Source organism: Solitalea longa (assembly GCF_002920915.1).
Classification (GTDB): domain Bacteria; phylum Bacteroidota; class Bacteroidia; order Sphingobacteriales; family Sphingobacteriaceae; genus Solitalea; species Solitalea longa.
In genome coordinates, this window is the sequence record NZ_PQVF01000010.1 from 115344 (window position 1) to 173014 (window position 57671).

The window sequence follows — 57671 nt, forward strand, 5'->3', positions numbered from 1 at the left end:
ATGCGCTGCAAAGCTATCAAAATATGATTTAAAAGAGGGCTTAAAAACCTAAAAGGCTTCGTTTAATGATAAATAAAAGCCTTGACTTCGCTTTTCGCCAGGGTTTATGCTGCCAAAGCCATAGTCAACGCGCAAGGTTAAACGGTTTCTTTCGTCGAAAATATATCTTCCCCCAATTCCGAAGTTTGGTTTCAGGGTATCCTTGTTAAAATCGCTATTGCTAAATACCCCGCCTGCTCCCACAAAGGCGGCAATAACCCCTCTGGATAATGAGAACCAACCAGCATCCGGTCTTTTAGCAAAAGGCCGGAAACGTAATTCGCTTTGTAAAGCCAAATAGTTCTGGTCACGGTAACGGCCTGTATAATAACCACGCATCACCAAGTCATTGCCTAATTGCGGCAGCATATAAAAGGGTTTATCTGGTCCTTGTAGCGATTGAATATAACTTTGGGCGGCAATGGTGGTTGTTGTATGCACTCGCCAGTATTTACGTGCATCGAGAGTTAATAGTGCAAAATTGAAATCGCTGGCAAATGCTTTCAACGAATTTTGAATATAAAATCTTAAGTAGGAGCCTTTATGCGGATAATTAACAATGTCTCGGTTGTCAAATGTTGCCGATAATGATAAGAAAGTAATGTTTCCACCAGTTTTACCTTCTAATTCGCTTGACGAATAGATTCCTGTTGCGTCTTTATCACTAATATCTTCGTACAGATACCAAAGTCCTGCTCCAACGTAAAAATTATTTGCCACTTCTCGTTCAGCATCAATATTTATCCTGAATTTCTGATCGTTGATAATATCCTTATCCGATTCTTTGGTGTTATTGCCAATTCCGTAGAAATAATTAGGAAAATCATAATACTTAACGTCCGTTATTAAGTGCCAATCGTTGTTTTTGGTCCAAAGACTGCCGTTTAAGCTCAGCTTCGATTGTTTTTTTGTGGTATATGTTCCAATTAGGTTAATGGTTGAATTGCGCTGTTCGTTGGAAGATTTGTTGAGGTAAAAGGAATAAAGCGCAGCAATTCCGAATTCTAAGCCCCGTTCCTGAGAGGAGCCAACTACCGGGATTGGTAATAAGTTATTTTTAAACTGTGAAGAAGTTGTGTCGATAAGGTGTGAAGCTGTTTGAGCGAAAGCTGTTGATGTACAGAAAATTAAAAATGCAAAAAGGTAAATGCTCAGTCCTTTTATTGAATATTTATTCATCTGGTGAAGATAAAAATACTTAAATAAAATTTCTTCAAGACTTCAATTTGACCAAAACTGAACCAAAAAAGCATTAAAATGGTCTATTGAAATTGTGAAATTGTTAAAAAGTGAACCTGCGGAAATGTACTGCAAAAGGCGGAAAAAATAGGTTATTCTGTGGTTATATATTGTAAATCGGAATATTATTTTGTTTAAAAATATTAGGCTTATTTTAAATTGCAGCTGAATGTCTAAATCGATTTGCTAAATTGTTACTTATAGTAATGTATTTGTAATAATAAGTTAATGATATCTTCTTGAAATTAAAAAAAAGTCAATGGAATAATCATATGCATACATTGTAATCAAAAAAATACCAATTGTTTGCTTCTCTTTATAAAACTGTTACTTTGGTGCAACAAAATCATAAAATGAAAGTATATGAAAGAGAAGTTTACAAAATTTTTAGTACTCCTTTTTTCGCTGGCAACGCTCACCACGTATGCGCAGCAGAAAAAGATTACGGGTACAGTAACATCGAAAGCAGATGGAACGCCACTTCCAGCAGTAACAGTGACCGTTAAGGGATCATCTTTAGGAACGCAAACGGATGGAGACGGAAAGTTTTCTATTTCAGTGCCTGAAAATGCAACTTTATCGTTTTCTTACATTGGATTTAAAGCAAAAGAAGTGAGCGTTGGTGCATCACAAACTATCAACGTTAGTTTAGACGCTGACGAAAGGTTACTGAATGAGGTAGTTGTTACGGCTTTGGGTATTCAACGTGATGCAAAAGCTTTGGGATATTCTGCCCCTCAACTTAAAGGTGAAGAACTTACCAAGTCCAGAGAGGCTAACGTAATTAACTCACTAGCAGGTAAGGTTGCAGGTGTAAGAGTCAGTTCTCAATCAGGTACCCTAGGTGGTTCTTCTAAAATTATTATCCGTGGTGAATCAGGTTTAGGTGGAAGTAGTCAACCGTTATTTGTAATTGATGGGATGCCTATTGATAATGGGGCTCAACAAATTTCCACAGTGGCTGGTGCGGTTCCTCAAGGAAGTGCTGGAGCTGACTTCGGGAACAGGGTAGGTGATATTAACCCTGAAGATATAGAAACCATGACTGTGTTGAAAGGTGCAGCTGCAACAGCGCTATATGGCGCTCGTGCTAAGAGTGGTGCTATTGTTATCTCTACCAAAAAGGGAGTAAAAGGAAATGCAAGCGTTACTTTTAATTCCTCTGTTCGTATGGATGATATTCTTAAAATGCCTGAGTTCCAAAATGAGTATGCTCAAGGTGTACAAGGAACTTATAATATCGCAAGTACAAATGGCTGGGGACCTAAAATTTCTGATGTTCAGGATAAAACCTTTCCTAACTTTTTAGCACAAGACGTACATTTAAAAGCGTATGATAATAACATCAAAGATTTCTTCCAAACCGGTAAAACCTATATCAATTCACTCGCATTTTCTGGTGGAAATGAGACAGGGGATTATCGATTTAGTTATGCAAATATTAGTCAGACAGGTATTATTCCCAATCAAAAATATAGTAAAAACAATATTACCTTAAATGCTGGTAAAACCATTGGGAAAGACTTTAATATTCGTACCATACTTAATTATGCAAACTCTGGAGGGGATGGTCGTCCGGTTCAAAGTTCAAATAACCCGAACGTAATTATGCCATTGATTTATGGTGTTCCTCGGACAGTTGATATGGAGTTATTGCGTAATAATTCAATCAACCCTGAAACAGGGCAGCAAATTACTTTAACACCGGCAAGAAATGGTAACAATCCATTCTGGGTTATTGACAACAATAATTTTTCAAATGATTTAAATCGTTTTTATGGTAATGCCATTTTGAGTTACAAGATTTTAAACTGGCTTACCGTAGCTAACAACTTAGGTTTAGATTATTATAATGAATTTCGTCAAGGAAACACCAGAAACGGAACAATTGGTGCTTTAACCGGGAATTTCTTCACCGCGAACATTTTTAACAGATCATTTAATAATGACTTTATTGCTACTGCAGATACTAAGATAACCAATGATCTAAGTTTAAAGGTAATTGGTGGTGCTAACGTATTTGAAAATTATTACCAACGTAATCAGTCAGATGCACAAACATTGACAGTAGATCAATTGTATAATTTTTCTAATGCTGCCACTGTTACCACTACTAATACTTCAAACAAATGGAGAATGGTAGGTTTGTATGGTGATATTGGTTTGTCATACAAAGATTACTTGTTTTTAAACGTTACAGGTAGAAATGACTGGAGTTCTACTTTGCCAGCAGAGAATAGATCCTATTTTTACCCTTCGGTAAGTAGCAGTTTTGTCTTTACTGAATTAATGCCGTCTAATAAATGGCTGAATTATGGTAAGCTAAGAGCAAGCTGGGCAAATGTAGGTAGTGGAACGGATCCATATCAATTGGCATTTGTTTATGGCCCTCAATCAACTGCATTTGCGCAGTATGGATATGGTTCACAATTCCCTTTCAATGGCTTATTAGCCTTCTCTATTCCTAGTGTAATTCCAAACTTTAACTTAAAACCTCAAAATCAAATAACAACGGAGATTGGTGCTGATTTAAGATTTTTGAATAATCGGGTTAAATTAGATGTTACCTACTACAATTCAAAAACCGACGATCAGATCATTGCTTTAACCCTTCCACAATCCACCGGATTTACTTCCAAAAAGATGAATGCAGGGTCAGTTACTAATAAAGGATTTGAGGTGGCTTTAGGTTTAGTTCCGGTTAAAACCAATAGGTTTGATTGGAATTTTGATCTAAACTTTTCTCAGAACAAACAAACTACCCAATTGCCATCTGAAGTAACTGCATACACTTTGCAAAGTGGCTGGAGTGGTTTAATTGTTAAAACTCGTTCTAATGAGTCGTTTGGTATCTTCGGTTCTGCATGGGAAAGAGATCCAAATGGAAACATTGTAATAGACCCAGCAACAGGTTTACGCAAAACTAAACTTGATCAACGTTTAGGAAGTATTAATCCTGACTGGATGTTAGGTATCAATAACTCAATCAACTTCAAATCATTTAATCTGTCTTTCCTTATTGATGTCAGACAAGGTGGAGTTGTTTACTCAAACACTGCATCTTCATTAAGAACTTCAGGTTTAGCCAAAGAAACGCTTGCTAATAGAGGAAACATCTTTATTGATAAAGGAGTGGTTTTACAAGGCACTGAATATGTTCCTAATACAGTACCTGTTCAAAGTATGCAAGATTTTTGGGGTCAGTTCTCTACTACTAATACTGAAGCGAATATCTTCGACGCCTCTTATGTTAAGTTGAGAGAAGTGAAATTCTCTTATAAAATTCCTTCAAGTATTCTTGGAAAGTCTGCGAAATTTATGAAAGAGCTGGAAATTGGTGTGGAAGGCCGTAATCTTTGGATTATTAGTGATCATGTTCCTCATGTTGATCCTGAAGTTAACTTTTTTGGGCCAGGAAGCGCAGCAGATGGTATAGAATTTAACTCAGCGCCATCAACAAGATCATTTGGCTTTAATCTGCGTGTTAAAATTTAATTGTAAAGTAATGAAAAAAAGACTTATATATGCTTTTTGTGGTGTTTTAACATGTGCTATAACACTTCAATCCTGTGAGAAATTTCTGGATATAAATAAAAATCCTAATGCGGCTGAAAATGTAGATCCTAAACTCTTATTTTCTTATGCAAGTACTTCATATATTAATTTAAGATCGAGTGGAGACTTGTATATTCCTATGGCTTTAGGTGGTCAGTCAATTACAACAGGTGGAAACAATCCTACCGGTTGGGGTATTCCAAGTGAGGAGCAATACCAGTTTTCTACCTTTAGTTATGGTAACACCTGGAGAGCTTATTATACTTCTGTTGGAGCAAATTTAAAGCAAGCTATTTCATTGGCAGAAAGCGCTACTCCTAAAAACAATAATGCAGCGGCTCAATGTAAGGTTTTGCTAGCCTTGGTTGTTTATGAAGCTACAACAGTTTATGGTGATGTGCCTTTTACGGAAGCCTGGAATACGGGTATATCTTATCCTAAATTTGATGCTCAGCAAACGGTTTTAAACGGATCAATTGCATTAATTGATGAGGCTCTTGCTCAATTTGACGACGCCAGCGCATTGAAGATTTCAGACTATGACATGTTCTTTAAAGGCGATCTTGCCAAATGGAAACGTTTAGCAAAATCTGTGAAATTGAGAACCTTAATGACTATGGTTGACAAAGATCCTACAAAAGCGACGCAAATTGGTCAGATGGTAACTGAAGGAGGATTGGTTTCTTCTGCTGCAGATAACTTTAAAGTGGGATATCAGGCAGTAACAGGTAAAAAGAACCCTAAGTTTGCTATCAATGAACAATATAATGGCGGCAGAAACTTTTTCTTTGGATCTAAGTATGTGGTTGATTTTATGAGAAATCTAAGTGACCCTCGTCTTCCTAAATTCTTTACAAAACCTGTTGAAGCAACTGATTATTTCGGCATCGAACCCGGAGCTGATGGTGACGATAAACATGATGTTCGTATTTCAAATACCCTTCAAGCTGCTGATGCCCCTGAGGTAATTTTTACTTATCAGGAAGAATTATTTTATGAAGCGGAGATATATACCAGGGGTCTTGGTGTTGGTGCAGATTTAACAAAAGCTTCCACTTTATACAAAAAGGCTGTTGAAGAATCATGTAAGTTCAATGGGGTTGATGGAACAACAGCTTCAACTTTTGCTAATGGATTGCCTAATTTATCAACGGTTCCTGCACCAATGGCATTAATTAATATGCACCATTGGGTAGATAAAATGGATAGAGGCTTAGATGCCTTTACACAATGGAGAAGATCAGGTCCAGAAGGTCAGGAAATTCCAAACTTAAGCCTTCCTATTGGGGCACCTGCTGGTAAATTGTTTAGAAGGTATGAGTATCCTACTACAAACGAAATATCAAGCAATCCAAATGCTCCTAAAGAGCTAGTTAAGTATAATGAAAAAATGTGGTTTGATTTATAAGACAACAGGAATGAAAAAATTATTAATACTATTGACGGCTTTGTCAGCACTATCCTTACAAGCTTGTGAGAAAGATTCTCCGGGTGATAATTATGACTTTAGTACCAGTATCCCTCCTTATATAACTATTCAAAGTTTAAAAGATCAGGTTGTAAAACAAGGGGCTTCAGCTACAGTCAACTTACAAATGAGAACGAGCTTACAGCAAGAGGTTACAGCAACCTATAAATTAACAGGAGCAATAAATCTTGATAACCAAACGACTGTTGTAGAACGAGATAAAACTACTGGTTTAATTACGGTGGCTATTCCGGCTAATATGGCAGTAGGCTCTGAGGTTGTAGTAACTTTAGTGAAAGCTATTACCAAAGATGGAATGTCGATGACAATTGGACAAGATAATAATCCGGATAAACAGAAAGTAACAATAAAGGTTGCTCCTATGTAACTAATTATTGATAAAAAGGTAACTTGTGGAGGCTGTCACTAAAGTGGCAGCCTTTTTTATTTGCCTCTTTTTTCAACTCTTCGAATAACACCTTATTTATCCTACCTTTGCCCCCAAAAATTTTACAGCATGGAAAAGAAACGTAATACTATTTCATCATTTATGGAAAAGTACTACCTGCATTTCAACGCTGCGGCGATGGTTGATGCGGCAAAGGCTTATGAAAAACACCTGGAAGAAGGTGGTAAAATGATGATCACCTTGGCTGGTGCGATGAGTACAGCTGAAATGGGTAAGATTTTGGCCGAAATGATTCGTCAGGGTAAAGTGGATATCATTTCTTGTACAGGTGCAAATCTTGAAGAGGATATTATGAACCTTGTAGCACATAATAGCTACAAACGCGTTCCTAACTACCGTGATCTTAGTCCTCAGGAAGAATGGGATTTGTTGGAAAACGGCTTTAACCGTGTAACCGATACTTGTATTCCGGAAGAAGAAGCCTTCCGTCGTTTACAAAAACATATTCATTATCAGTGGAAAACTGCTCAGGATAATGGCGAGCGTTATCTTCCACATGAGTTCATGTATAAAATGTTATTGTCGGGTGATTTGGAACAATACTATGAAATTGATCCGAAAGACAGCTGGATGGTGGCGGCGGCTGAAGCTAATTTGCCAATCATTTGTCCGGGATGGGAAGACTCTACTATGGGTAATATTTTCGCCTCCTATTGTATTAAAGGTGAACTGAACCCTTCTACTATGAAATCAGGTATTGAGTACATGACTTATTTATCTGATTGGTACATCAAAAACTCAGGAGGCAAAGGTGTTGGCTTCTTCCAAATCGGAGGCGGTATTGCCGGCGATTTCCCAATTTGTGTAGTTCCAATGTTATATCAGGATATGGAAATGGAAACCATTCCTTTCTGGAGTTATTTCTGTCAAATTTCTGATTCTACCACCAGTTACGGTTCTTATTCAGGCGCTGTTCCGAATGAAAAAATTACGTGGGGTAAACTAGACATTCACACACCGAAGTTTATCATTGAGTCGGATGCCACAATTGTAGCGCCGCTCATTTTTGCGTGGCTTTTAGACATGTAATCCTCTTTTAACAAATTATAAATAGCTGCCTAGTGCAGCTATTTTGTTGATTAGTAGTTAGTTAATATTTTTAGCTAATTACTTATTTAGAACAGTTATAAATTGTTAAAATGTGTCATATCATTGTCATAGACACAGTTTTATATCTATTTTTGTGCGCTAAATGTTAAAGGGTGTAACCTGTTTAGGGCATGTGCTAACATTTTGAATATAAGTTCGTAATATTTTAGTAGAATTACATAGAGCATGAGTAAGAACTCGAACGTTTTTTTGAAAACTTGTCTTAAGAAAGGTGTATTAATTCTCACGATCGCCTTTTTGAGCGTTGCGCAAGCCTTTGCGGCCGACCCTAAAGAAGGGGAGACGCTCTTTAAAGCCAACTGTACAGCATGTCACGCCGTAGGTAAACGCGTTACCGGTCCTGATTTGAAAAATGTAGATCAGCGTCATGATGAGGCTTGGTTAGTGAAATGGGTACATGATTCACAAGCAATGGTTAAAGGAGGTGATGCTGCCGCCGTTAAAGTTTTTGGTGAATTTAGTCAGCAAGTAATGCCGTCTTTCGCCAACCTAAGTGAAGATAATGTAAAATCGATCCTTGCCTATATTAAGCAAGAAGGCGAAGCATTAGATAAAAAAGCAGCTGCTGCACCAGCTGGTGGTGCCACCGCTGCAGATAGTGGAACAAGCTCTTATACTATTTTTGGCTTGTTAGGCTTAGTAGTGGTATTGTTCCTGGTAATTGTGGTATTGAACCGCGTTATCAAAACATTAGAACAATTAGTTCTTACTAGAAAAGCAGAAGGAAGCATTTCTGAAACAGAAGAAGAAGAGGAAGCTGTTCCTTCTAAATTTGTTCAAACAATTAAGATCCTTGCTTCAAATAAAAAGGTAATTGCCTTATCAATTGTAGCAGTTTTAGTTGTAGGCTCTGCTTGGTCGTGGAAAGAAATGTGGGAGGTAGGAGTAACTCAGAATTACCAACCTGCTCAACCAATTAAATTCTCACACAAAGTTCACGCTGGGGTAAACCAAATCAATTGTCAATACTGTCACTCTGGTGCATGGAAAAGTAAAAACGCAAGCATTCCTTCAGCGAATGTTTGTATGAACTGCCACAACCAGATCAACGAGTATAAAGGTGAAGCATTAGTTGACGCCGATGGCGAGAAAATTGATGGTACCGCCGAAATCCAAAAAATCTACCAAGCTTTAGACTACGATCCGGCTACTCAAAAATATGGAACTAGCCAACGTCCAATTGAGTGGGTTCGTATCCACAACCTTCCAGACTTTGCTTATTTCAATCACTCACAACACGTAAAAGTTGCAGAAGAGTCGATTCGTGCTGCTAAAGGTCTGAAAGCTGAAGATCCAGTTTGTTATGCTTGCCACGGTGAGGTAGCTAAAATGGATGAAGTATATCAGGCGTCACAGTTAACCATGCAATGGTGTGTTGATTGTCACCGTAGTACCGAAATGAAACATGCTCCTAAAAACCACTACTATGATGGTATGGTTGAACTTCATGAGAAAATCAAGAAGGGCGAAAAGGTTACCGTTGCTCAAATGGGTGGCCTTGAGTGTGCAAAATGTCATTATTAATTTTTAAAAGACTCTTACGATTATAATGGATAGCAATAACAAAACATACTGGAAAGGTTTAGAGGAGTTGAATCCAACTCCTGAGTTTGAAGCTTTACAGAAAAGAGAATTTGCTGAAGACTTACCAATTGAAGAGATCCTGTCAGGCAAGGCAAACGATAGTTCTGTAATGCCTCGCCGCGATTTCTTGAAATCACTTGGTTTTGGCGTTGGGGCAGTAGCGTTAGCTGCTTGTAATAAAACTCCGGTTAACAAAGCGATTCCTTACCTGATCAAGCCTGAGGAGATTACTCCGGGTATCCCTAACTATTATACCGGCGTTTCAAAAGACGGTTATGGTATTTTAGTGAAAACCCGTGAAGGTCGTCCTATTAAGATTGAAGGAAATCCTAGCTGTCCTATTGCTCAGGGCGGTGTGGATGCAGCCGGACATGCTTCGGTGATCGATCTTTATGATTCTACTAAATTACAATCTCCTTTATTAAAAGGTGCCGCTTCTTCATGGGAAGATGTGGATGCCTTTGTGAAAGAGGAGTTAACTAAGGTGAACGCCAGCGGTAAAAAGATTGTTCTTTTAACCGATTCAATCAACAGCCCATCTACAAATGCGGCGATTGCTGACTTCATCAAAGCATACCCAACTGCAGTACAAGTTACTTATGATGCAGTTTCTTACTCTGGTATTATCAATGCCAACAAAAACAGTTTTGATAAAGCCGTAGTTCCTAGCTACAAATTCGACAATGCTGAGTTGATCGTAAGTTTTGGTGCCGATTTCTTAGGTACCTGGATCTCTCCAGTTGAATTTGCTGCTCAATACGCTTCAAAACGTAATGCTAGGCATTTAAAAGAAACTAAATCAATGTCACGTCACATTCAGTTCGAAACTGAAATGTCATTGACAGGTTCTAATGCTGATGTTCGTATTCCTGTACGTCCATCACAATCTGGTTTAGCGCTTATCGGTTTATATAATAGTGTTGCAAAATTAGCAGGAGCACAAACGTTCAGCGTTGAAACTCCAGAGTTTGCAGGTAATATTATTGCCAAAACAGCTAAAGAACTTTGGGAGAAAAAAGGTAAATCATTAGTTGTTGCAGGTTCTAACGATGTTTCTGTTCAGATCTTGGTTAATGCAATCAATGCTTTATTAACTAACTACGGTTCTACTATCGATTTAGATAATGCTAGTCAACAATACAAAGGCAACGATGCTGAAGTGGTTGAGCTGGTAAATGAGATGAATCGTGGTACTGTAGGTGCATTGATCGTTTACGGTGTTAACCCTTCATATTCATATCCTAAAGCTGCTGAGTTTACTGCTGCATTGAAAAAGGTAGCTGTTAAGATCTCTTTCGCTGAGCGTGAAGATGAAACTTCTAAAGAATTTGAAGTAATTGCTCCTGATCACCATAGTTTAGAAGCTTGGACTGATGCAGAGCCTCGTAAAGGAGTGTTCTTAATTGGTCAGCCTACTATCAACCCAATTTATGATACCCGTGCGGCTCAAAAGAGCTTATTAGTATGGGCTAACAATCCGGTTGAGTATTTGGACTATGTTAAAAATGTTTGGAATACCACCATCTTCCCTCAGGTAGGTGCAGGTATTTTCCAGGATCAGTGGGATAACTTACTTCGCCAGGGTGTTGTTAAAACTGCTGGTGTAGCTGCTCAGTCATACACATTCGCTAAAGATTTAGGAACGGTAGTATCAACCATTACTAACAACAGTAAAGCTGCTGCTGGTAAAGTTGAATTAACCGTATTTAAACATACAAACGTAGGTGATGGTCGTAATGCAAACAATCCGTTGTTGCAAGAGCTTCCTGATCCGGTTTCAAAAGTTACCTGGGATAACTACGTAGCCATTTCTGAGAAATTTGCTAAAGAACAAGGCATTGCTGAGTTTGATGTAGTGAAGGTTGAAGGTAATGGTTATTCAGTTGAGTTACCGGTAATCTTACAACCAGGTCAGGCTTACGGTACTGTTTCAATTGCATTAGGTTACGGTCGTACTGCTGCCGGTAAAGCTGGTAACGAAGTGGGTAAAAACGTTTATCCATTTGTAAGCATCATCAACGGTAGCTTGCAAAACTTCAATGCTGTTTCTATCAACAAAACAGGTGATTCTATTGAGTTGGCAAGAACCCAAACTCACCACTCAATTGAAGGCCGTGATATTATACGTGAAACCACTGTTTCTGCTTACGCTAATGATCCATCAGCTGGCAGCCATGGTCACCATGACTTAGCTGAGATTTCAGAGAAGGATGAAAAAGATCAGGCAAAACGTGATAAATACGGTAACCTTAAATTATTGAACCTGTGGGAAGACAAAGAGAAAAAAGGTCACCACTGGGGAATGGCTATTGATTTAAATGCTTGTACAGGTTGTGGTTCTTGTATTGTGAGCTGTAACATCGAAAATAACGTTGCTGTTGTAGGTCGTGATGAGGTTCGTCGTCGTCGTGAAATGCACTGGTTACGTATCGATCGTTACTATGCTAAAGTAGAAGAAGGTACTGAAGGTTTCATGGGTCATGACAGCAAAGAAGAGGCGGTTGAAGTAATTCACCAGCCAATGCTTTGTCAGCACTGTGACCATGCACCTTGCGAAACCGTTTGTCCGGTATTAGCAACTATGCACTCTTCAGAAGGCTTGAACCAAATGGCTTATAACCGTTGTTTCGGTACTCGTTACTGTGCAAACAACTGTCCATACAAAGTGCGTCGTTTCAACTGGTTCAACTATGCTGATAACGATAAGTTTGATTACTACATGAACAACCCAATGGGTAAACTGGTATTGAATCCGGATGTTGTGGTTCGTTCACGTGGTGTGATGGAGAAATGTTCATTCTGTGTTCAACGTATCCAGGCTGGTAAACTGAAAGCAAAAATGGAAAACCGTCCGTTGAAAGATGGTGATGTTAAAACTGCTTGTCAGCAATCATGTCCTGCAAATGCCATCATTTTCGGTGATATCAATGATCCGGAAAGTGAAGTGTCGAAATTACTTCATAACGAGCGTACTTACTATGTATTAGAATCGATTGGTGTTCAGCCAGGTATCGGTTACTTAACTGCTGTTCGTAACAAAGAAAAAGTTGTTGCAGAACACGGGCATGGTGGTCACAATCACGAGGCTAAAGCGGAGAGTCATTCATAATTATAAGTTTCTAAACTCAAGATATTATGCACGAGTCAATTATTAGAAAACCTTTGGTAACTGGTACGCCTGATATGCATACCGTTACTGAGGATGTTTGCCGCCCGCTTGAGAATACCCCAAGCAAGGCATGGTGGATAGGATTTACCCTGGCATTTGCAGGGTTTGTCCTTTGGTTGGTAAGTTTTGGTTACACTGCCTGGGTTGGATTAGGCGCATGGGGCTTAAACAAAACTGTAGGATGGGCGTGGGATATCACCAACTTCGTTTGGTGGGTAGGTATCGGTCACGCTGGAACGCTAATTTCGGCGGTATTGTTATTGTTCCGTCAGAGCTGGCGTAACTCTATCAACCGTTCGGCAGAAGCGATGACGATCTTTGCGGTAATTTGTGCGGCAACGTACATCTTAGCTCACATGGGTCGTCCATGGTTAGCTTATTGGGCATTTCCACTTCCTAACCAATTCGGTTCTTTATGGGTTAACTTTAACTCACCACTTATTTGGGACGTATTTGCGATCTCAACTTACTTCTCAGTTTCATGTTTATTCTGGTTTGTAGGTTTATTACCTGACATCGCTACTGTACGTGACCGCGCAACTGGTGTTCGTAAACAGGTATATTCAGCATTAAGCTTAGGATGGACCTCATCTGCACGCAGCTGGATCCGTTTCGAATCGATCTCATTGATCCTTTCAGGTATTTCAACGCCACTGGTACTTTCGGTACACACCATCGTATCATTCGACTTTGCAACATCGGTAATTCCTGGTTGGCACACTACTATCTTCCCTCCATACTTCGTTGCTGGTGCGATCTTCTCAGGTTTTGCCATGGTACAAACCTTATTGTTGGTTGCCCGCGTAGTATTGAAATTAGAAAACTACATTACCCTTTATCACATCGAATTGATGAACATCATCATCTTGGTAACAGGTTCAATTGTAGGTGTGGCTTACTTAACAGAGTTATTTATTGCCTGGTACTCAGGTGTTGAATACGAACAATATGCATTCTTAAACCGTGTGTCAGGTCCTTATTGGTGGGCATACTGGATCATGATGACCTGTAACGTAATCTCTCCACAGTTAATGTGGTTCAAAAAATTACGCACCAGCTTGGTATTTACATTCATCATTTCAATTGTTGTAAATATTGGTATGTGGTTCGAGCGTTTCGTAATTATCGTAACCTCATTGCACCGCGATTACCTTCCATCATCATGGGCAATGTTTACTCCTACAGTTGTTGACGTAGGTTTATACGTTGGTTCAATTGGTTTATTCTTCACCTTGTTCTTATTGTTCATTCGTTTCTTGCCTTCTGTAGCAATGGCAGAGGTGAAACTTTTGTTGAAACACTCTAGTGAAGAAGCAAAAATTAAAGCAAGAAAACACGAACATGCTGCACATCACCCGGTTCAGGGCGATGTAGTAATTGCTACTACAGCAACATTAAAGAAAGGAGAGTCAAATGAAGAATAAGAAATTCGCCATCGGTTTATTCGACGATGAGGATATCCTGAAATCAGGTATCACTTCAATTCAAAATAAAGGACAAGAAATTTACGACGTATATACTCCTTATCCAGTTCACGGATTAGAGAATGTATTCCTTGTACCTCGCTCTCGCCTGCCAATTGCAGCTTTCTGTTTTGGTTGTCTGGGCTTATCATTAGCGTTTTTAATGATGTGGTACATGATCACTTATGATTGGCCAATGGATATTGGTGGTAAACCAAATTTCCCGGTAGTGAGTTTTATTCCGGTATGTTTTGAGTGGACAGTATTGTTTGCTTCTTTCGGAATGGGCTTCACCTTCTTCATGGCAAACCGTTTAATTCCGTTTTCTACTCCTAGAATTATGGATGAGCGTGCTACTGACGACCGTTTTGTAGTAGCTATTGAAGTAAATGAAAACAATGAGTCGAGTGTAGCTGATTTGATCAGACAATCAGGTGCAGTAGAGGTTAAATACAAAACTTTTTAAGGGCCAATGATTATGTTTATAAATAAAATGAGAGGCGTTTTAGTAATGGGTTTAGCCGCTGCAGTTGTTTTAACATCTTGCTCAAAGGTTAAACGTGACCCGGGATTGGAGTATGCGCCACAGATGTACCGTCCGATCGCTTATAACCCGGATCAAAAGAATTCTGTATTTGCCGATGGCAAAACAGCTCAAACTCCGGTTGAGGGTACAATTCCAACAAACTACGAAGTATTTCATTATCCTCATACTCCGGAAGGATATGAAGCAGCAGGCCTTGAATTAAAAAGCCCGCTTGCACATACAAATGAGAATTTAGAAGAAGGTAAACGTTTGTTCCTGAATATGTGTTCACACTGTCATGGTAAAACAGGTATGGCTGATGGTAACGTTGTGGCAAAGGCAGGTTTCCCTGCTCCTCCGGCTTACAATTCGGCTTTACTTAAAAATTTGCCTGAAGGTAAAATGTTCTACTCAATTACTTATGGTAAAGGAGCAATGGGTTCTCATGCTTCACAGCTAAGTAAAGAAGAGCGTTGGAAAATTATTCAATACGTTCAATATCTTCAACAACAATAATTTTTGGACTTTAAATTAAAATTCAATGCAACTAGATACTTCAAAACAATTTGAGTTTTCAGGAAAAGCCAAAACTTATAGTCTTATAGCCATTGTTATTGGTGTGGTGTGTATTGCTGCCGGCTTTATAATTGGAGATCCTCACCGTACCTGGGCTAACCTATTGGTTTGTGCTTATTACATGACCTGTTTAAGCTTTGCGGGAATGATGTTCTTAGCCATTCAGTATGTGGCTAATGCAGGTTGGGCTACCAGCATTCTTCGTATCCCTAGTGCTTTTACTACCGTAATTCCTTTCGCGGGTGTTATTTTATTCGCTGTAATTTTTGGTGGTTTATCAACACATAATCTTTATGAGCACTGGAATGCTCCAGGCCTTACTGATCCTAATAGCCCTAATTATGATCCGTTAATTGATGGTAAATCAGCTTGGTTAAATGTGCCTTTCTTTGTAACGCGTACTGCTCTTTACGTAATCGTTTGGGGATTGTTTGCTTACATGTTAAGAAAATTAACCCTGAAAGAAGACCTTGAAGGCGGAATGGAAAGCTATAACAAAAGCATTAAGTTCAGCGCAATCTTCTGTGTGATCTTCGGTTTTACTTTCCCATTATTCGCGTTCGATACCATGATGTCTGTTGAGGCTCATTGGTTCTCAACGATGTTCGGATGGTGGAACTTAGCGGCTCTTTGGGTGACTGGTCTTTCGGCTATCGCTTTAACAGCTATCCTTTTAAAAGAAAGTGGTCATTTGCCATGGTTCAATACCAGCCAATTGCATGACTTAGGTAAGTTGATGTTCGGATTCACTATTTTCTGGACTTATACCTGGGTTGGTCAGTTCTTATTGATTTGGTACGCAAACATTCCAGAGGAGTTAACATACTTTGTTAATCGTTGGGAACCTGAATATAAATTCTTATTCTGGTTAGATATCGTTATCTGTTTCTTAGTGCCATTCTTATTATTGATGACAAGTGATAACAAGCGTAACTTTAAGAGAATGAAGTTAGCAGCTATTATCATCTTAGTAGGTCACTGGTTAGATTACTATGTGATGGTAATGCCAGGTACAGTACATGGACACAGAGGCTTTAGCTATTATGAGTTCGGTACCCTGATTGGCTTTGCCGGTTTATTCGCCTTCTTAATGTTAAAAGGTTTAAGCAGAGCTCCTCTTGCTCCAAAAAACCACCCGTATTTCGAAGAAAGTACTCACCATCATATTCCAAATATCTAAGCGTTATAATTTAATATGTCGATACTTAAAAAAATTTCCTTATTTGCTTCTGCCGCTATCGCTACATTGTACACCAATGTAGCAATGGCGCAGACTGCAACTGCAGAGGCAGGTGCTGACGCAGCTAAGGCTGCTGCCCGCACTGAAATGTGGCTTACCGTTGCATTCTACATTTTAATGTTCGTAGCTGCAGGCTTTATTTTAGGAGTTGTTGGTCGTGCTTTAAAAGTTTACGAACTAACGGCTTCTGCTACCAAAAAGAAAGGTCTTAACTGGAACTCCATTAATGCTTCCATCATTTTGGTAATTGGTTTCTTAGGACTTTACGGTGCTTTCTGGGAATTGAATGCTCATGGAGGTTGGCTCTTACCTGATCCTGCTTCTAAACATGGGGTTCAAACCGATAATTTATTGCATGTAACTTTTTACATCACCTTTACCGTATTTGTTTTAACACACTGTGTATTGTTTACTTATTTATTCCTATACAGAGGTCGTAAAAACAAAAGAGCTTACTACTATCCTCACAATGATAATCTGGAGAAAATCTGGACGATGGTTCCGGCGGTAGTGTTGAGTATCCTTGTTTTCTTCGGATGGAAAACCTGGACCAGCATTATGTACCCTGGTGACTTAAAAGACGCTATCAAAGTTGAAGCAGTAGCTGAGCAGTTTAAATGGACCGTTCGTTATGCTGGTAAAGATAACTTGCTTGGTCCACGTAACTATCGTTTAATTGGCGGCGACAATGTGTTAGGTGTTAAATTTGACGATAAAACTTCACATGACGACTTTTTTCCTCAAGAAATTGTATTGCCGGTAAATAAAACAGTTCAGTTCCAGTTTGGCGCTAAAGACGTGATCCACTCGGCTTATATGCCGCATTTCCGCGTGCAAATGAACTGTGTACCAGGTATGAACACTTACTTTACTTTCACTCCAACCATTACTACTAATGAAATGCGTTCGAAAGTAAATGATGCTAAGTTTGATTACCTGTTGTACTGTAATAAAATTTGCGGTGCATCACACTTCAATATGAAGTTTGTGATTAAAGTAGTTAGCGATAAAGAGTATAGAGCTTGGTTAAAAGATCAAACACCTTTCTGGGTGAAGAAAAATGAAAAACCTGCTCCGGCTGAAGCACCTGCTGCTCCAACAGCAGTTCCGGCTGATTCAACAAAAGCTGATTCTACTAAAGCAGCAGATAAAACATTGGCAATTAACATTAAGTAATTAGAGCGAAAAATACTATTAATATGGCTTCTCAAGTTATTTCTCCTGAGGCAGTTCATCATCACGATGTTCATGGCCACGATGCTCACGGGCATCACCATGAATCATTCTTGTCTAAATACGTTTTCAGTATGGACCACAAGATGATTGCCAAGCAGTTCCTGATCACCGGTATCATCATGGGGGTGATCGGTATGATACTGTCGATTCTTTTCCGTATTCAATTAGCATGGCCAGATAAAGAGTTTCCTTTACTAGAAGTAATTTTAGGTAAATGGGGCGAAGGAGGCCGTTTAAATCCGGCATTTTACCTTTCATTGGTAACCATTCACGGTACCATCATGGTATTCTTCGTGTTAACGGCTGGTTTAAGTGGTACCTTCTCTAACTTATTGATCCCTTATCAGGTTGGAGCAAGAGATATGGCTTCTCCATTCATGAACATGCTTTCATACTGGTTCTTCTTCTCGGCCAGCGTGGTAATGATCTGTTCATTCTTCGTTGAAACTGGTCCTGCAGGTCCGGGATGGACTATCTATCCTCCTTTGTCAGCGTTGCCTAAAGCAATGCCTGGTTCAGGAACAGGTATGACAATGTGGTTGATCTCAATGGCAATGTTCATCGCCTCATCTTTATTGGGCGGTATCAACTATATCAGTACCATTTTAAACATGCGTACTAAAGGTATGTCGATGACTCGCATGCCATTAACCATCTGGGGTTTCTTATTAACTGCAATTTTAGGTTTGTTATCATTCCCTGTATTATTTGCAGCTGTTATCCTTTTAATCTTCGACCGTAGTTTCGGTACCAGCTTCTATTTATCTGATATTTATATCGGTGGCGAAGCATTACCAAACAGCGGTGGTAGCCCGATCCTGTTCCAGCACTTGTTCTGGTTCTTAGGTCACCCTGAGGTATACATCATTATTATGCCTGCCTTAGGTATTACTTCGGAAGTTATTTCAACTAATTCACGTAAACCTATCTTCGGTTACCGTGCAATGATTGGTTCTTTCTTAGGTATTTCCTTCCTTTCGTTTATCGTTTGGGGTCACCACATGTTCGTAACCGGTATGAATCCGTTCTTAGGTTCGGTGTTCATGTTTACAACGTTGATCATTGCGGTTCCTTCAGCAGTAAAAACCTTTAACTACTTAGCAACACTTTGGAGAGGTAACATTCAGTTTACCCCAGCCATGATGTTCGCTATTGGTTTGGTTTCATTCTTTATCACTGGTGGTGTAACCGGTTTATGGTTAGGTAACCCTTCAATTGATATTAACTTACACGATACGTATTTCGTAGTAGCTCACTTCCACATCGTAATGGGTTGTTCGGCTATCTTCGGTATGTTGGCTGGTGTTTATCATTGGTATCCAAAAATGTTTGGTAGAATGATGGATAACAAGTTAGGTTATTTACACTTCTACTTAACATTCATTTCAGCGTACCTGGTATTCTTCCCAATGCACTTTATGGGCTTGGATGGCGTTCCTCGTCGTTACTATACCTTTACTGAGTTTGAAATGTTTACCAAATGGATCGCCTTGAATAAATTCATTACGCTTGCAGCTATTTTAGGTGCTGTGGCGCAGGTTTTATTCTTGTATAACTTCTTTGTAAACATCTTTAAAGGTAAACGTGCTCCGCAAAATCCTTGGCACTCAAATACTTTAGAGTGGACTACTCCAGTAGAACATTTCCATGGCAACTGGCCAGGTGAAATTCCTGCAGTTTACCGTTGGCCATATGACTATAGTAAACCAGGTGCTGAAGAGGATTTCATTCCTCAAACAGTTCCATTGTCAGAAACGGTAAGCTCTAATACTCCTCACGATTTCGGTTTCCACGGAGACGAATCACAGTTTGTGCATGAGTATTATCAGCCAAAAAATGTATCGGCTGCAGTAGAGCAAAATGCTCCACAGGCTAATTAAATATTAAAAAATTTGGGTAGCGTAAACATCGGTTGACGCTACCCAAACTTTTATCCTTACAATGCAGAGTAAATCCGAAAGAAAATTCTTATCAGTTTGTGTTACGGCCATAGTGCTCACCTTTTTGGTAATTATTGCCGGCGGGGTGGTAAGAAGTACAGGTTCAGGTATGGGTTGCCCCGACTGGCCTAAATGTTTCGGACATTATATTCCGCCTACAACCATTGATGAATTAACCTTTTCTGAAGGGAAATCCTTTAAGAAAGGTTATATCGTAATTTGGAACGAGGCGCTGTACAAAGCAAAGCAAGATTTTACTACAGGAAAGGATTTCAACCCAAATGATTGGGAGAAATACACCAAGCATGATTATGCAAAGTTTAATGTGTATCATACCTGGACAGAGTATGTAAACAGGCTTACGGGTGTTCTTTTAGGTTTTGGCGCAATTGCAACGGTAATTTTTGCAATTCAGTTTATTAAAACAAACAAGCAGAAAGTCTTTTGGCTAAGTCTTTTTAATTTATTTCTAATTGGATTTCAAGGCTGGCTCGGGGCTAAAGTTGTTGAAAGTAACCTTAAAGCTTATATGGTTACCATTCATATGTTAGTAGCGTTGATTATTTTGGCTCTTTACATAATTATTTATGAAATAGCCAGAGCGAGAAAATTAATGCATACCGACTTTGATGGGGTTAATGTAAAACGAATCAAATGGGCTACCATCGTATTAATGCTGCTTACCGTTGTTCAAATGCTTTTGGGCACACAGGTAAGAGAAGTTATTGATGAGATCTCGGCTGTATTGAATCAAGCAGGTCGTGAGCAATGGGTAAGTAGAGTAGGGTGGCTGTTTTTCTCGCACCGCGAATTAGCCATAGTGGTTTTATTATTAACTGTAATGCTTTTTGTTTGGGGCCGAAAAACAGGTAACGATTTGTTCGCATCGGTGTTTAAATACAATGCAGTATTAGTATTGCTTCAAATTTTAACCGGGGTAGTTTTAGCATGGATGGCATTGCCTCCGGCATTTCAAGCCTTGCACCTTGTTTTTGGCTGTTTATTGTTTGGATTACAGTTTTGGGCTGTATTGTTTTTGTTAAAAATTAAAGCGACAGGTAGTGTTGCTGTTAAAGTATAAGAAAAGTGTTGTTAGAAAAATCAGTTAGGGCCGATATATCAACCGTAATTGCTGCCAAGTATGCCGATTATTCGTCATTGGTAAAAATGCGTTTGAGCTCTCTTGTCGTGTTTACGGCTGCTATTTCGTATCTCTATGCCGACAAAGGGGTGGAGATAATGGATTGGTCAAAGTTTATTTCATTAATAATTGGAGGATTTCTGGTAACAGGATCAGCCAATGGGTTTAACCAGGTTTTGGAACGCAACCTCGACAAATTCATGAAGCGTACACAAAATCGTCCATTACCTTCGGGTCGCATGTCGGTAGTTGAAGCGCTTATAGCGAGTTTGTTAATGGGTATTTCAGGTATTTTAATTCTGGGTTACCAGGTAAATTATCTTACTGCGTTCTTTGGCATATTCTCCTTGCTTTCATATGCGTTTATTTATACGCCTTTGAAACAGGTATCGCGTTTGGCTGTGTTTGTAGGAGCAATTCCGGGAGCAATGCCTCCTTTATTAGGCTACGTTGCCAGTGCTAACCATTTTGGTATGGAGCCAGGTTTATTGTTCGCAGTTCAGTTTGTTTGGCAATTCACGCACTTTTGGGCGATCGCCTGGTTGTTGAACGAAGATTATAATAAAGCCGGATTTTACTTACTACCATCATTATCGGGAACTACTAAAGCAAGTGCTTATTGGATCATGGCTTCATCAATCATCCAGATTCCGGTGAGTGTGCTTTTGTATAGCTTTCACTATGTTGGCGTAATTTATTTGATTTCGGCGATTGTAATGGGTGTTTGGGGACTCTATCCGGCGTACAAGCTGGTTAAGAATTGTGATGCCGTATCGGCCAAGAAAGTGATGCTAACTGGATTCCTGTATATCACGGTAATTCAGGTAATGATGTTAATAGATAAGATTTAAGTTATGCAAGATATAGTGATGAATACAGAAGAAACTAAACTGAACATCCGTCCTATAAAATTTGTAATGTGGCTGTTTATTGTTGCAAGCATTATGTTGTTTGCGGCTTTTACATCAAGCTACATTGTTAGAAGGGCTGAGGGTAACTGGGTGGAATTTGAGTTGCCTAGTTTGTTCATGTTGTCGACAGTGTTAATTATTGCCAGCAGCGCCACCATGCACTGGGCTTATCTTTCAGGTAAGAAGTTGAACTTTGCCAGCCAAAAAATGGCTCTTTGGTTAACAATAGTGCTGGGTATTGCATTTCTTATTTGCCAGCTACTTTCGTGGAAGCAGTTGGTTGCCGAGAGGGTTTATTTTGTCGGAAATCCTTCAGGCTCGTTCTTATATGTAATATCGGGTTTGCACGGAGCACACATAATTGCAGGTATTGCAGTTTTATTAGCGCCGCTAATTGGTGTTTACCGTAATATTGCCCAGGTTAAGAATATGTTAAGATTAGAGCTGGCCTCTATATTCTGGCATTTTCTTGACATTTTATGGATTTATTTATACGTTTTTTTACTTTTGAACCACTAAAATTTAACTAATGAGTACTGTTGCACACTTAGAAGAAGAAGTTAAATCGAGTGCTTGGAGCGGTGGAAAGTCTCCATTCTCGGTTGAGTATGGCAAGCTGATGATGTGGTTTTTCCTCTTGTCAGACGTCTTTACTTTTTCGGCATTATTGATTTTTTACGGCGCAATGCGCTTTAAAAGCCATAGCTGGCCTGATCCTGATGTAGTATTTAGATCGGTTCCGGGAGTTGAGCATGGCGAATATCCATTGGTATTCGTGGGTATTATGACATTCATCCTTATTGCCAGTTCAGTTACCATGGTGTTGGCAGTAGAAGCCGGTCATCGTAACTCTAGAAAAGAAGTTTTAAACTGGATGTTTTGGACTATTTTGGGTGGTATTACGTTCTTAAGTTGTCAGGCTTGGGAGTGGTCTCACCTGATGCACGAAGGAATGACCCTTCACCACAATCCATTCATTAATGCCGACGGTTCTACAGGTGCTGTTCAATTCGGTCAATTATTCTTTGTAATTACCGGGTTCCACGGGTTCCACGTATTTACCGGTGTGGTGATCAATATCGTTATTACCATTAACGTATTATTAGGCACTTATGAGCGTCGTGGTCATTATTTAATGGTTGAAAAAGTTGGTTTGTACTGGCACTTTGTAGACCTTGTTTGGGTATTCGTTTTTACCCTGTTCTATTTAGTTTAATCTGTTAACTTCTGAAATTTTATATAAAATGTCAGCACACGAAACTACTGTATCACACGAACACCACGGAGAGCATGCCTCAATGACTAAATCATTGATCTGGAAAGTGTTCTTTATTTTATTGGGTGTAACCCTTGTTGAGTTCTTTATAGCATTATATGCTTTGCCTCACCATTGGTTTTCACAAGAAATCGCAAACTTTGTTTATATCGCCTTAACCATTGTTAAAGCGGCTTATATCGTGGCTTATTTCATGCACTTAAAGTTCGAGAAAGTCGGGCTTATTATTAGTGTAGTATTGCCAATTGTATTTTTGGTGTATTTTGTGGCCTTAATGATTATAGAAGGTAACTATTTATTATTTGCAATTAAGTAACAATGAATACAAGGATAAGTCTTTCTAAAAAAGCCGTTATCCTGTTTTTCGTGTTTCTTCTTCCGGTTATAACTTATTTCTTGTTAAAATCGGGTCAGAATATGTATAAGCCACTTCCGGTCTATGGACCTAAAGAAGTGGCTTCTACTTTTCATTTAAAGAAGGGAAGAAAAATTCAGGATACCATTTATCACACGATTAGCTATTATCCATCGGCCGATACAGGTAAGATCATAATGGCAAATTTTCTGTTAACCGACGATGCCTTTGGAAATAAGGCCGCTAATGAGCAAACCTGGCGCTTGGTCGACTACTTTAAGAAGAACCCTAAACTTCAATTTGTAACCTACGCAGCCAATAATCAATGGCTGGTGGATAGCAATAAAAACGACAATTGGAAAGTAATTTACGCTCCAATTGATTCATTGGGCAGTATTGCTCAACAACAGTATTTATTGAACGAGGTGAAAATCGACAGTTTAACAAAAAAATATACTGCTTCACGCAGGTTTATTATGCTCGATCAACATCATCGCATTCGGGGTTTTTATAGAATGGAGAACCGTTATAACATTGATACGTTAATGGATGAGGTTAAAGTTTTAACAGTAGAGTTGATCAGAGAAGAAGACGATAAAAAACTTAAGTAAGGATTTAGCTATTAGGATTTAGGATTTAGTTTTTACAAATGATTGGCTAGGTTGTAAAATGGATCCTGATTCCTGTCTCTTTGTTCTTTTATCCAATAGAAGATGTCAGAAAAATTATTATTCAGAATTGTTGCCGGTGTATCGGTATTTGTATTTGTGGTGGTGGTATTGTTGAATCGGAAAGTTTTGCCTGCACCCGCAGTTGATCCTTCTTCTATTTTAATTTTACCCAAACTTAATGCCTTTATTAACGGAACTTGTAGTGTTCTTCTGTTGCTTTCACTGTATTTTATTAAACAAAAGAATATTGCAGTTCATAAAAAGTTAAATCTTACTGCTTTCTTCCTTTCAAGCTTATTCCTGGTATCGTATATCACTTATCACTGGCTGGCTCCCCAAGAAGCTAAATTCGGAGACTTGAATGGTGATGGAATTGTTGATCCCGCAGAACTAACAAAGGCTGGTTCAGGACGAACTGTATACCTGATCATTTTAATTACTCATATTGTTTTAGCGGCCCTTGTTTTACCAATGGTATTGCTTTCATTTTACTGGGGACTTAAAATGGAGGTGACAAAGCATCGTAAGATCACACGTTGGAGTTACCCGATCTGGTTATATGTAACCATTACCGGTGTGGTAGTTTATCTGTTAATTTCGCCTTATTATTTAAAATAGCAAACATTTTAAGTTCATAAATGGTTATTTTTGAAGTTATTAAAAGAGTTATGATGAAAAAAACGGTTGTTGCATTACTGTTTGCATTTATACTTATCGGCATGCTTCCGGAGTCATCTAAAGCTCAATGCCCTATGTGTAAATCATCTGTTGAATCATCAATAGAAAAGGGTGGGAAAACAGGAACCGGACTTAATAACGGTATTTTATATTTATTGGCAGCACCATATATTGCTGTTGCAGGGGTTGGTTTAATGTGGTATCGTAATTACCGACGTAAAAACGTTAATATCAATATTCCTGATCAAGAGCTTAATTTAAATTAGTCGAAGAGGTCACTCTTCGATTTTTCATTTGTAGTCCTGTTTTATTTATTGACCGATTCATATTGCAGGAGTTTAATAACCAATCCGTATAATGGCCATTTCTAAGTTTCAAGCAATAGTTCAACAAAAATGTCCTCGTTGTCATCAGGGGAATATGTTCGTTCATCCTTCTTACAACCTAATAGCGTATCAAAAGATGCATTCAAACTGCCCGGTGTGTGGTTTACGTTTTGAAATTGAGCCCGGCTTTTTTTGGGGCGGTATGTATTTAAGTTATGCCCTTAATGTGGCACAAAGTGTCACCCTTGGCATTGCCACTTATTTTTTATTAGGAGATCCTTCGCCTTGGGTATATCTGAGCATAATCATAGGAGCAATTTTTTTGTTTATGCCGATAAACTTTCGCTATGGCAGAGTGTTAATGTTGCATTGGTTTTCACCAATTAAGTTTGATACATCCTATTCGAAATAAAAAATATGCTACAGCAAACTACCTTTGATTTTTTAAAAGAGCTTGCCGAAAATAATAACCGCGACTGGTTTATGGAAAACAAGAAGCGCTACGATATGGCAAAGCAAAACGTAGAAGACTTTGTAGATGCTGTATTGGTTAAACTTGCTGAAATTGATCCTGCAGTTAGCGGGATAAAGGCGAAACAATGTGTAATGCGGATTTACCGCGATGTTCGTTTCAGTAAGGATAAATTGCCCTATAAAAAGAACTTTGGTATTGTTGTTAGTTCAATGGGAAAAGGAGTTAACGGTCCTTGCTATTACTTGCACATTGAACCGGCAACCTGTTTTGCTGCCGGGGGATATTGGATGCCCGAAGCCGAACATATTAAAGCGATCAGACAAGAAATCGATTACAATACCCACGATTTTAAGGTAATAATTGAAGCGAAAGCCTTTAAGCAGTATTTCAATAAGCTTGATGAAGAGGGCAAGTTGAAAACTGCTCCCAAAGGATATCCGGCTGATCATCCTGAAATTGAATTGTTAAAGCTGAAAAGCTTCACTGTTTCTAATGAATTAGATCAAAAAGCACTTCTAGGTAAAAACGCTGTTGAGCAGGTAGTGAACGTTTGGAAGGAAGTTTATCCGTTTAATCAGTTTTTATTTAATGCCATAGGATCATAAAGGCATTCAAAATAGTATAACAGCGACAGGAAACTCATTTTCTGTCGCTGTTTTTTTTATTCACACTAATCAATCAGAAGAATGGTTTATTTATTTTAGACCACAAATAAATTTGTTTATGCGTAGATCAACAATTTTACCAGCCATTGTTTTAGTTTCGGTTATTGGGTTATCCTCTTGTGTTGCCTTAAGTAAGAAAGATTACCGCAAACTAATGTCGGAACGAGATTCATTACAAAACACCCTTGTAAACTGTAACACCAAAGGAGACAGCCTTGTTGCAGTTGCTAATAAATTGAAAGGAGATACTTCGAATTTAGGAGATCAATTAAGATTAGCGCAGGAGCAAAATGAACAATTGTTTAAAGACTATACCGTATTACGGAATAACAGTACCGGAGAAATTAAGAAGCTTTCATCAGATCTGGCAGCACGTGAAAAAAACCTGCGTGAAGTAGAGGCCATTTTAAAAAGCAGGGATGAAGCAACCAAGGCCTTACAACAGAAACTATCAAAAGCGTTATTAGGCTTTGCTGAAAGCGGTTTAACGGTGTCTGTTAAAGACGGTAAGGTGTACGTTTCCTTAACCGACAAATTATTATTTGATACTGGTAGCATTGTTATTGATGCAAAGGGTAAAGAAGCGCTTGATGAACTGTCGAAGGTGCTTAAAACACAAACCGATATCAATATTTTGGTTGAAGGTCATACAGACAATGCTAAGGTTCGCAACTTAGGACAAATTAAAGATAACTGGGACTTAAGTGTTTTACGGGCTACATCAGTTGTTAGGTACCTGACCGAGGCTCAAAAGTTAGAGCCAATAAAAGTGGAAGCGGCTGGTAGAGGCGAATATAACCCCTTACTAACAGAGAATACACCAGAAGCAAAAAGCAAAAATCGGAGGATAGAGATTATCCTTTCACCTAAGCTGGATGAGCTGTATAATTTGCTGCAAACTAAAAATTAATTTTTGTATACATGAAAAGGTTCTGTTTACTTCTATTTCTGCTAAGTTCATTTGCCTTTGTTAAGGCACAGTCAAAAGAAGAAACTTTGGACAGAGTGATCAAGCAATTATACTCCTCTATATCAGGACCGGCAGGGCAACAAAGGGACACTGCATTAATACGGTCGTTATTTATTTCTGATGCTCGTTTAATGCCTGTTTTTATTAATAAAGAAAAAAAGATTGCAGTACGTGTACTTTCCGTTGATCAGTACCTTATAGGGCTTGGGAAATTAACAAAAGATCAGGGTTTCTTTGAGAAAGAGCTCTCAAGAAAAACTGATATTTACGGTAATATGGCCCAGGTGTTTTCTACTTATCAATCGCTTTATAAGCAAGATGATAGCCAACCATTTCAACGAGGTATTAATAGCTTACAGCTCATGTATGACGGCCAGACATGGCGCATAATGAATGTTACATGGAATGCAGAAACGCCCGAGAATTCCATTCCCGGACGTTATCTGTCAAATTAATATTTTAGTTTTTTAAAACGGACTTGTAAAGTCTTTTAATTTGGGGAGAATTTCATCTTTTTCTGAAACCAGAACATCAACTTCTCCCCAATTAATATTCAGATCTGGATCATTCCAAATAATTCCACCTTCAGAGGCCTTATTGTAAAAATTAGTGCACTTATAGCTGAAAATGGTATCATCTTCAAGTGTGATAAAACCATGGGCAAATCCTTCCGGAATCCAAAATTGAACCTGGTTTTCACCGCTTAATTCAATGCTGTAATACTGTCCGAAGGTTGGAGAATTTTTTCTGATGTCAACAGCAATGTCGAGTACTCTGCCTTGAATAACCCTTACTAACTTGCCTTGAGCAAAAGGAGGAGCCTGAAAATGCAGTCCGCGTAATGTGCCTTTTTGTGATTTAGACTGATTGTCTTGAACAAAATTCGCATCAATACCGGCTTCCCTAAAAGTATGCTGATTATAGCTTTCAAAAAAATAACCTCGGGCGTCATTAAATACCCGTGGCTCAATAATTACCAAGCCATCAATAGGCGTATGAGTAATTTTCATAAATGGTGTATGTATTATTGAAAAATGAATTGAATGAATTATCCTTCGGCAAGGATTTCCATTACCGAACGGAAGGCAACTATCTTAGAGCCATATTTTTCAGTAACTTCTTGGCGCAGCGAAGGCGCAAATTCCTTTTCGTATCTGAAATAATCATTCATGGTTTCACAGAAATATTGAAAAGAGAAGGTAGTACCTACCTGCTCAGGTTCAACAGGAGCTATGAGTTCAGCTATTTTATAAGATTTAAATATGCCGGTGTTCATTACATCAGGAATATGTTTGTCGCGCATCCACACTAAAAACTCCTCAACAACATCCGCTTCAATATTTATAGTCACATTAAATTGTACCATCGATTTAAAATTTGATACAAAAATTAGAAAAATAGGCGGAAGTAACGAATTTAATTCCTGAGATAATTTTAAAAAAACACTGAAAAAAATGCTGTTTTCAGTTAGTCTGAAAGATAAAAATTTGCTTAAAATTTATTAAATTTAAAGGACACCCTCTCAATTTACTGCCTTATGTTTACGCGACTTCTTTATATCGTCAAATTTTTTTGGCTGTCTTTCTGCGTCCTGTTTATAGGTCCCTTATCCCTTAAAGCTCAACAAACATATGCCGAAAAACTAGGGTGGAAGAAGGGGGATCGTGTGCTTATTTTACATGTTGATGATGCCGGTATGTCGTTTGACTCCAACCAGGGTACAATTGAAGCTATTGAAAATGGTGTGGCTAATTCATTGAGTGTAATGATGCCATGCCCTTGGGTTCCTCCAATGGTTAAGTACATTAAGGAAAATCCTACCATTGATGCAGGCTTACATATAACCTTAACATCTGAATGGAGCACCTATCGCTGGGGACCAGTGGCCGGGCAGAAAAGAGTGCCGGGTTTAACTGACAAGGAAGGTTGTTTGTGGAGAGATGTTGATCTGGTTCGCAAACACGCCAGCTCTAAAGAAGTGGGCCGCGAAATAAAAGCTCAAATAGCTAAGGCTCGTAAAATGGGCTTTAATCCTACCCATCTCGATTCACACATGGGAACGGTTTTTTCAAAGCCGGGTTATCTTATGAAATACATGAAAATTGGCCGGAAAGAGAATATCCCCATTATGTTTCCGGGCGGCCATAATACAATGCTTTTGGCACAGGTAAAAATGCATGATCTGTCGAAGTTAAAGGATTCGCAATTTAGCTATGCAGGAGCTCAACCTGTAGAGAAACTAAACTCAATAATGAAGCTTGCCCGGAGTGTAGGACGTAAAGTTTGGAACTCGGGTTTGCCGGTGTTGGATGATTTAAATGGAATGAGCTATGAATGGAATTTTCCTTCAGACATGGGAAATACGGACGAAAACCTTCAAAAATGGTTCAGGGAGCAGTATGAAGAAAGTTTAAACAAGCTTAAACCGGGTTTAACAATGGTGATTATGCATTGCACTAAAACCACCGATGCTTACAAAGAGTTCTCAGGGTCGGGCGACAGGAGAAAAGGTGATATGCTGGCAATGATCGACCCTAAATTTCGGAAGTTTTTGGAAGATGAAGGGTTTATCTTAACTACATGGAAAGAAGTGATGGAAAGAAGAAAAAGTGTGGGCCCACAAAAATTCAAACATGTAAACCAGGATATACTAAAGAATGTATTGTTTAATTAAGTATATCGCCCCGTAAAGAACGGAAGCGTTTTCGGGCTTCCAAAACATATAAACTGCCTGGGAATTGTGTTAACAAACGTTCATACAGTTCCTGGGCTTTTTGTTTATTGTTGAGTTGATTTTCATTCAGGTCGGCTAGCATAAACAAGGCGTCATCGCCCCAAATATCGTAGTTAAATCGCTCAATAATTTCAGTTAATGTTTTAGCGGCATCACTGTACAGCCCTTTTTTTAAAGAGATCTTCGATTCTGCCATTAAAATATCATCCTCTAACGGATGACCGGGATAAATCGCTCTTAAGCTGTCGAGTGTAGTTTTTGCACCGGCCAATTGATTTTTGAAGATTTCAAGGTCAGCGTGTGCATACATTTTTAAGGGTTTATTTGTGCTGTCAGGGCCTAAATTATCGCCAATAAGCAACGAAAGGTTTAAAGCATCATTTGCAAAAAGCTGTGATGTAGAAGCTTTTAACACGTCCAACTGTGCCTTCGCCCAATCGAAATCACCGTTCCAGAATGAAAGTCGCGCACTTCTAAAGCGAGCTTCCTGCCCCATCGGATTATCTCTTAAAGCTTTGTCAACCTGTCCGTATAATAAAGTGGCCTCCCAAATATCTCCCGAAATCACGTAAATATCCCCAAGGTCGAGTTTGCACTGTGCCTGAACAGCATAAGAAATACGGGGAGTTTTAATGGCATCGTCAAGTAATGCAATGGCTTCATCGGTTTTTTGCAGGTAGTAAGCTTTAAGATGGGCCAAACCTCTTACCATGTAAAGGGTCTCATTATTTTTTCCAAACTCGGCTATCGCCTGTTCATAATCTTTTTCCAATGAAAGAATGTCTTCATGTTTATAATTTCCGGCAACGATCTTTTTATTCTTTGTGCTGATAAAGGCCATTTTGGCCTCATCAAATAAAGGACTTTTAGGAGAAAGGGAAGTAATGGTCGCAAATGCTTTTATGGCAATGTCATACTGTTCGGCATTTGCAGCAACTTCACCAACAGTGAGCAAACGTTCACCATCTTCATTTAAGACTTTGTTAAAAACAATGGCTTTCTCCAAGGCTTGGTTAAAGTCTTTTTGTTGCAAATACAGCCATATTGTTAGATCCGCTAAGTCGGGACTCTGACCTTCTTTATTTATCTTCCGTTGTAAAACGTTCTTTAGCGTTTCAAAATCTTTTGGTTCCTGTAAAGAGCTGGATAAAATACTCTTGGCCTGGCTCAAAAAAGTAGGATTAACCGATAATTGCAGCAATGCTTCTTCAATCACAGCTGTTTTATCCTGTTTTAAATTATAAAGCCGCGTAAGGTCGTAGGTAAATAAAGTTTCATTACCCATTACCTGTCGGCCTTTTTTAAAGGTTTGAATGGCGTAATCAAACTCCGCTATTGTATAAAATTTCTGGCCTGTTTCAGAAATAATAAACATATCAGGGCTGATGTCATTGATCGCCTTATTAAACTGCTCTTTGGCCTTACTTGAATTTCCGCTTTGCTTGTAAACGTTCCCCAAGTCAATCTGAAAGCGTAAAATGCCAGGGTTTCTCTTAACTTGTTTTGCTGCTATTTTTTCGGCTTTGTCGAACTGTTTAAGCTTTAATAAACAGTTAATCAGGTTGCTGTAACTGCTTTCAGAACCAGTCTTGCTATAAACATCTTCATAAAGATCGGCCGCTTTCTGATAATCGCCATTGCGCAAGAAATCCTGAGCAAGGGCCTCATCCATGTTTTTTTGAGCAAAAACAACTACCGGAAAAAGAATTAAAACGATATAAATAACAAGCTGACGCATATCTGTAAAAATATTAAACAATCTTGTTATAAAATTCTTTTTCTCCAAATTATCAGTTGCCAATAAATGGAATGATTTCAACCATTGAGCCTTTTACAACAGTGCTTTTTGGTAAAATTCTTACATAGCAGTTTGCGTTGGCATAATCGGTAAGGATTATTTCATCAACTTTTTGCTGAAAGTTTACAATTACGTCTTTGTCGAAAACCGAATAGCGACCAATGGAGAAATGGGTATATGATGTATTGTTTTCGTAGTTGCTGGCTGAAGTTGCCTTAGTCAGTTGAAATGTCTTTCCGAGTGATTTCAATATAGCTGCGCGGCCATATATTTCGGCACTAATTAAAGCCCCGGTTTGTTCTTCGGGTAAGAAGAAAACTATTTTATGATCGTGAAAACCGATAAGGGTTTTTTCGCCCGGAGTTTGACTTATTTTGTTAATTATGAATTTAATGCCAAATTGCTCGAACTTAGGTATAAGCTGATGATGGTCGTAACCTGTGAGCATAATGATGTCGCAACGATCAATTAAGTTTTTGATTTGAAGATCAACATCCGGACTTTCCATGATTAACATGGGCTCCATGCTTGTATTTACCCCATTAAAGTCTTTAATTAAACTTTTTATAATGGGTGAAATAATAGGTTTAGTAGGATAAAGATGAGTATATACTGGTTGAATACAAACCTCTACGGCTTTGTATACGTTTACTTGTTCGATATCAAGTTTATGCAAAATACCCAATTCATAGGCCCGTAATAAGGTCCCACGTTTAAGTGTGGTTTCGTAAGTGGCAAAATTAGCGTGATTATATATATTTTGCTTTTCGGGTAATAGCAGATCTTCGGCCAAAAACATGTTTAATGCATCGGCCAATTCCATGCGAACAATTCGTTTAGAAGGAGTGAATTGTTGGTTTATTGAAAATAAAACTTCTTCTACGGTGGTCAAGGTTGGGTTAATTTAATAATATGCGAGTTTATGTAGTTTCCTTGTTACAGGCGCCTTAAAGCCGTAATATTATTGCTTTTTAGGGGTAAAATTGTTGTTACAGCTCGATTTGGGCCTTTCAATTTTAACTATTTTTAACACGATTTTGCAAAATTAGAATAAATAAGGAATATAAACTTTATGAAGGTATTTTTTAAATGCGTATTGTTTTTACTGGTGGGGATGCTGGGGGCATGCGATAAGAAAACAGCAGTACGAGAGATACCTATCGCTGATTTTTTCAAGAATCCCGAACGCACCTTTTTTCGTCTTTCTCCTGATGGAGAGTACATTGCTTTTCTTCAACCCTATAAAGACCGTTTAAATCTCTTTGTTCAAAAACTCAACACTAACGAGATTACCCAGGTAACTTCTGAAAGCGAAAATGCCATCATGAAATATTGGTGGGCTGGAAATAATCAACTGATCTATTTAAAAGACAATAATGGTGATGAACGCTATCACCTTTATGCTGTGCGTAAAGATGGTACTAAAAACCAGGATATAACGCCTTATCCGGATGTTACAGTGCGTTTGATTGATGTAATGGACGACGGCAACATATTGTTATTACTTAATAAACGGGATCCGAAAAAGTTTGATGCGTACCGAATGAACATGGAAACCGGTGAGCTGAAGATCATTGCCGAGAATCCGGGGAATATCAATTATTGGATGGCTGATCATGAAGGAAAACTTTTACTGGCTGTAGAAACCGATGGTGTGAACGACCGTTTGCTCTACCGTCCGGAGGAAGACATGCCTTTTAAAGTGGTTCGAAGTGTACAATTTGATGAAAATTTAGAGCCACAGTGTTTTTCGTTTGATAGCAATAAACATATCTATGCACTATCAAATATTGGCAGAGATAAAACTGCGTTGGTGGAATTTGACCTGGAAACAGGTAAAGAGATCAAAACAGTTTATGAAAACAAAGATGTAGATGTTGCCGAAGTCGGCTATTCGAAACGGTTAAAAAAGCTGCTTTGGGCCGGCTACACCACCTGGAAATACGAGGTTCACTTTTTGGATGAGCCATCGGCTTGTTTTTATAACAATATCTCTAAAAAACTTCCTGGTAAAGACCTTTGGATCACCGGGATGGATAAAATGGAAGAGAAATTCCTGGTAAGGACCTACAGCGACAGAAATCCGGGAACCTATTATTTATATGAGATCAATTCTGATAAACTGAGCAAACTAAGTGATATCTCTCCCTGGATCAAGGAACAGGAAATGGCTGAAATGAAACCAATTTCCTATCAATCGAGAGATGGACTTACAATTCATGGATATTTGACCTTGCCTAAGGGTAAAGAGGCGAAGAATTTGCCGGCAATCATTATGCCTCACGGTGGTTCTAGTCCATGGACTAGAAATAAATGGGGTTACAATGCTGAAGTTCAGTTTTTAGCCAACAGGGGATATGCGGTATTGCAGATGAACTACCGAGGATCAACAGGTTATGGAAAAGCATTTTATCAGGCTTCGTTTAAAGAGTGGGGCGGCAAAATGCAGAATGATATTACCGATGGTGCCCTTTGGTTGATTCGAAGCGGTGTGGCAGATTCGAGCAGGATTGGCATTTTTGGGAATGGCTTTGGAGGGTATTCTGCCTTGGTAGGCTGTATTAAAAATCCAGAAATGTATAAATGTGGGGTTTCCTATTGTGGTATCATTAATTTATTTACCTACCTGAAAGATATTCCTCCCTATTATAAATCGATGCAGGGCATGTATTATGAGTTGGTGGGGAATCCGGAAACGGAGGCAGATGCATTGCGAGAAGTTTCGCCGATATTTCATGCCGAAAAGATCAAGGTTCCGTTATTGGTAGCCCAGGGAGCCAAAGATCCGCGGGTAAATACACAGGAAACCAGTCAGCTGGTAAAAACCTTGCAGAAGCAAAATATAGATGTAAAATACATCCTGAAACAAAATGAGGGAACCTACTTCATGAAACAGGAAAATCGCATTGAACTCTATAAAACAATGGAGCAGTTTTTTAATGACAATTTAAAGAAATAGGAATTTCTGATTTGGAAGCTAGATCACAACAGAAAAGTACATATCGGCAAAACCTGGTGTTAATCACCAGTTTTTTTATCCTTATTTCGTTGTCATTTATTTTAGCGCTTTTCCTTTCCTATAAATTCACGCAAAAATTTGTTGAAGGGCAATTTGATAGTGAAAAAGCTAAGGTGCTTGATAAAACCATTGAGCCATACAATGATTTTTTAAATAACGATGTTCCTAAGTTTTCGCTATATCAGGGTTTTTTGGATTCAGTTTCTGTTCATAAGATATCCAGAAGCCTTTTCAAAACTTATCCATTCACACAATCGATGGTGTTCTACGACCTCGAGATCAGTAATCATCGTATAAGTACCGGTTTAACTAAAGACCATTTTTCAGCTGAGTTTAAATCGATCTATCAATATGAAAGGAATAAAAAGCCTGAATTGCTTTACAGTAAAAAGTACCAGGTTTTTAATTATCCATCAATTGTTGAAACGGATTTTAGTACGGCTTTATTGAAATTTGTTTCTTATGTAGAACAGGTCGACACCAACCGAATTCCCGATAACAGCCAGATCTTCAATAACTTTTATACCATTGGTGACAATAAGGTTAGCTTTTTAAATGTTCCGAGAAGACAGGAACTGACCATTTATAAAGAGTTCTTTGCGCCGGATGAAGTTCGCGCGCCATCGGCATTATATGAACAGGATCTGGTTGTTTTTCATCTCGATCCGACTAAACTGAAAATAGAAAATATTAATCCGCAGCTGTATCAAAACATAATGATCAAATCGTTTATGTTCGATTCATTAAGTACCGATCAGCGGCATTATTACACCACAGGGATCTCTTTACCTGGGGCGTTTTCTGATTATCAGCTTTATTTTATTTCAACCAAAGAACACCTGAGCAAAGAGATCTACAGGATCTTTACTCCGCTGGCTATTGGGTTTATTATCGTTTATCTTTTGGTTTTATTTATTGCGTACCTGATTTTTAGAAACCTGAATATTAACCAGAAACTGTTTAAACTGCAATACGATTTTATCAATAATCTAACGCATGAATTTAAAACACCGGTTAGTGTGATAAAAATAGCCGGTGATAATATTAGAAGCAGTGATGGCTTAACTGAACGTGAACGCTTAAATTATGGTAGGATTTTAAATGAAGAAGCTGATAAGCTGAATGATTTAATGACCAAATTGCTCTCATTTACTCAGCTCGAAAATAAGTCCATCAAACTGAAATATTCAAATGTTAATTTGGAAGTGTTTTGTCAAAATCTGGTAGACGCTTATCAGATTAAATACCCTGATTTTAATATTGAATACAGTATTGAAGAGGCCGATATATTTGAAACCGACGCAGTATTGCTTAACAGCGTTTTCACCAATATGATCGATAATGCTTATAAATACTCTAATCCAGGCAATAAGTTTTTGAATATTAACATTAAGCGACAGCGAAAGCAACTGATCTTTAGGTTTGTAGATCAGGGAATTGGTATTGAAAAACAGGAACTGGAAAATATCTTTAAGAAATTCTATAAGGTGGAGAATGAGTTTAACCGTCATGGAAGCGTGGGGATAGGGCTGGCGTTTTGCAAAGAAATAGTTAACTTCATGAATGGTGAAATAAGCGTTAAAAGCAAACCGGGTAAAGGCTCAGAATTTAGAATTGTTTTACCTTTTAAAAAGAACTGAACATAAATATTATACAGTTAAGTCTATGGAAAAGAAAAAAATAAAAGTGGCTGTTGTTGAAGACGATGAAAATCTTCGTTTTCTGGTAGCCAGTCGTTTAGAGAAAGAAGGTTATACCGTTTTTGAGGCCGCCAACGGACCTGATGGCGAAGCGTTAATATTAAGAGAAGAACCTGAAGTGGTTTTACTGGATTGGATGCTGCCTGGCAAGCAAGGGTCTGCGGTTTGTGCCTCCCTTCGCCAGCAAAATTTTGAAAACCTGGTAATTATGATGACCGCTAAGGCGCAAGATGTGGATAAAATTGACGCCTATAACTTTGGCGTTTCCGATTATATAACCAAGCCATTTAATATGGATGTGCTGGTGGCTTTGTTAGATAATAAGGTGAAATTTATCCTTACACATGATAAAAGCGAGGTACATAAGTTCCATAACATGGAGCACCATCCAAGCATTCACTCCCTGATCACATCTGATGGTAAAAAGATCGAGCTTACGATTTTAGAAAACAGGATCTTACTATATTTTCTTAAAAATCCGAGTAAGGTTATCAACCGCGATGAATTGATGCAAGTGGTGTGGGGCTATAATTCGGATGTGAATACCCGAACACTCGATATGCATATTGTTCGTTTACGGAAAAAGATTGAAGACAATCCCGAAAATCCTCAATTACTGCAAACAGTACGAGGTATAGGTTACAAGTTTAATATCGATTAAATGAAACCCGGTTGACAGCCGGGTTTTTTGTTAAACTATATCTGGTCCGTAATTGCAGATTGTTTTTAAATAGGTATTATTCTGTACCTTTAGCCCACATTATCTATCGCTCTGTTAAACGTTTGAATGCAATTTTTATAAAGAACTCTTAATGTTTAAATACTACTCAATAATGAACTGTTTGAAAACCAGATCAGGATTGCTGTTAGCTTTCCTTCTCTTTCCTTTTGCCATTTTGGCGCAAAAACCAACAATTAAATACGGTAATGTAAGGATGGAAGAATTAATGATGCCTGTTTATACCCCGGATTCTACGGCCAATGCTGTTGTATTGGCCGATGTAGGATACACCTATGTTAACAGTACAATTAACAGTTTTAACCTGGTACATGAGCGCCATTGCCGTATTAAAATTTTTAATAAGGCAGCATTGGACGAAGCGACTGTTGCAATTATGTACGATGATGAAACTATCACTCAGATTAAAGGGTCAACGTACTTGTTGGAAAACGGTAAAATGGTGGAATTTAAACTCGATAGTAAAGCCATTTTTGATGAAAAGGTTAACGCCAGGTATCGCAAGAAGAAGTTTACCTTACCAAATGTAAAGGAAGGGGCGGTCATAGAATTCAGTTATACAATTCGTTCTGATTCATTTACTTTTTTTAAGGAGTGGGAGTTTCAGAGTAAATATCCTGTTCTTTGGAGTGAATACACGGCCAGAGTTCCTCAGCAGTATGATTATAGGATAGAAAGCCAGGGGTATAATTCTTTTTTTGTAAGCGAAAAGAAGGAGGAAACAGGCGGAACCTTGTATCATTGGGTAATGAAAGATGTTCCTGCGTTTGAAGATGACCAATACATTACAACTGCTGATGATTATATCTCAAAAGTAAAGTTTCAATTGAAAGGTGTTCAATACCCAGGGTCATTTTATAAGCCGGTGCTAAGCGATTGGGAAAAAGTTACAAAGGTGATTTATGAGGATGATGGTTTTACCAGTTCTATTTATCAAACCGGCTTTTTAAAAGACAAGATAAAGCAGATTACTGCTAAACACACCGATCCGGTAAGTAAATCATTTGCTCTTACCTTATTCTTAAAGAACGCTGTAAAATGGAATGGCTTAAACAGAATGTTTCCAGCTCAATCTCCGAAAATACTATTAGAAAAGAAAACAGGAAGTTCTGCCGACATTAATCTTTTGTTAGTGGGTATGTTAAGAGATGCCGGGCTACCAGCTAACCCGGTTATTCTTAGTACTCGCAAGAATGGCCGTGTTAATGAGTATTATCCTATGATTGATAATTTTAATTATGTTATTGCTTCGGTTAGAATTGATAGCACTGATTTACTTTTGGACGCCACCGATCCCTACAGACCAGCCTATTTATTACCTGAGCGTTGCTTAAATAGTAAAGGCCGCCTAATTGAAGAAAATAGAGTGGGCCGATGGATCAACCTGGAAAATTATCTGGTATTTGCCTCTAAAGCAGCTAACATTAGCTTGTCAATTAATAATGGCAAGGTAAGTGGGACCGCAACAGTATATGAGAAAGATTATTCTGCAGCAAATACAAGGGCTCAACTGGCTGAGGCCAATTCAAAAGATGATTACGTTAAAGGAAAATATAAAGTAGCCGGCTTAACGATCACTGATTATAGTTTAGAGAATCTCGAAAACATTGATACCACAATGGTTACTCAGTTGTCATTTGAATATGATGCGGAGGATACTCCGGGAATACTCTATATCAACCCAATATTATTTAATTCTTTTAATGGCAATGCCTTTAAGGCCAAGCATCGTACTTATCCGGTCAGTTACCCAACCTTAACTGATCTTAAAACAACGGTAACCGTTGCAGTTCCTCCGGGGTATGCAATAGAGGAGTTGCCTAAACCTGCAAAGTATAACCTTTCAGAAGATGGCGCTAAGTTTACTTATTTAATTGGCCAGGTAGGAGATAAAATACAGCTGCGTTCTATTATCAGTTTTAATAAAACCATGTTTTTAGCAGATGAATACGAAGGACTAAAGGCGTTTTATGCTGCTGTTTCAGCTAAACTAACAGAGCAAATTGTATTGAAAAAAATCAACAATTAAATAACTACACAGTAGTTCTACGCTTTTTACAATAATTCATTATGTGTACCTTGCGCCGCGTTATCTATCGCTCTATAAAACGTTTGAATGCAATTGTTAAAGAACTCTTAATACGTAATGCTTAAATACTACTCAATAATGAACTGTTTGAAGTCAAGATCAGGATTGCTGTTAGCTTTCCTTCTCTTTCCTTTTGCTATTTTAGCGCAAAAAAACACCATAAAATACGGTAAAGTAAGCATGGAAGAAATGACCATGCCGGTTTACTCAAAAGACTCGAGTGCAAATGCTGTGGTGTTGGCTGATATCGGGAACACTTATTTTTCTTTTACCAACAATGATTTTGAATTGATTCACGAGCGTCACTGCCGTATAAAGATTTTTAATAAAGCAGCTTTGGATGAAGCCAAAATTGTAATTCCATATTATGATGGGTTGTACACTAAAGAAAAAATTGGTTCGCTTAAAGGTTCCACGTATTTGTTAGAAAACGGGAAAATAGTGGAGTACAAACTTGATAGCAAAGCTGTTTTTGATGAGCTCGTTACCGGAAATTATCGTCAACGAAAACTAACACTTCCACAAGTTAAAGAAGGAGCCGTAATAGAGTTTACCTATACCATTCGTTCCAATAGCTATACTTATTTACGCGAATGGAGTTTCCAAACTAATTATCCAACTATTTGGAGTGAATACAGTGCCCGTATTCCTGAATATTTCTTTTATAAGTTAGAAAGCCAGGGTTACAACTCCTTTTTTGTGAATGAGAAGAAAGAAGGTATGGAGCAGTTTATAATAACCTGGAAAGGAAGTTTTGATGAGTATACAGGCAGAAGAGAGCAAGGTGGTTCTGAAGCCGTTAATGCTAAGTCTACCAATTATCATTGGGCAATGAAAGATGTTCCGGCCTTTGAAGATGATAAATACATTACAACAGCCGATGATTATATCTCAAAAATTAAATTTCAGCAACAGGGCGAACAATATCCTCACTCGCCTTATAGAGGAGTATTAAATACCTGGGAAAAGGTTACAGAAGCCATTTATAAAACAGACGGCTTTGCCAGTTCGATGAACAGAACGAGCTTTTTGAAAGACCAGGTAGCTCAAATTGCCAATAAGTATACTAATCCTGTAAGCAAATCGCTTGCGCTAACTTCTTTCTTAAAACAAAACGTAAAATGGAATGGAAATAACGCAATGTTAGCCAGTCAAACACCTAAAACTGTTTTTGAGAAAAAGACCGGTAGTGCAGCAGATATTAATTTGCTATTGGTTGGTATGCTGAGAGAGGCAGGTTTAACAGCTAATCCGGTAATATTAAGTACACGCAAAAATGGACGGGTAAATGAATATTACCCTATGATAGATAATTTCAATTATGTAATTGCTGCAGTTAAAATTGATAGTACTGAATTGCTGCTTGATGCAACCGATCCTGCACGGTCTTCTTTCTTATTACCTGAACGTTGTTTAAATGGCCGCGGACGTTTAATTGAACAGAATGGCATCGGTCGTTGGGTTAGTCTGGAGAATGACCAAATCAGGTCAAAGCGATCAACAACTATTAATCTTTCTATCAATAACGGTAAATTAAGCGGTACTGCTAGCTTGTATGATAAAGAGTATGCTGCCGCTAATACCCGTGCTGATCTGGTGAATGCAACGTCTAAAGACGATTACATAAAAAATAACTATAAGTCTGCAGGATATACGATTACCAATTACAGTTTTGACAACACTGAACTGGTGGATACAGCAATGGTTACGAAGCTAACTTTTGAATCAGATGAGGAGGCTGACGCAAACTCTTCGGTTATATACGTAAATCCAATCATGTTCAGTTCATTTGACGGAAATGCGTTTAAAGCCAAACAGCGTACTTATCCTGTGAATTACCCAACTTTAAGTGATCTGGTAACGATCTCAACTTTGGTTATTCCTCCGGGATACACGGTAGAAGAATTGCCAAAATCTACAAAATATGTGGTATCAGAAGACGGGGCAAAATTCTCGTATATGATCGGACAAATTGGAGATAAAGTTCAGGTTCGTTCTGTGATCAGCTTTAACAAAAAAATGTTTATAGCAGAGGAATACGAAGGCTTAAAATCATTTTATGCTGCTGTCGCCGCAAAATTATCAGAACAGATTGTATTGAAAAAAGTAAGTCAGTAAAACTTATGAATAAGAAATATTTACTTTTTCTGACATTGATTGGTTTAATTATAAACCAGCTTGCCTATGCCGGAGACGAAAAAAAATACCCTGTAAAGGATATTCCCGTTGAGTTAAAAAAAGATGCGGATGTTGTTGTTCGACTCAATGCGACAACCTTTAAAATTGCGAATAAAGGGTCGGCAAAAATGATTTCTCATGTTGTAATTACCATTCTTAATCATAATGGCGATGATTGGGCCGAGAACGTATCCTCATATGATCGCTTACATCCTTTACGAGCCTTTAAAGGCGCTTTATATGATTCTGTAGGCAATGTAATACGGAAATTGAAAAGCAGTGAGATTCAGGATTATAAAGCAAATGACGGGGTTACATTATATGATGATAATCGGGTTAAAGTAGCATCTCTGGCGTATAATATTTATCCATATACCGTAGAATTTGAGGAGGAGACAGAGTACGTTGGGTTGATTAGTTATCCTGGTTGGGCCGGTTATTCTGGATATCGGGCCAGTGTTCAGAAAAGCAGTTATTCTATTATTGCCCCTCAAGCTATACAAGTAAGATATAAGGAGTTTAACTTAACAAACCCTGTAAAAAAAGAACAGGTTGAAGGAAATACTAGTTATACATGGGAAGCTGTAAACCTGCCGGCGCTTAAACGCGAGCCTTTTTCACCCCAAATCAGAGAACAGGGACCATATGTAGTTTGCGGAGCTGTTGACATCTCATATGAAGGTTATGAAGGTAAAATGGATAGCTGGAATGCCTTTGGTGAATGGATTAATTACTTGAATCAAGGTAGGGATCAACTTCCGGAAACAGTTAAGGCTAAAGTTCACGAGCTCACCGATGGAGTGAAAGATCCAATTGAAAAAGCCAAAGTATTATATGAATATCTTCAAAAAAACACGCGTTATATCAGTGTTCAATTAGGAATTGGGGGATTTCAAACATTTGATGCCAATTATGTAGCTACCAGGGGATATGGGGATTGTAAAGCACTTTCCAACTATTTAAAATCTTTGTTAAAAGAGGCAGGCGTAAATGCTAATGCAGCATGGATTTTTGGCGGAAGGACTCCAAATACCGTTTATCCTGATTTTACAACAGATCCTTTTAACCATGTGGTATTGGCTATTCCAACAGAAAAGCAAACATACTGGGTTGAATGCACTAGTCAGAATGATCCGTTTAATTACATGGGAAGCTTCACAGGGAATCGATATGCATTAATGTTTTCAGCTGAAGGAGGTAAATTGATTAAAACTCCTACTTATTCTGCAGCGGATAACTTGTTAGCAAGAGTGGCTAAAGTTAAATTCGATTTAACTGGTCAGGCCACAGCTGCAGTGGACGTGAAATACAATTGTATTCGTCAGGATGAATTAAGTTACATGAATGCAACAAACAGTAAAGGAGAGATTGAAAAATATCTTTATAAAACGATTGATATACCAAGCATGCAGTTAAAAAGTTTTGGTCATCAGGTAAATAAAGAAAGTAAACCTACATTAACCGAACATTTAGAGCTTGAATTTGCTAATTATTTCAATATCTCGGGAAAGCGGATCTTTTTTCAGCCTAATTTATTCAACAGGTTAACTTCCTTGCCCGAGAAATTGGACAAACGTAGAACAGAGATTGTTTTCAACAATGCTACAACGGATGAAGATCATATTGTTTTCGAAATTCCGGCTGGCTACAGCATGGAAAGTAAACCTAACGATGTATCATTGAAAACAGAGTTTGGTGAGTTTTCAACTTCGGTAAAGCTGGAGAATAATCAGTTGATCTATACCCGCAAGCTAATTAGAAATGAAGGCCGTTTTGCCCCTGAAAAATATAATGCATTAGTGGAGTTTTTAACTGCCATTGCTAAATCAGATAAAGCGAAAGTAGTGCTGGTAACGACAAACAATCCGGTGGTTACCAATTAACGAATTTTACACACACAAATACAGAAAAGGCAGCTAAACAGCTGCCTTTTCTGTATTATAACTTTTCAATATAAATGGATGTTAATATGAGCAGATACTGTAACGCAAACATCCCATCAACCCAAAACAAGTAGAAATAATCACTTTTCTTAGGAAATGATCGATAAATAAACCAAACCACTACCAATAAGAAAATAACCAAAGCCAAATAGATTGAAGGATGCAAAGGAAGGTCGTATAAGGTTATTAGCAATGAATGAATAATGATCAATGCATAACATAGCATTTTTGCTTTTGTTGGCCCCAATGCATTTGCAATGGTTTTTAAACCGCTGTTCAAATCAGCTTCAATGTCTCTTATGTCGAAAATTACAGCCAGGCAAAACACCAGGATAAATCGCTTGGTAAATAACAGAACAATATCGAGGTAAGAGAGCTGAACTCCGGAATCTAAAATAGGCACTAAAACAGTACATGAAGCCCAAATAAGGCTAATAAGAAATGTTTTTGCTCCTGCAATCTGCCTTAAACCGCCCTTTTTCATTCTTAAAACTGGCAGCGAATAAGCAAGTGCGAGCAATGCGCCCACTGAAAGCGCCAGGATCGAATTTAACTTTATAGAAATAACGAAAGGGATAATTAAAACAACCGAGAGATAAGTAAGTAGCCTTATACCGTTCACATGATTGGCTACGCATATCATTCGGGAAGAGGTGTACAGATCTTTATTTTTTATAATAACCGAATAATTTAAAACAATGCGGATATTATAAATAAAGAAGGTTGCCAGAAACAAAATCAGCAGGATAGAAACAGAAGGCCTTTGACCAATGAGCAAATACGTTAACAAGCCCTGGGCCACGGCACAAAGTCCAACCCAAAAATTCCCGAAAACAAAAAGGTCAAACGCTTTTTTCAAGTGTTGTGAAGCAGAAAAGTTCTTCTTCAAAGTTAAAATTTATCCTCGCGTAAGTTCAAAAATTGTGATCTCAGGATAAATACCAAACCTGCCCGGATATCCTAAGAAACCATAACCCACATTTACATACAACTGCTGCTGACCTTCCTTGTATAAGCCAGCCCATTCAGGGTACATGTATTGAATCGGGCTCCATTGAAAATCGCCCAATCTTAAACCGAACTGCATGCCATGCGTATGACCTGAGAACATCGCGTCAATATCTTTATATTCAGGCAAAACCTGCATTCGCCAATGACTGGGGTCATGTGAAAGCAACAACTTAACGGCTGCTTCGTCGGTATCTTTGGTAGCAAGGTCCATTCGTCCATATTTTGGGAAACGCCCTTTTCCCCAGTTTTCAATACCTACGATCGCTATTTTATCTCCACCTTGTTCAATAATTCGATGCTCATTCATGAGCAGGTCCCAGCCAAGGGTTTTGCGGTGAACCGTTTTCAGGTCTTCGAGGTTTTGTTTTTTTGCTTTATCTGAGGACCAGCGTTTATAATCACCATAATCATGGTTGCCCAGCGTTGAATAAACCCCTAATGGTGCTTTAACCTTGTTGAAAATGTCAGTATAATCTTTCACCTCCGGAGCTTCATCATTTACCAAGTCACCCGTAAAAAAAACCATATCGGGTTTTTCGGCCATTAGCATGTCAACTCCGCCTTTAACAGCCTTTTTATTGTAAAAACTACCCGAATGGATATCAGAGAGCTGTGCAATTTTTAAACCTTCAAATGATTTAGGCAGATTGGGTAGTTTGAGTTTTACCCGTTTTATCCTGTAGTCATATACACCTTCAATAATGCCAAAAGTCATGGTGGCAAATGGAATAGAAGCGGCAATGAGCCCCGCCTTAGTTAAAAACTCTGATCGCGAAATTTTTGAGTCAACGGTAGATTCTGAAACTTCTTCATCATTAGCTGTAACCAAGGTTTTCGCGTTGCGTTTGTTGAATTTTCTGATCAGAACTAAAACAGCTCTTCTTAGATCGTCAATCAGCAAAAAGGGGAGGGCAAAGATCTTCGAAAAATTAGCGATCAAAAAACCAACTATTGCGATTGTTTTGAACCAGCGCGAAACCGTAAAAAAGATGCTATAGCCAGCACATATAAAGAGTAGTGCCGAAAATGCCCAGTAAATAGAGTTGAAAGCTTTCCGTTTTCGGTCAGATTGGTTTTTATGAAGTTCCTTGAACGCCTGGAAAACATACAGATCGGCGCAAAGTATGATAAGATTAAATACAATTAAAAAGATGATTCTTCCTGAATTCATATTAATAAGTAAAACGATGGGTATGATCTTAAGCCCAATATATTCCAAATCTACAAAGTGGAAGATAAAATGTTTTATCAATGCTTAATTATGACACAGAAAGGAGAGTCCTTCGCCACATTGTTACATCAAATCAATAACCGAAACTTTATTTTCAGTGTATCAATTTCCGATTATTTATGGAGTTCAAAACATTAGAAAATACAGATCTGGCCACCATTCTCGAAACTTTTAATGATGCTTTTTCCGATTACTTAGTAAAACTTCAACTTACTATGCAGCAACTGGTGGATAAAATGGAATCAGAAGGGATTGATCTCAACCTTTCGGTAGGCGCTTTTGAAGAGGATAAAATGATAGGATTTATTCTGCATTCACCGGGTGTTTGGCTAAATAAACTAACTGTGTATAATGGAGGTACAGGAGTAATTCCTACACATCGGGGTAAAGGGATAACGCAAAAAATGTATCAGTACATTATTCCTATACTGAAAGAAAAAGGGATCAATCAGCATTTGCTGGAATATGTTGAAGGAAACACATTTGCAAAACGCATTTATGAACAAGTGGGCTTCAAGCCAAACCGAGAACTGGATTGTTTAAAAGGTAAGGCTGAGATCAAAGCTTTGACGAATAACAACTTATTATTTAAAGTGATTGCACAGCCTGACTGGCAATGTTTTTCTTCAAAATTCTCCATTCAGCCATCTTGGCAAAATAGTATTGATTCAATTAAAAGGGCCGGGCCAAAGCGTAAAACAATAGGACTTTTTCACGCTGATGAGCTGATAGGTATTACAAGTTTTAATCCTGATAATGGGAGGATCGCTCTGTTTTTTATTAATGAAGAAGAGAGGAATAAAGGCTATGGTACCTTGTTGTTGGCTTATCTTCAAAATAATTTTGATGGAGAACTTTCTGTATTCAATCTCGATAAATCTGATAAGGTTGTTTATACATTTTTCACCAAACGCGGACTTAAGTCGGTAGCCGCACAGGTTGAAATGCTGATGGAGGTTTAATGTGAAAATAAAATCCCTCTTCATCAGGAAGAGGGATTTTGATCATATTCGTTTAAACGAATTAGTATCGATCATCACGCGAATACCCACGTTCGTCATCTTCCTCATCATCAATGGAAGCATTAAATAAGCTGCTAAACATGTCTTTAAACTCAAAACCATTGGTTAAATAATGCTTGCTTAATAACGAATATTCCGAAAGTGCGTGCAGTACCAATTCCATTAATAATAGGCGTTCGGCTTCATCTGCTCGCGGCTGAAGCTGTTTGATCAGGTCTTCAAGTCCTGGAACGGTTCTCAAAGCAGCAGCATAATCACTATTGCTTAAACCGTCGGCAATGGCTATAGTGTTTCCTTTGCCAAACCATTCAATAATATCAGTATACTGATTATTGGCTTTACTCTTCTTTGCCTTTTCAGGGTCGGGAAGATAATTTGTGGCCAGGGTTTTAATAGCTTTGCCAATCAAAATGTGAGTCACTTTTGCAGGTCCTTCCTGTTCTCCCTCATACACCAGTTCAATTTTGCCTGTTATTGCCGGAATTACTCCTATAAAATCGGCTAAGCGTACCGAGGTGGATTCTTCGTTATTGAGTAATAGCCTGCGCTCGGCAGTACTGATCAGGTTTTCAAATGCCGATATAGTTAAGCGGGCTGAAACCCCACTTTTTTTGTCCACATATTCGCTATTACGGGCTTCAAAAGCAATTTGTTCAACCAGGTCTTTAACCATTTCAGGAACGGTAATCTTACTCAATTGGTCGCTATGTAGTCTGGCCTCCTGATGCGTAATTTGTTTTGAAAGCTCCGGATCTTTTGGATAATGAGTTAAGATTTGACTTTCTATACGATCTTTCAAAGGGGTAACAATTGAACCGCGATTGGTATAGTCTTCAGGATTAGCTGTAAATATAAACTGTATATCCAATGGTAACCTTAATTTAAAACCTCTGATTTGAATGTCTTTTTCTTCCAGAATATTAAACAAAGCTACCTGAATCCGTGCCTGTAGGTCAGGTAATTCGTTGATCACAAAAATCTGACGATGTGTCCGCGGGATCAATCCATAATGGATCACACGTTCATCTGAATAAGGAAGTTTTAATGCTGCGGCCTTAATAGGGTCAACATCACCAATTAAATCAGCAACCGTAACATCGGGCGTGGCCAACTTTTCGGTATAGCGTTCACTCCTATGCAGCCAGGCTATGATCGTATCGTCTCCTTTTTCCTGTATTTCATTACGGGCAAACCAGCTTATTGGTTCAAAAGGATCGTCATAGAGGTCGGAGCCTGCCACATAAGGAACCCATTCATCTAAAAGGTCCACCATTTGCCGTGCAATACGGGTTTTAGCCTGGCCACGCAGGCCCAGCAATAATATATTATGTTGCGAAAGCAGGGCGGTAAACAAATCCGGAATTACCGTTTCGTCATAACCAATTATTCCATCAATGGTTCTGTTTCCGGCCTTTAAACGTTTAATAAGATTGTCTCTTAATTCGTCTTTTATACTTTTGGGTTTATATCCTGAAGCTTTTAAAGCTCCTAAAGTTGTTATGTCGTTTGTCATTGAGTGCGCTGATTAGACCCCTAAATCCCCTAAAGGGGATTTTTGAGTACGTCTGAAATGTTTATTTCTAGTTCTACTTATTTTTATTTTATTAAAACAGAGTGGCGATGCACAAAGCTGTCATTTAGCACTTATTTAAAGTCCCCTTTAGGGGATTTAGGGGTTTACCGTACCGTTTTCCTTCTGTTTCGGATATAGTCTTCAAAAATGTATTCTCCCAATCCCGAAAGTGTACTGTAGAACGCTTTTCCTCCGTTTACCTGTGTAAACTGTCTTACAAATGATTGCAGGTATGGGTCGCGAGCGATCATAAACGTAGTGATCGGGATTTTTAGCTTTTTACATTGGGCCGCCATGGTAAGGGTTTTGTTCACCACTTTTCTATCCAATCCGAAACTGTTTTTATAATATTTCAAACCTTCTTTCAGGCAGGTTGGTTTGCCATCGGTAATCATAAAGATTTGTTTGTTCTGCGTTTTTCGTCTTCTCAAAATATCTACTGCTAATTCCAGGCCAGCATAAGTATTGGTATGATAAGGCCCTACCTGCAGATAGGCAAGGTCCCTGATTGAAATCGGCCAGGCATCATTGCCAAATACCACGATGTCGAGGGTGTCTTTTGGGTATTTTGTAGAAATAAGTTCTGCCAGGGCCATTGCAACCTTTTTAGCGGGAGTAATCCGATCCTCTCCATATAAGATCATGGAATGTGAAATGTCGATCATCAGCACGGTAGAAGTAAGTGTTTTATAATCCATTTCTTCAACTTCCAGATCCCGCTCCGTTAGGTGAAAATCGCCCAGGCCATGATTGATCTGTGCATTATGAATAGATTGGGTCATATCTATTTGCTCCAAATTGTCGCCAAATTGGTATTCCCTTCTTTCGGCGTTAGGTTCATCACCCTGGCCGGAATAATTGGTTTGGTGATTTCCGCTGCCCGATTTTTTTAGTTTGCCGAATATTTCTTCGAGTGCTGAGCGGCGTATGGTCTGTTCAGATTTTGCTGTTATTATATATCCTCCGTTTTCATTGTCATCTGTCAGATAGCCCCGTCTTTTAAGATCTTCAATGAAATCACCCATGCCATACTCATCGTTGGTAAGCCCGTATTGTTTGTCCAATTCATTCATCCACGATAAAGCCTCGTTCGCATCGCCGGCAGTGAAGTTGAGCAATTGAATGAAAAGTTTAAGCAGATCTTCAAAACTACCCTTAGGTATATCTTGAGGAATATATTGAGAGAAAGCATAACCGCGCATATTCTAAAATAATTGAATGAGAAATCTGAATGATTGAATAACGCTTTTACTAATTTAATGTTTTAAACACGAATTAGTGTGAATTAATAGAGCATCAATCAAGCCATAGTATTGAGAGCTGAAATCATCAATCACTTTTATTCCTCTTAAAAATTCACTCTATTCGTATTAAATCATAAACACATGAAAAAATTAGTCCTGCTTATCATTTTTCTAGCCCCTTTTATTGGTTTTGCCCAATCAAAAGATGAAACAGCAATCAGAAACTTATTAAATGTTCAGGCAAAAGCCTGGTCAGCAGGTGATCTCAATGGCTTTATGGCTGGTTATCTGAAATCAGACTCATTGCTCTTTATCGGCAAAAATGGTCCTAAATATGGCTGGCAAACAGCCTTTGATAATTACAAAAAAAGCTACCCTGACAAAAGTGCTATGGGGCAACTAAAATTCAACATTATAAAAGTGGAAATACTTAGCCCTACAAGCGCTTTTGTAATTGGCCGTTGGGAGCTCGAACGTGAAAAAGATAAACCTTCAGGTTATTATACTTTACTATTAAAAAAGATAAAGGGTAATTGGAAGATTGTTGCAGATCATAGCAGTTAAGAAAGTTTGGTTTAAGCAGGTTTGAAAAGAAGACTTTAGTTTATAAATAAGCAATAATTATACAATTTGATTAGAATGAATTAATCTGCTAAGAAAAATGTCTATGTAAAATATTTGATTACTAGGGTTTTATGTCTTAAATATTGAGTTAATTTTTGGTAACTTAATATATTCATTAACCAATTAATCATATGAGGATAAGACATTTACGTAAAATGCTATTGGCCTTTTTTTGTACTGTGCTTATAGCGCCCCTGGTAACATTTGCCCAGGTAAATGTGAAAGGAAAAGTAACCGACGCCGTAACCAATGAACCCCTGGCAGGCGTTAGTGTTACTATCAAAGGTTCCACTACCGGAACCGCAACAGGCCCGGATGGAAGTTTCACCATTAGCGCCCCATCATCTACCTCTCAACTCCAGTTTTCTTTATTAGGCTACCGAACCCAAACATTTGCTGCTTCGGGTACCTTAGACGTTAAACTGGTTGAGGATGTTGCTAAACTCGAGGAAGTGGTAATTACTGGTTTGGCCACCAATGTTAAACGAAGTAATTTGGCTAACTCAGTTGCTACCATCTCTTCAAAAGAACTTACGGGAGTTTCCAACCCACAAACCCTCGAAGGGGCATTAAACGGTAAGCTGGTGGGAGCTAACATTGTTTCCCAATCAGGCGCTCCGGGAGGTGGTATGTCGGTTCGTTTAAGAGGACTTACTTCCGTTAACAGTAATACCCAGCCTTTGTATGTGATAGATGGAGTGGTTATCGATAACTCTGCTATTTCAGGCGGTATAAATACCATCACACAGGCATCCCGAGGAGGGGTCGCAACTTCCAACCAGGATAACCCATCCAATCGGATGGCGGATATTAACCCGCAGGATATTGAAAACGTGGAAGTGTTAAAGGGTCCATCAGCAGCTGCAATTTATGGTTCACAGGCATCATCTGGGGTTATTATCATTACCACCAAACGAGGAAAAGAAGGGAAAACGACCATTTCATTTACTCAGGATATTGGAACAAGTGAGGCTATACGACTACTTGGTGTGAGGCAATGGGATGAGGATAAGATCCAGCAATTTTATGGAAGCAATCAGGCCAATGCCGATGCACAGAAGCAATTATATCGTGCCGCGGCTGCCGCCAATAGCCTTCATGATTATGAAAAAGAAATGTATGGAGAAACGGGTTTTCTCTCTACCAGCTCGTTGAGCTTAAAAGGAGGATCCGAAAAAACCAGCTTCTTTCTGTCTGGATTATATATGGATGAAAATGGTATAATTAAAAATTCGGGTTACCAAAAAAGTGCGATCAGGGCTAACATTGACCATAAGATCTCCAATAAGTTTAACATTTCTGTAAATACCACCTATACGAATTCAACCAGTGACCGTGGATTAACGAATAATGATAACACCGGTGTTACTTATGGTGTAGCCTTATCGTCCACGCCTACTTATGCACAGATATTCCCGGATGAAGCTGGCAGATATCCTAGAAATGCGTATGGCGCATCTAATCCGCTGGAGACAAGAGATTTGATCACCAACCGTGAAAAAATCAATCGTTTTGTTGGTGGATTATCTATAACAGCCTATTTGCAGCAAAGTTCAAACTCAGTGACAAAGCTGCTGTTAAAGGGAGGGCTCGACTATTATACCTTAAACACCAAGGCTATCTTTCCGAATACCTTGCAGTTTGAGTCGGAGGGTCAGGGTACGAATGGAGCCAATATTGAAGGAAATACGAATAATCTGAATACAAATGCATCTGCTTATTTTGTGAATGTATTCAATACCAGCGAACGCAAATATACCTTCACTACTTCTGCAGGAGCTGATATGTTTAATTATGATCAAAATCAACTGCTCACTACCTCAACCGAAATTATTGGATCACAAACCAGTCAGGCTCAGGCCTCTGCGGTAAAAGTTGATCAGAAAGTTTTCCCACGTAAAATCCGAGGAATGTTTGCACAGGAAGAGGTGAACTTTGAAGATAAGGTAATTTTTACCGCTGCTGTTCGTTTAGACAAATCATCTGATAACGCAGATGTAAATAAATTCGAAGCTTACCCTAAAGCCTCAGTAGCTGTCAACCTTGCTAATTTCGATTTCTGGAAATCGAAAACTGTTGACCACTTTAAGCTAAGAGCTGCATACGGTGAATCGGCCAATTTCCCAACATTTGGATCTAAGTTTACAGCCTTCTCTCCATTTAATATTGGTGGTAATGGCGGTACTTTAATTGGTGTATTAAATCCTGCCGGTAATGTTCAGCAGGGCAATGACCAGGTAAAACAGGAGCGCCAGCAAGAATTTGAAACCGGTTTTGACTTAACTCTGTGGGATGGTAAAGTGGCTTTTGAGGCCACTTACTATAAGAGACAAGGTAAAGACTTAATTTTTGCCGCCAATATTCCTGCCTCAACCGGATTCGCTCAGAAAATAATTAACGGAGGAACCTTAGAGAATCATGGCTGGGAGCTAGGCTTAACCTTACTTCCTGTTAATACACCTAATTTTAAATGGACATCAAGAAATAGTTTCTGGATGAATCGTTCTAAAATGAAGGAGCTGGATGTTCCTTCATTCCGCATTGGGGCATTTAGTAATGCGTTGGCAAATTACCTGATTGAAGAAGGTAAATCACCTACCGAAATTGTGGGACCTGATGATACCAATGGAGATGGAACAGCAGATGGCGTATTTGTGTTAGGTAATTCGGAACCAAAATTCCAAATGAGCTTTTCTAATGACTTTTTTATCTATAAAAACTTCTCGGTAAGTTTTGTTTTGCATTGGAAATACAAATGCGATAATATCAACCTAACTGAATTGTTAAATGATTTAGGCGGAACAAGCCCTGATTTTGACCAGGACGATAATGGAAATGGTGTTGTTAATGGAGTAGAACGTCCAAGTTTATTAGGTGTTTCGGCTCGGCCATTGGTTCAGGATGCAAGTTATTTACGCATGAGAGATATTGGAATTTATTATTCAGTATCTCCATCTGTTGTAAAGAATGCATTTAATGGAGTGGTTTCAGGTATTAAGTTTGGAGTTTCGGCTACTAACTTATTTACCATAACCCCTTATAAGAGCTATGATCCCGAAGTTTCCAACTTTGGTTCCGGAGGTTTTTCAACAGCCGTTGAAGTAATGCCATATCCATCAGCAAAACGCATGTTTTTCCATTTAACTGTTGATTTTTAATCTAAAACCGAAAAGAAATGAATCTCATAATAAAAAACCGATACCGCATTTTAAGCGTCTTTGCGAGCTTATTAATGCTAACATATACAGGGTGTAAGTTGGAAGAATCAGTAGATCCCAATAACCCTAGTTTAGAAGGAGTGCTTAAGGATGCTACTATTCCGGAGTTGAATAACATTGTTGTTGGTACAGAAGCAGGGTCAAGAGATGAGCTGCAATTTTATTTGGATGATGTTGGTGTGGTTGGACGGGAGATGTATCGATTTTCCGGATCTGACCCACGTTATACCGCCGATCTTTTAGGTAAGGGAAGTACGCCGCTTGATAATAATGCATTTTATACCACCCGTCCCTGGAATACCTTTTACAGGGTAGTAAAGAATTGTAATATTTTATTACAAGCTATAGATAATACCAGCGCTCCTACCGATGAGCAAAAGCAGGCATATCGCGGTTTTGCCAATACGGTAAAGGCGTATTCATTGCTGCTTGCACTGAACATGACCAACGAAAATGGTATAAGAATAGACGTAGCCGATGAAAATAACCTTGGTCCGGTGGTAAATAAAGATGATGCATTAGCGGCCATTGCTGCGCTGTTAAATGAGGGATATACACAAATGAACGATGCAGGCACCACTCTGCCTTTTAATTCAACGTTTGCCAATAACCCTGAGAATTTTGCCAAATTCAATAGGGCATTGGCGGCCCGTGTTGCAGTTTATCGTAATCAATTTGTTGATGCGCTTACCTATTTAAACCAATCATTTTTTGATTTGAATGGAAACTTTAACCTGGGGGTATATCATGTGTACTCAACAGCGGCAGGTGATCTTTTAAATTTGTTTTTCACTGCCCCTAATTCAACCGGTGAGGTTCGCCCTGCTCATCCAAGCTTTGTTACGAATGGAACTGTTGGTGATACACGGTTAAGTAAGGCACTGCGTCGCACGTCGGCAGTTTCTGCTGACGGATTAACTTCGTCATATGATGTTGCTGTTTATGCTGATAATACCAGTCCGGTGGCAATCATCAGAAACGAAGAATTGATTTTAATTTATGCCGAAGCTAAAATTCAAACCAATGTTTTAGCTGATGCGGTAACTGCCTTAGATATCATCAGGGTTGGTAATAATTTACAACCTTATGCCGGCGCTGTTACACAAGCTGCTTTAATTACCGAGATGCTTAATCAACGCAGGTATTCCTTGTTCATTGAAGGCCACAGATGGGTAGATATGAGAAGATACAATCGTTTGGTCGAGTTGCCATTGGACAGAAGTGGTGATAACGTTTGGAACTGTTTCCCAATTCCATTCCCTGAAAATGTTCAAAGTACTTGTCAATAAGTAATTCGCGTATAAAACAAAGGCTCTGCAGATTCTACTGCAGAGCCTTTGTTTTTTGTGATGGTTAAGGATCATTAAAAGTAGCCTTAATGCAGAGATCGAATTATATAATTGGTTGGCCGGCTTCAAGCGCTTTCATAGCTCGTTTGATGGCCAGTTCTTCTTTCCAATCCATGTATTTATCTTTGAATTGAGTTTTCATAAAGTCATCAAATTTGCGTTGTATGGTTAAGTTATAAAGGCTTTTTGCTTTAATAATTGGCGATTTGTCCCAGGCGCGTAGGCTGATGGAAAAACTTCCATTTAAATACTTCATCCAGTGCCACCATCCGGTAGGCATAAATAAGGTTTCTCCATGTTCTAAAAACGCCTCCACGCCCTGAACTCCATTCAGTGCCGGAAACTTATTAGTGTCGGGATTTAGCACATCATAATCTTCCAAAGCGTAAGTGGCAAATGGAATTCGGTATAAACGTTCCTTCCATTTATAGTCGAATAAAATGATGTGTTTACGTCCATGAAAATGGGTGTGGAATATATGCGCAAGGTCAATATCATAATGAAGGAAAGTAACAGACCCCTTTCCTCCAAAAAACATATTGGGATATCGATCTAAAAATCCTCCCATAAGTTCTTTAGGACTGCAATAATCATCTAAAAGTTTTGGTGCATGTTTGAAGATATCATATGCAAATATGCGAAGCTCGGTGGGTTGCGATTGAATAAGATCAATGTAGGCTGAAAAATCCATTTCAGAGGCAGAGACATTTATCGGTTTCGATGGGTCGGCTTTGGCGTTATCGTAGAGAGGAACAGTTTTATTTCCAACGGTTTCCTTTATATGATCAAATGTCCATTTTTCATATGCCGGCCAGTTTTTGGCCATGTCGGTAATTATAACAGGTTGGCGGGTGTTTAGGTATTTGTCTTCGAACTCTTCTTTGGTGATGTTTGATACCCGCTCAATAGGTTCTAATAAAAAGCCCATGTAGTTAAGAATCAATTATATAAATATAAAGTTCTATAGGTATTAAAGCGATATTAATAATAGAAGTTTGACAGCAGATGTTTTGTTGAAAGCAATGAAATTATCCAATAAATAATTCGGAAGCAATGTGATCGGCGTAAAGTTTTCCGGTATCACTTAAAAATAGCTTTTGCTCTTCATGTTTTACCCACTGCTTTTCAATAAATTGGGTGGCCGTATGCAGCAGTTCTTCTGAATATTCTTCTCCGAAATTATTTTTCACTTTTTCTAAATCCAGGCCCCACATGGTCCGTAATGAGGTCATTACATATTCATTTAGCCGTTGAATTGGACTTAAAAGTTCTTGTTCAAATGGAACCTTACCATTAGCAAGGGTATCAATGTATTTATAATTGTTTGCAATGTTCCATTGGCGCGACTCTCCATTAAACGAATGTGCAGATGGGCCAATGCCTAAATATTTCTTACCAAACCAGTAATTGGAATTGTGTTTAGAAAGCCAGCCTTCTTTCCCAAAGTTGGAGATTTCGTAATGCAGAAATCCGTTTTTCTCCAATTCAGCCATCAGCATTAGAAATTGTTCGGCGCTTTGCTCCTCATTCATAGCGGGCTGTTGTTTTTTTCGGATAAAAGTGGCTAGTGCAGTTTGCGGTTCAACCGTCATTGAATAGGATGAAATGTGAGGAATTTCAAGATCGATCAGCGTTTGAATGTTTTCTTTCCACTTTTTATTGGTGAGCAGCGGGTAGCCATAAATCAGATCACAAGTGATGTTTTCAAACCCTGCATCCTGCGCCCGCATGATACTTGATTTTGCTTCGCCGGCATTGTGCGCCCGGTTCATCCATTGCAGATCTTCATCGAAGAACGATTGAATGCCAATACTAAACCTGTTGATAGCTGTTTGCCGGATTTCTTTAATTTTTACTGCATCCAAATCATCCGGATTGGCTTCCAGGGTTATTTCAGCATCTTTAGTTACATGATGGAGTTTGTTGATTTTATCCAGCAGTCGGTTAATTTCTTCTCCTTTTAAAACAGATGGAGTACCTCCCCCGAAGTAAATGGTTTCAATGGTCTCGCCATTCAGGTAGCTTTTTTGTAATTCGAGTTCCTTCTCCAAAGAATCGATCAACTCGTCCTTAACTTTCCAATTGGTGGAAAAATGAAAATCGCAGTAGTAACAAGCTTTTTTGCAGAAAGGAATATGAATGTAAATGCCGGCCATGGGGCAAAAGTAGGCAAAGAATAGCAGTTTTAGTTGATGTAAAATTGCGGTAATCGATTTCGGAATTACCGCAATTTGTATTGTTCCGGGGAATTTATTCGGTTTCCTTCAGTTCTTTTCTAATTGCATTCAGCTCGTTTAAGTATTTGCCATACAAACGGTTTACATACCATTTAATGTAGATAATGAATCCAATCATGAGTGTTATGAATGATATCAATAAAATACTTAAAATGATAATTCCATCGTGTTGTAAATAGGCCACTCCCACAATTTTATCGAGTGTTTTTCCGGCTTTTTGTCCTAAACCGGCAAGTAGGCCCAATAAAAAACAGGTTGGGGCTATAAAATGCTGCATTACCGTATATATCTCAGTAAAGTGCTTCAACTCAAAATAGGCTTCATCCAAGCTATCCTTTGTAGTAAAGCTTAATCGGTTAAGTCGGCCGTAAAACTTATAGAAGTTAGCAGTATAGTAAGCCATCGGCATGAACATGGTAAGCAATAAGGTGTAATATACAACTGTTGATACCGGTGTTAAACGATTGGTTACAAATGGTAAAGCAATGAAGATGACATAAAAAGCAACATATAACCAAAACTCCAATCTTAGGTTCTTCTTCACCTTTTCAATAGGAGATTGTGCGCCTTTTAAGCTTTCCAAATTTTGTGGAATATTAATGGAATCATCTAAATCATTATTCCATGCGGCTTTTAAATCATCAAAATTCATAACCTTGTTCTTTTATAAGTTCTTTTAATCGGGTTTTAGCCCTGTTTAATTTTACCCTTGCGTTTCCCTCGGTAATTCCCAGGTTATCGCCAATTTCCTTATGCGAATAGTTCTCTAAGTGATAAAAGACGATTGCTTTTTCAATTTTGTCGAGCTTTTGTAATGCCCGGTAAAAATGTTCTAACTGTAACTCCTTAACTTCCCAATCGCCTTCGCCAATTGCAATTG

48 protein-coding genes (1 of these 48 only partly in view) are annotated in these 57671 nt (G+C 38.5%); 35 read left to right on the forward strand and 13 right to left on the reverse strand.

The features are described from left to right. Positions 1-48 precede the first annotated feature (48 nt). Complete coding sequence (locus tag C3K47_RS14640) at positions 49-1218, reverse strand: BamA/TamA family outer membrane protein (RefSeq protein ID WP_103789902.1); 1170 nt, start codon at positions 1216-1218, stop codon at positions 49-51. Between the two features lie 423 nt (positions 1219-1641). Between C3K47_RS14640 and C3K47_RS14645 the strand changes: the two genes are divergently transcribed. From C3K47_RS14645 to C3K47_RS14760, 24 genes are all read left to right on the forward strand, one after another. Beyond that, the gene (locus tag C3K47_RS14645; protein WP_103789903.1) at positions 1642-4773 is read left to right on the forward strand and encodes a SusC/RagA family TonB-linked outer membrane protein; all 3132 of its coding nucleotides are present in this window, start codon (positions 1642-1644) and stop codon (positions 4771-4773) included. Positions 4774-4783: 10 nt separating this feature from the next. Then, positions 4784-6241, forward strand: a complete 1458-nt coding sequence (locus tag C3K47_RS14650; RefSeq protein WP_103789952.1) for a SusD/RagB family nutrient-binding outer membrane lipoprotein — start codon at positions 4784-4786, stop codon at positions 6239-6241. Between the two features lie 10 nt (positions 6242-6251). After that, the gene (locus tag C3K47_RS14655; RefSeq protein WP_133159394.1) at positions 6252-6689 is read left to right on the forward strand and encodes a hypothetical protein; all 438 of its coding nucleotides are present in this window, start codon (positions 6252-6254) and stop codon (positions 6687-6689) included. Positions 6690-6818: 129 nt separating this feature from the next. Further along, positions 6819-7799 (forward strand): deoxyhypusine synthase family protein, encoded by a 981-nt coding sequence (locus C3K47_RS14660; RefSeq protein ID WP_103789905.1) that lies wholly within the window; start codon positions 6819-6821, stop codon positions 7797-7799. 246 nt (positions 7800-8045) lie between these two features. After that, positions 8046-9404, forward strand: coding sequence for a c-type cytochrome (locus tag C3K47_RS14665; RefSeq protein WP_103789906.1), 1359 nt, complete (start codon positions 8046-8048; stop codon positions 9402-9404). A gap of 25 nt (positions 9405-9429) precedes the next feature. Beyond that, positions 9430-12573: a TAT-variant-translocated molybdopterin oxidoreductase gene (locus C3K47_RS14670; protein ID WP_103789907.1), complete on the forward strand. Its 3144-nt coding sequence runs from the start codon at positions 9430-9432 to the stop codon at positions 12571-12573. A gap of 26 nt (positions 12574-12599) precedes the next feature. Beyond that, on the forward strand, positions 12600-14057 hold the full coding sequence (gene nrfD, locus C3K47_RS14675; protein WP_103789908.1) for an NrfD/PsrC family molybdoenzyme membrane anchor subunit: 1458 nt from the start codon (positions 12600-12602) through the stop codon (positions 14055-14057). Further along, a complete protein-coding gene (locus tag C3K47_RS14680) occupies positions 14047-14562 on the forward strand; it encodes a DUF3341 domain-containing protein (RefSeq protein WP_103789909.1) in 516 nt (171 codons plus the stop codon). Before nrfD ends, C3K47_RS14680 begins: the two co-directional genes overlap by 11 nt. A 27-nt stretch (positions 14563-14589) precedes the next feature. After that, the gene (locus tag C3K47_RS14685) at positions 14590-15138 is read left to right on the forward strand and encodes a c-type cytochrome (RefSeq protein ID WP_243392560.1); all 549 of its coding nucleotides are present in this window, start codon (positions 14590-14592) and stop codon (positions 15136-15138) included. A gap of 25 nt (positions 15139-15163) precedes the next feature. Then, complete coding sequence (locus C3K47_RS14690) at positions 15164-16378, forward strand: quinol:cytochrome C oxidoreductase (protein WP_103789911.1); 1215 nt, start codon at positions 15164-15166, stop codon at positions 16376-16378. A 15-nt stretch (positions 16379-16393) separates the two neighbouring features. Further along, a complete protein-coding gene (locus C3K47_RS14695) occupies positions 16394-17614 on the forward strand; it encodes a cytochrome c oxidase subunit II (RefSeq protein WP_103789912.1) in 1221 nt (406 codons plus the stop codon). A 23-nt stretch (positions 17615-17637) separates the two neighbouring features. Continuing rightward, positions 17638-19554: a cytochrome c oxidase subunit I gene (locus C3K47_RS14700; RefSeq protein WP_207765310.1), complete on the forward strand. Its 1917-nt coding sequence runs from the start codon at positions 17638-17640 to the stop codon at positions 19552-19554. Positions 19555-19615: 61 nt separating this feature from the next. Then, a complete protein-coding gene (locus tag C3K47_RS14705) occupies positions 19616-20695 on the forward strand; it encodes a COX15/CtaA family protein (RefSeq protein ID WP_103789913.1) in 1080 nt (359 codons plus the stop codon). Between the two features lie 5 nt (positions 20696-20700). Continuing rightward, a complete protein-coding gene (cyoE, locus tag C3K47_RS14710) occupies positions 20701-21606 on the forward strand; it encodes a heme o synthase (protein ID WP_103789914.1) in 906 nt (301 codons plus the stop codon). Positions 21607-21609: 3 nt separating this feature from the next. After that, complete coding sequence (locus C3K47_RS14715; RefSeq protein ID WP_103789915.1) at positions 21610-22185, forward strand: cytochrome c oxidase subunit 3; 576 nt, start codon at positions 21610-21612, stop codon at positions 22183-22185. A 10-nt stretch (positions 22186-22195) separates the two neighbouring features. Next, a complete protein-coding gene (locus tag C3K47_RS14720) occupies positions 22196-22882 on the forward strand; it encodes a cytochrome c oxidase subunit 3 (protein WP_103789916.1) in 687 nt (228 codons plus the stop codon). Positions 22883-22910: 28 nt separating this feature from the next. After that, positions 22911-23258, forward strand: coding sequence for a cytochrome C oxidase subunit IV family protein (locus C3K47_RS14725; protein WP_103789917.1), 348 nt, complete (start codon positions 22911-22913; stop codon positions 23256-23258). 2 nt (positions 23259-23260) lie between these two features. After that, on the forward strand, positions 23261-23908 hold the full coding sequence (locus tag C3K47_RS14730) for a hypothetical protein (RefSeq protein ID WP_103789918.1): 648 nt from the start codon (positions 23261-23263) through the stop codon (positions 23906-23908). A 102-nt stretch (positions 23909-24010) separates the two neighbouring features. Beyond that, positions 24011-24586, forward strand: a complete 576-nt coding sequence (locus C3K47_RS14735) for a DUF420 domain-containing protein (RefSeq protein WP_103789919.1) — start codon at positions 24011-24013, stop codon at positions 24584-24586. 20 nt (positions 24587-24606) lie between these two features. After that, the gene (locus C3K47_RS14740; protein WP_243392561.1) at positions 24607-24912 is read left to right on the forward strand and encodes a hypothetical protein; all 306 of its coding nucleotides are present in this window, start codon (positions 24607-24609) and stop codon (positions 24910-24912) included. A 91-nt stretch (positions 24913-25003) separates the two neighbouring features. Beyond that, the gene (locus C3K47_RS14745; protein WP_103789920.1) at positions 25004-25384 is read left to right on the forward strand and encodes a DUF983 domain-containing protein; all 381 of its coding nucleotides are present in this window, start codon (positions 25004-25006) and stop codon (positions 25382-25384) included. A 5-nt stretch (positions 25385-25389) separates the two neighbouring features. Then, on the forward strand, positions 25390-26052 hold the full coding sequence (locus C3K47_RS14750; RefSeq protein WP_103789921.1) for a DUF2461 domain-containing protein: 663 nt from the start codon (positions 25390-25392) through the stop codon (positions 26050-26052). 118 nt (positions 26053-26170) lie between these two features. Beyond that, complete coding sequence (locus C3K47_RS14755) at positions 26171-27022, forward strand: OmpA/MotB family protein (protein WP_103789922.1); 852 nt, start codon at positions 26171-26173, stop codon at positions 27020-27022. An 11-nt stretch (positions 27023-27033) separates the two neighbouring features. Then, positions 27034-27537 (forward strand): hypothetical protein, encoded by a 504-nt coding sequence (locus tag C3K47_RS14760; protein WP_103789923.1) that lies wholly within the window; start codon positions 27034-27036, stop codon positions 27535-27537. A gap of 12 nt (positions 27538-27549) precedes the next feature. Here the strand turns inward: C3K47_RS14760 and rfbC are convergent, their stop codons facing one another. Then, positions 27550-28092, reverse strand: coding sequence for a dTDP-4-dehydrorhamnose 3,5-epimerase (gene rfbC / locus C3K47_RS14765; RefSeq protein ID WP_103789924.1), 543 nt, complete (start codon positions 28090-28092; stop codon positions 27550-27552). Between the two features lie 38 nt (positions 28093-28130). Next, positions 28131-28448, reverse strand: coding sequence for a DUF4286 family protein (locus tag C3K47_RS14770; protein ID WP_103789925.1), 318 nt, complete (start codon positions 28446-28448; stop codon positions 28131-28133). Between the two features lie 171 nt (positions 28449-28619). Between C3K47_RS14770 and C3K47_RS14775 the strand changes: the two genes are divergently transcribed. Further along, positions 28620-29756: a polysaccharide deacetylase family protein gene (locus C3K47_RS14775; protein ID WP_103789926.1), complete on the forward strand. Its 1137-nt coding sequence runs from the start codon at positions 28620-28622 to the stop codon at positions 29754-29756. Here C3K47_RS14775 and C3K47_RS14780 read toward each other — a convergent pair. Together C3K47_RS14780 and C3K47_RS14785 are read right to left on the reverse strand one after the other, a co-directional pair. Further along, a complete protein-coding gene (locus tag C3K47_RS14780) occupies positions 29749-31554 on the reverse strand; it encodes a tetratricopeptide repeat protein (RefSeq protein ID WP_133159395.1) in 1806 nt (601 codons plus the stop codon). The two genes, C3K47_RS14775 and C3K47_RS14780, sit on opposite strands and share 8 nt — an antisense overlap. Before the next feature lie 52 nt (positions 31555-31606). After that, positions 31607-32506, reverse strand: coding sequence for a molybdopterin-binding domain-containing protein (locus C3K47_RS14785; RefSeq protein WP_103789928.1), 900 nt, complete (start codon positions 32504-32506; stop codon positions 31607-31609). A 180-nt stretch (positions 32507-32686) separates the two neighbouring features. Between C3K47_RS14785 and C3K47_RS14790 the strand changes: the two genes are divergently transcribed. The 6 genes from C3K47_RS14790 (at position 32687) to C3K47_RS14815 (ending at position 43222) form a co-directional block, all read left to right on the forward strand. Further along, a complete protein-coding gene (locus C3K47_RS14790) occupies positions 32687-34573 on the forward strand; it encodes a S9 family peptidase (RefSeq protein ID WP_103789929.1) in 1887 nt (628 codons plus the stop codon). An 11-nt stretch (positions 34574-34584) separates the two neighbouring features. Then, positions 34585-36273 carry a sensor histidine kinase gene (locus C3K47_RS14795; RefSeq protein WP_103789930.1) on the forward strand — a complete coding sequence of 563 codons (1689 nt, stop codon included), beginning with the start codon at positions 34585-34587 and terminating at the stop codon, positions 36271-36273. Positions 36274-36298: 25 nt separating this feature from the next. Beyond that, complete coding sequence (locus C3K47_RS14800) at positions 36299-36994, forward strand: response regulator transcription factor (RefSeq protein WP_103789955.1); 696 nt, start codon at positions 36299-36301, stop codon at positions 36992-36994. A gap of 172 nt (positions 36995-37166) precedes the next feature. Further along, positions 37167-39101 carry a DUF3857 domain-containing protein gene (locus C3K47_RS14805; protein ID WP_165784708.1) on the forward strand — a complete coding sequence of 645 codons (1935 nt, stop codon included), beginning with the start codon at positions 37167-37169 and terminating at the stop codon, positions 39099-39101. Positions 39102-39239: 138 nt separating this feature from the next. Further along, a complete protein-coding gene (locus C3K47_RS14810) occupies positions 39240-41279 on the forward strand; it encodes a DUF3857 domain-containing protein (RefSeq protein ID WP_165784709.1) in 2040 nt (679 codons plus the stop codon). 5 nt (positions 41280-41284) lie between these two features. Then, positions 41285-43222 carry a DUF3857 domain-containing protein gene (locus C3K47_RS14815; RefSeq protein ID WP_103789933.1) on the forward strand — a complete coding sequence of 646 codons (1938 nt, stop codon included), beginning with the start codon at positions 41285-41287 and terminating at the stop codon, positions 43220-43222. 55 nt (positions 43223-43277) lie between these two features. Here C3K47_RS14815 and C3K47_RS14820 read toward each other — a convergent pair whose 3' ends face one another. Both C3K47_RS14820 and C3K47_RS14825 read right to left on the reverse strand, forming a co-directional pair. Next, on the reverse strand, positions 43278-44171 hold the full coding sequence (locus C3K47_RS14820; RefSeq protein ID WP_165784710.1) for a UbiA family prenyltransferase: 894 nt from the start codon (positions 44169-44171) through the stop codon (positions 43278-43280). 9 nt (positions 44172-44180) lie between these two features. Next, positions 44181-45464, reverse strand: a complete 1284-nt coding sequence (locus tag C3K47_RS14825; protein ID WP_103789935.1) for a metallophosphoesterase — start codon at positions 45462-45464, stop codon at positions 44181-44183. A 179-nt stretch (positions 45465-45643) separates the two neighbouring features. Between C3K47_RS14825 and C3K47_RS14830 the strand changes: the two genes are divergently transcribed. Next, positions 45644-46486 carry a GNAT family N-acetyltransferase gene (locus C3K47_RS14830; protein WP_103789936.1) on the forward strand — a complete coding sequence of 281 codons (843 nt, stop codon included), beginning with the start codon at positions 45644-45646 and terminating at the stop codon, positions 46484-46486. A 61-nt stretch (positions 46487-46547) separates the two neighbouring features. Here the strand turns inward: C3K47_RS14830 and C3K47_RS14835 are convergent, their stop codons facing one another. Further along, on the reverse strand, positions 46548-48059 hold the full coding sequence (locus C3K47_RS14835) for a MoxR family ATPase (protein WP_103789937.1): 1512 nt from the start codon (positions 48057-48059) through the stop codon (positions 46548-46550). Positions 48060-48223: 164 nt separating this feature from the next. Next, positions 48224-49321, reverse strand: a complete 1098-nt coding sequence (locus C3K47_RS14840) for a vWA domain-containing protein (protein WP_103789938.1) — start codon at positions 49319-49321, stop codon at positions 48224-48226. A gap of 183 nt (positions 49322-49504) precedes the next feature. Here C3K47_RS14840 and C3K47_RS14845 point away from each other — a divergent pair, with 183 nt between their 5' ends. From C3K47_RS14845 to C3K47_RS14855, 3 genes are all read left to right on the forward strand, one after another. Beyond that, positions 49505-49927 (forward strand): YybH family protein, encoded by a 423-nt coding sequence (locus tag C3K47_RS14845; protein WP_103789939.1) that lies wholly within the window; start codon positions 49505-49507, stop codon positions 49925-49927. Positions 49928-50118: 191 nt separating this feature from the next. Beyond that, complete coding sequence (locus tag C3K47_RS14850) at positions 50119-53145, forward strand: SusC/RagA family TonB-linked outer membrane protein (protein WP_103789940.1); 3027 nt, start codon at positions 50119-50121, stop codon at positions 53143-53145. Between the two features lie 17 nt (positions 53146-53162). Beyond that, a complete protein-coding gene (locus C3K47_RS14855) occupies positions 53163-54494 on the forward strand; it encodes a RagB/SusD family nutrient uptake outer membrane protein (protein ID WP_103789941.1) in 1332 nt (443 codons plus the stop codon). Positions 54495-54597: 103 nt separating this feature from the next. Here the strand turns inward: C3K47_RS14855 and C3K47_RS14860 are convergent, their stop codons facing one another. The 4 genes from C3K47_RS14860 to C3K47_RS14875 form a co-directional block, all read right to left on the reverse strand. Then, on the reverse strand, positions 54598-55482 hold the full coding sequence (locus C3K47_RS14860; RefSeq protein WP_103789942.1) for a cupin-like domain-containing protein: 885 nt from the start codon (positions 55480-55482) through the stop codon (positions 54598-54600). A gap of 100 nt (positions 55483-55582) precedes the next feature. After that, positions 55583-56710, reverse strand: coding sequence for a radical SAM family heme chaperone HemW (gene hemW / locus C3K47_RS14865; RefSeq protein ID WP_103789943.1), 1128 nt, complete (start codon positions 56708-56710; stop codon positions 55583-55585). A 94-nt stretch (positions 56711-56804) separates the two neighbouring features. Further along, positions 56805-57443, reverse strand: a complete 639-nt coding sequence (locus tag C3K47_RS14870) for a hypothetical protein (protein ID WP_103789944.1) — start codon at positions 57441-57443, stop codon at positions 56805-56807. Next, positions 57433-57671, reverse strand: the final stretch of a protein-coding gene (locus C3K47_RS14875) for an RNA polymerase sigma factor (protein WP_103789945.1). 268 nt of this gene lie beyond the right edge of the window; only the last 239 of its 507 coding nucleotides appear in the window; its start codon lies off the right edge, out of view — the gene reads right to left on this strand; its stop codon occupies positions 57433-57435. Before C3K47_RS14875 ends, C3K47_RS14870 begins: the two co-directional genes overlap by 11 nt.

Bases quoted from the DNA above. Each gene is read 5' to 3' on its own strand.
- C3K47_RS14640 (WP_103789902.1), bottom strand. From the start codon at position 1,218: ATGAATAAATATTCAATAAAAGGACTGAGCATTTACCTTTTTGCATTT.
- C3K47_RS14645 (WP_103789903.1), top strand. From the start codon at position 1,642: ATGAAAGAGAAGTTTACAAAATTTTTAGTACTCCTTTTTTCGCTGGCA.
- C3K47_RS14650 (WP_103789952.1), top strand. From the start codon at position 4,784: ATGAAAAAAAGACTTATATATGCTTTTTGTGGTGTTTTAACATGTGCT.
- C3K47_RS14655 (WP_133159394.1), top strand. From the start codon at position 6,252: ATGAAAAAATTATTAATACTATTGACGGCTTTGTCAGCACTATCCTTA.
- C3K47_RS14660 (WP_103789905.1), top strand. From the start codon at position 6,819: ATGGAAAAGAAACGTAATACTATTTCATCATTTATGGAAAAGTACTAC.
- C3K47_RS14665 (WP_103789906.1), top strand. From the start codon at position 8,046: ATGAGTAAGAACTCGAACGTTTTTTTGAAAACTTGTCTTAAGAAAGGT.
- C3K47_RS14670 (WP_103789907.1), top strand. From the start codon at position 9,430: ATGGATAGCAATAACAAAACATACTGGAAAGGTTTAGAGGAGTTGAAT.
- nrfD (WP_103789908.1), top strand. From the start codon at position 12,600: ATGCACGAGTCAATTATTAGAAAACCTTTGGTAACTGGTACGCCTGAT.
- C3K47_RS14680 (WP_103789909.1), top strand. From the start codon at position 14,047: ATGAAGAATAAGAAATTCGCCATCGGTTTATTCGACGATGAGGATATC.
- C3K47_RS14685 (WP_243392560.1), top strand. From the start codon at position 14,590: ATGAGAGGCGTTTTAGTAATGGGTTTAGCCGCTGCAGTTGTTTTAACA.
- C3K47_RS14690 (WP_103789911.1), top strand. From the start codon at position 15,164: ATGCAACTAGATACTTCAAAACAATTTGAGTTTTCAGGAAAAGCCAAA.
- C3K47_RS14695 (WP_103789912.1), top strand. From the start codon at position 16,394: ATGTCGATACTTAAAAAAATTTCCTTATTTGCTTCTGCCGCTATCGCT.
- C3K47_RS14700 (WP_207765310.1), top strand. From the start codon at position 17,638: ATGGCTTCTCAAGTTATTTCTCCTGAGGCAGTTCATCATCACGATGTT.
- C3K47_RS14705 (WP_103789913.1), top strand. From the start codon at position 19,616: ATGCAGAGTAAATCCGAAAGAAAATTCTTATCAGTTTGTGTTACGGCC.
- C3K47_RS14715 (WP_103789915.1), top strand. From the start codon at position 21,610: ATGCAAGATATAGTGATGAATACAGAAGAAACTAAACTGAACATCCGT.
- C3K47_RS14720 (WP_103789916.1), top strand. From the start codon at position 22,196: ATGAGTACTGTTGCACACTTAGAAGAAGAAGTTAAATCGAGTGCTTGG.
- C3K47_RS14725 (WP_103789917.1), top strand. From the start codon at position 22,911: ATGTCAGCACACGAAACTACTGTATCACACGAACACCACGGAGAGCAT.
- C3K47_RS14730 (WP_103789918.1), top strand. From the start codon at position 23,261: ATGAATACAAGGATAAGTCTTTCTAAAAAAGCCGTTATCCTGTTTTTC.
- C3K47_RS14735 (WP_103789919.1), top strand. From the start codon at position 24,011: ATGTCAGAAAAATTATTATTCAGAATTGTTGCCGGTGTATCGGTATTT.
- C3K47_RS14740 (WP_243392561.1), top strand. From the start codon at position 24,607: ATGGTTATTTTTGAAGTTATTAAAAGAGTTATGATGAAAAAAACGGTT.
- C3K47_RS14745 (WP_103789920.1), top strand. From the start codon at position 25,004: ATGGCCATTTCTAAGTTTCAAGCAATAGTTCAACAAAAATGTCCTCGT.
- C3K47_RS14750 (WP_103789921.1), top strand. From the start codon at position 25,390: ATGCTACAGCAAACTACCTTTGATTTTTTAAAAGAGCTTGCCGAAAAT.
- C3K47_RS14755 (WP_103789922.1), top strand. From the start codon at position 26,171: ATGCGTAGATCAACAATTTTACCAGCCATTGTTTTAGTTTCGGTTATT.
- C3K47_RS14760 (WP_103789923.1), top strand. From the start codon at position 27,034: ATGAAAAGGTTCTGTTTACTTCTATTTCTGCTAAGTTCATTTGCCTTT.
- rfbC (WP_103789924.1), bottom strand. From the start codon at position 28,092: ATGAAAATTACTCATACGCCTATTGATGGCTTGGTAATTATTGAGCCA.
- C3K47_RS14770 (WP_103789925.1), bottom strand. From the start codon at position 28,448: ATGGTACAATTTAATGTGACTATAAATATTGAAGCGGATGTTGTTGAG.
- C3K47_RS14775 (WP_103789926.1), top strand. From the start codon at position 28,620: ATGTTTACGCGACTTCTTTATATCGTCAAATTTTTTTGGCTGTCTTTC.
- C3K47_RS14780 (WP_133159395.1), bottom strand. From the start codon at position 31,554: ATGCGTCAGCTTGTTATTTATATCGTTTTAATTCTTTTTCCGGTAGTT.
- C3K47_RS14790 (WP_103789929.1), top strand. From the start codon at position 32,687: ATGAAGGTATTTTTTAAATGCGTATTGTTTTTACTGGTGGGGATGCTG.
- C3K47_RS14800 (WP_103789955.1), top strand. From the start codon at position 36,299: ATGGAAAAGAAAAAAATAAAAGTGGCTGTTGTTGAAGACGATGAAAAT.
- C3K47_RS14805 (WP_165784708.1), top strand. From the start codon at position 37,167: ATGAACTGTTTGAAAACCAGATCAGGATTGCTGTTAGCTTTCCTTCTC.
- C3K47_RS14810 (WP_165784709.1), top strand. From the start codon at position 39,240: ATGAACTGTTTGAAGTCAAGATCAGGATTGCTGTTAGCTTTCCTTCTC.
- C3K47_RS14815 (WP_103789933.1), top strand. From the start codon at position 41,285: ATGAATAAGAAATATTTACTTTTTCTGACATTGATTGGTTTAATTATA.
- C3K47_RS14825 (WP_103789935.1), bottom strand. From the start codon at position 45,464: ATGAATTCAGGAAGAATCATCTTTTTAATTGTATTTAATCTTATCATA.
- C3K47_RS14830 (WP_103789936.1), top strand. From the start codon at position 45,644: ATGGAGTTCAAAACATTAGAAAATACAGATCTGGCCACCATTCTCGAA.
- C3K47_RS14835 (WP_103789937.1), bottom strand. From the start codon at position 48,059: ATGACAAACGACATAACAACTTTAGGAGCTTTAAAAGCTTCAGGATAT.
- C3K47_RS14840 (WP_103789938.1), bottom strand. From the start codon at position 49,321: ATGCGCGGTTATGCTTTCTCTCAATATATTCCTCAAGATATACCTAAG.
- C3K47_RS14845 (WP_103789939.1), top strand. From the start codon at position 49,505: ATGAAAAAATTAGTCCTGCTTATCATTTTTCTAGCCCCTTTTATTGGT.
- C3K47_RS14850 (WP_103789940.1), top strand. From the start codon at position 50,119: ATGAGGATAAGACATTTACGTAAAATGCTATTGGCCTTTTTTTGTACT.
- C3K47_RS14855 (WP_103789941.1), top strand. From the start codon at position 53,163: ATGAATCTCATAATAAAAAACCGATACCGCATTTTAAGCGTCTTTGCG.
- C3K47_RS14860 (WP_103789942.1), bottom strand. From the start codon at position 55,482: ATGGGCTTTTTATTAGAACCTATTGAGCGGGTATCAAACATCACCAAA.
- hemW (WP_103789943.1), bottom strand. From the start codon at position 56,710: ATGGCCGGCATTTACATTCATATTCCTTTCTGCAAAAAAGCTTGTTAC.
- C3K47_RS14870 (WP_103789944.1), bottom strand. From the start codon at position 57,443: ATGAATTTTGATGATTTAAAAGCCGCATGGAATAATGATTTAGATGAT.